We start from the raw sequence: 57,671 nt of genomic DNA on the forward strand, positions 1-57,671 counted from the left end.
ATAACAGCCCCTGCTATACAGGGGAGAGAACCTTCGTTACGTTGCACTGCACTGCGGTGGCACTGCCGCTACGTTGCCCTGCGCTTTCGTGCAGAAAATAACAGCCCCTGCTATACAGGGGAGAGAACCTTCGTTACGTTGCACTGCACTGCGGTGGCACTGCCGCTACGTTGCACTCCGCTTTCGTGCAGAAAACAGACGCTGTCGCTACGTTGCACTGCGCTATCGCGTAGAAAATAACAGCCCCTGCTTTTCAGGGGAAAGAACCTACGTTGCGTTGCACTACACTACGGTGTCACTGTCGCTTCGCTTTCGTGCAGAAAACAAAGTAACCTGAAATGCTTTTCAGGTTACTTTGTTTTTGCTATGATTAAATAGCATATTTATGTAGAAAGAATAGTCCTAAGAGGAGGATTTTTAGTATGGCATTAGTATCTATGAAAGAGATGTTAATTAAAGCAAAAGCAGAAGGTTATGCGGTTGGTCAATTCAACATTAACAACCTTGAGTGGACTCAAGCAATTTTACAAGCAGCAGAAGAAGAAAAATCTCCAGTTATTCTAGGTGTTTCTGAAGGCGCAGGTAAATATATGGGTGGATTTATCTCCGTTGTACACATGGTAAAGGGATTAATGGAATCTTACGGTACAACAGTTCCAGTAGCAATCCACCTTGATCATGGTTCAAGCTTTGAAAAGTGTAAGGAAGCTATTGATGCTGGATTCACTTCGGTTATGATTGATGCTTCACATCATCCATTTGAAGAAAATATTGAGATTACATCAAAAGTGGTTGAATATGCACATTCAAAAGGTGTTTCTGTTGAAGCTGAGCTTGGAACAGTAGGTGGTGATGAGGATGGTGTCATCGGCGGAATCATGTATGCTGATCCAGAGGAATGCCGTAAAATGGTTGAGTTAACAGATATCGATTGTCTAGCACCAGCACTTGGTTCAGTACATGGTCCTTACAAAGGTGAACCAAACTTAGGCTTCAAGGAAATGGAGGAAATCTCTAAGCTAGCTGATCTTCCATTAGTTTTACATGGTGGTACAGGTATCCCTACAAAAGATATTCAACGCTCCATTTCATTAGGTACAGCAAAAATTAACGTCAATACTGAAAATCAAATTTCTGCAACAAAAGTAATCCGCGAAATTCTTGATAACGATAAAGTTGTTTATGACCCTCGTAAATTCCTTGGGCCAGCTCGTGAAGCGATTAAAGCAACTGTTATTGGGAAAATTCGTGAATTTGGCAGTGCACAAAAAGCATAATTTTTGCATCTAATATGTTACAAAAACATAGATAAATACACATAATATAAGAGAAGTGTTGATGCAACTATCGACCTTCTCTTGTTTTTGAAATCATGGTTTTTTGGTAAAAATTCAATTATATGGCTCGCGATGACAATAGACACTATAGAAATCACTACATTTTGATGTCGAGCCTAAACAGTGATCAGGAGGAAATAATTATGAAATTTTTCATCGATACAGCAAACTTTGAAGAGATTAAAGAAGCACATGCATGGGGGATTTTATCTGGAGTTACAACAAATCCATCATTAGTGGCTAAAGAAGAGAATGTTTCTTTCCATGATCGACTTCGTGAAATTGCAGAGCTTGTAGATGGCTCGGTAAGTGGGGAGGTCATTGCGCTAGATGCAGAAGGTATGATCAAAGAAGGCTTAGAATTGGCTGCTATTGCCCCAAATATTACAGTTAAGCTTCCGATGACACCTGCTGGATTAGAAGCATGTCGCTATTTTGCTGACAAAGGTATTAAAACGAACGTAACATTAATTTTTAGTGCAAATCAAGCATTAATGGCTGCTCGCGCAGGTGCTACATATGTATCACCATTCATTGGCCGCCTTGATGATATTGGACAAAATGGTGTAGAACTAATCGAAACAATTGCTGATATTTTCACTATTCATAATATCGAAACGCAAATCATTGCTGCATCTGTTCGTCATCCTCAGCATGTCACAGCAGCAGCACTTGCAGGTGCACATATTTCCACTACTCCTTATAAAGTATTAAAGCAACTTTTTCACCATCCATTAACGGAAAAAGGAATTGAAGGATTTTTAGCGGATTGGAATAAGAGAAAAGGCGAATAATAAGATTATAGAGTGAGCCAATCGCAAAAATTACTTTCCAATCATGAGGGAGAACGCAAAATGGATGTTTATAAAATTACAGGCGAAAATCGTCTAAAGGGTACAATTAAAGTTAGTGGTGCAAAAAATAGTGCAGTCGCCTTAATTCCAGCATCAATTTTGGCGAACTCTCCAGTGACAATTGGAGGGATACCAGAAATTTCAGATGCATGGACATTGAAGGCTTTATTAGAGGAAATTGGTGGGGAAGTTACATTTGAGGATGGTAAAATGACCATTGATCCAACTGATATGATTGCCCTTCCATTACCAAATGGCAATGTAAAAAAGCTTCGTGCTTCTTATTACCTGATGGGAGCTATGCTTGGACGCTTTAAAAAAGCTGTCATTGGTTTACCTGGTGGTTGCTTCTTAGGACCACGCCCAATAGACCAACATATAAAAGGCTTTGAGGCATTAGGAGCAAGGATTACAAATGAGCATGGAGCTATCTATTTACGTGCAGATGAATTAGTTGGTGCAAAAATATATCTAGATGTTGCAAGTGTAGGTGCAACGATAAATATTATGTTGGCTGCTGTCCTTGCAAAAGGGCGTACAGTTATTGAAAATGCAGCTAAAGAACCTGAGATAATTGATGTGGCGACACTGCTAACGAATATGGGTGCCAATATTAAAGGTGCAGGTACAAGTGTTATTCGGATTGATGGTGTTGAGGAGCTTCATGGTACGGAACATACAATTATTCCAGATCGAATTGAAGCGGCTACTTTTATGATTATGGCCGCGGCTGTTGGTGAGGGCATTACTATCGACAACGTGATTCCATTGCATTTAGAGGCAATCATTGCCAAGCTACGTGAAATGGGTGTCAAGATTGACATTGGAGAGGAAAGTATCTTTGTTCCTAAAACTGACCTCAATACGTTACATGCAGTTGATGTAAAAACATTAGTGTATCCCGGATTTCCAACAGATATTCAGCAGCCACTTGCTGTTTTAATGTCTCAGACATTCGGCTCCTCAAAGGTAACAGATACAATCTATACAGCTCGATTTAAGCATATTGATGAACTTCGTCGTATGAATGCCAATGCCCGTGTAGAGGGCAATACAGCTATTATCACAGGTCCTAGTAGATTACATGGCTCAACTGTAACTGCCACAGATCTTCGTGCAGGTGCTGCGCTCGTATTAGCGGGTCTTTTAGCTGAAGGTGAAACAGAAATTCAAGAGATCTATCATATTGAACGTGGTTATAGCTCACTTATTGAAAAATTACGTGATTTAGGCGCTGATATTCGACGTGAAACAATCGTAGCACGTGTAGCAGAGGCAAAGGAATAATGAGAGCTAAAAGTTTTAAACCAAATATGTTACAATAGAGATAATTTGAATGTTTCGGCGAAAGATTTATGCCGATAACGGGAGGCAAAACAATCATGGAACGTAGTTTATCGATGGAAGTAGTGCGAGTAACAGAGGCAGCAGCAATAGCATCCGGGAAATGGATGGGTCGCGGTTTGAAAATTGAGGCAGATGATGCAGCAACGACTGCGATGCGCGCCATGTTCGATACAATTCCAATGCATGCTACAGTAGTAATAGGCGAAGGCGAAATGGACGAAGCGCCAATGCTTTATATTGGTGAGGAACTTGGCTTACGTAATGGAGGTCCTCAAGTAGATATTGCGGTTGATCCATTAGAAGGTACAAATATTGTGGCTAAAGGTACAAATGGTGCTATGACAGTACTAGCCATTGCTGATAAAGGTAATTTGTTAAATGCACCTGATATGTATATGGAGAAAATTGCCGTAGGACCAGAATCAGCTGGTAAAGTTGATATTAACGCTTCTGTTACTTATAATTTATTACAAGTAGCTAAAGCTAAAAATAAAGATATTTCAGACGTGGTTGCTACTCTTTTAGATCGACCTCGCCACCAAGCAATAGTAGACGAGATTCGAGAAGCGGGTGCACGTATTAAATTTATTCAAGATGGTGATGTAGGGGCTGCAATTAATACTGCTTTTGATGAGACAGGTATTGATATCATGTTTGGTACAGGCGGTGCCCCTGAGGGTGTTATTGCAGCTGTTGCATTAAAATGTCTAGGTGGAGACTTCCAAGCGAAGCTAGTACCAGAAGACGAAGAACAGTTAGAGCGTTGCAAACATATGGGTGTTGACGTAGATAAAGTGCTATACTTAGATGACCTAGTTAAAGGTGACGATGCTATTTTTGCGGCAACAGCAGTAACAGATTGTGAGCTGTTAAAGGGTGTTCAGTATAAAGGAGCCTATGCTTTAACGCATTCAGTTGTTATGCGAGCTAAATCAGGAACTGTGCGTTTTGTAGAAGGTCGTCACGCACTTGATAAAAAACCTAGCTATAAATAAAATTATCTTCTAAAATATACCTAGTGCATCTTTTGCGCTAGGTACCTTCTTCTAAATTTAAACCATCCCTTAGTTTCATAAGGCTATGTTATACTTCAGTGTCTTGCACTTGAAGTAATATCCGTAGTTTTGATTTTAGTAAAAGAACGCTGATAGCTATGGAAAATTTAACTTTATAACAAAGCCTTTCGTAAAAATAACTTCCATGATAACCCCATTAAAGTATTATATTTTGAAAAAGACTGGAGTTGTGCATATGTCTGCATTGACAATCGCTCAATTAGAAAACATGACGTTAAAAGAGCTTTACGCCCTTGCACGCCAATACAAAATTTCATATTATAGCAAGCTAACGAAAAAAGAATTAATATTTGCTATTTTGAAAACGCGTTCAGAGCAAGAGGGCTACTTCTTTATGGAAGGCGTACTTGAAATTGTTTCGCAAGAAGGCTTTGGCTTCCTTCGACCAATTAATTACTCTCCAAGTAAAGAGGATATTTATATTTCGGCATCACAAATTCGTCGCTTTGACCTACGTAATGGGGACAAGGTGTCGGGTAAGGTACGTCCTCCAAAAGAAAATGAACGCTATTACGGGCTATTACAAGTGGATGCGGTGAATGGTGAAGATCCTGAAGTAGCAAAAGAACGTGTGCATTTCCCTGCACTCACACCATTATATCCCGATCGACAAATTAAACTTGAGACAACACAACGTAATTTATCGACGCGTATTATGGATTTAGTGGCACCTGTAGGCTTTGGTCAGCGTGGATTAATCGTCGCACCACCAAAAGCAGGGAAAACATCATTATTAAAAGAAATAGCCAATGCCATTACAACCAATTATCCAGAAGCTGAGTTAATTGTTTTACTTATCGATGAGCGTCCTGAGGAAGTTACAGATATTGAACGTTCTGTGAATGCAGATGTCGTAAGCTCTACTTTTGATGAGGTTCCTGAAAATCATGTGAAAGTTGCTGAAATAGTATTAGAACGAGCACGTCGTTTAGTTGAACATAAGCGTGATGTTATTATTTTAATGGACTCCATTACTCGTTTAGCACGAGCTTATAACTTAGTCATTCCGCCAAGTGGTCGAACATTATCAGGGGGAATTGATCCTGCTGCCTTCCATAGACCAAAACGCTTCTTTGGTTCTGCACGTAACATTGAAGAAGGCGGTAGCTTAACAATTTTAGCAACAGCTTTAGTAGATACTGGATCTCGAATGGATGAGGTAATCTACGAGGAATTTAAAGGGACAGGTAATTTAGAGCTTCATCTAGATCGTCAATTAGCAGAGCGACGAATTTTCCCTGCGCTGGATATACGTCGTTCAGGTACTCGAAAAGAAGAGCTTCTTCTTGCGCCTGAACAGCTTGAAAAGCTATGGGCAATTCGTAAAACATTCTCAGACGCTCCTGATTTTGCAGAGCGCTTCTTAAAGAAATTACGAACAACCAAATCAAATGAAGAATTCTTTGAAAAATTAAATGAAGATATGAAAAAGGCTACTAAAGGTAAAGGGTTACTATAAAGAGAAACTGCAACCTGTTGGTCATCCTTCATAGATTGTTAGTTATACAAATCATCATTAACTAGAAATAGTTGATGGTGATTTTTTTTTTGCAAACAAATAATAAGAAATGTGTATTTTTTATATATGATATATGTATTGAAATTGATAATCGTTATCAATATAATGATAGCATATAATTCTAAATTTGAGGAGAAAGATATGAATTATGAGGCCTATATGCTTCTATGGCAAAATGCATATATCAAGCTAAAGCAAATTGATTATGTACAGAATACTTCTGTACGAACAACAAAAGTATTGAAATATAGCACATTATTAATAATTACTGAGGGTGCTGCAGAAATTTTGATTGATGATCAACCTTATTTTGTACAGAGCTTTACTATTTTTCATATAGGAAAATCCCAATCCCTACATATCACGGCAGATAAATTGAGTTATTATCTCATCTACTATAGAGGGGATATAGTTTACTCAGATACATTTATGCAGCATTTACAGATGAAATACCAACCATTCCAAACGATTCTTACCTGTGTACCAGCAAATCCTATCGCTATTCATACTGTACTGCAAGATATGTATATCAAATGGCAGTCGGGTTCTATTCAAGAGCATCTATCAGTAAAGGCTTCCTTTTATGGGCTCATTTATCGTGTTTTTCAAGAGCTTGTTGAGGGATATGGGAAGCCACACGAAATTGATAAAGCGGAAGCAGCTCGTCTATATATTGAGCAACATATTAATGAACCATTATCAATTCAAAAGCTAGCTGATTTACTTAACATTAGTACACGGCATTTATTACGAATTTTTAAGGCCCGTTTTGAAGTTGGTCCTCAAGTTTATTTACAGCAATTGAGAATAGAGCAAGCAAAAAAGTATCTTCTTACCAATCAATTTAGTATTAAAGAAATCGCTATTTCATTAGGATTTGAGGATGAATATTATTTTAGTCGAGCTTTTAAAAAGGTGACAAACATGGCTCCAAGTAATTATAGGCTGAATTATCCATCCAATATGTCCGAAATCACCATTACAATTGAGAACAGTTTTCAATACAATGAGAATCAGCTAGCGCAAGCAAATCGGTTCAAAAATGAAGTAATGATAACAAATAGAATCCAACAACTAAAGCTGCCATTTTTGCTTAAATTATTCGTTTTATTTTCGGCATGTGGTGAGAAGGATAGTATACACCAGACCAGCAGACTTTCAATAAAAAAAGCGATGACAAGAACAGTCATAGATGATAGTGGGCGTGAGGTAGTCATACCAGTGAAGGCTGAACGTATTGTTACAGACTGGTACCTTGGTCAAATTCTAGCGTTAGATGTTGTGCCAGTAGGAGCTGTAACAGCAAATTTAGATTTTGCAGCATTTTTGAAACCATATTACAAAGATGAAGATATTTTAAATATTGGAACAGATGGTAATGTTTCGATTGAAAAGATAGTTGAAATAAAGCCTGATTTAATCGTTACGTGGAATTCAGAAGATGTAGGAAAGTATGAAAAAATTGCACCAACTATAGTATTTTCTGAGACAGCCCATAAAACGGCTGCTGATGAAATTAAGGCAATGGGTGAATATTTAGGAAGACAGCAAGAAGCAGATGCCTTTATCAAAAATTTCGAGAATCGGATAACTAAGGCACAAGAAAAAATAAATGCTGTTGTATCAGAAGAATCCACGTTTACTATATTTGATTTATTCGCAAAGAAAGCCACAGTTGTGGGAAATAAAAGTGTGTCTGGCGGAAGGGCATTATATCAAATTCTTGGAGTAAAACCTCAGGAAAAGGTACAAAATCTTTTCGATACTAAAGACCCTAGTCGTGGACGTTATGAAATCTCCTATGAAGTTGTGGGAGACTATGTTGGGGATTATGTTTTTGTGATAAATTTCTTCAATAAAGAAGGAAAGTTTCCATCAACTTGGACCGATCTAGATGTTGTAAAGAATAGGCAAACAATTCAGTTAGCATCAGAATATTATTTTGCCTCTGATCCACTTTCTGGATTACATCAAGCTGAAGATATAGCTGACAAAATTATGAAGTTTACACTAGCAAAATAATTATTGGGGTTCTACTGATAGTTAGAAATTTTATATACCATTTATGCGGAATAATTTGATGACAAAAAATTAGGGAGGTGGGCTACCTGTTTTAATCAGGTAGCTTATTTACTAGATTTTATTATAAATGAAATTGATAATCATTATCGTTTGAGTTACAATTATCTTTACTTAATGATCCTTTGGTAGCTTGCGGACATTAAAAATAGGAGGATGCATCCATGTTATTACAACGTTTCTTTTCTTATTACAAACCATACAAGGGATTATTTATACTAGATTTTTCCTGCGCAATTTTGGTAGCACTCATAGAGTTAGCCTTTCCAATAGTGCTAAACAAGGTAATCGATGATATTCTTCCTGATGGAGAATTAAAGTGGATTATTATGGCAAGTTCTTTGCTGTTTGGGCTCTATATTTTAAATTCTATTCTGCATTTTATTGTTTCTTATTGGGGACATATGCTAGGCATTAATATTGAAACGGATATGCGAAGGGAAGCTTTCAGTCATGTACAGAAGCTGTCATTCCGATATTTTGATAACAATAAAACAGGGCATCTCGTTTCACGACTAACAAATGATTTAATGGATATCGGGGAGCTAGCCCATCACGGACCAGAAGATATATTCATTGCTATTATGACAATAATTGGGACGTTTGGCGTTATGTTTTATATAGATCCGACCTTTACTATTCTTATATTCTTGCTTGTGCCAATTATTTTAATCTTAACTATTGTTTTTGGAAAGCTTATGTCAAAGGCATTTCGTCAAATGTTTGGAGATATTGCTGATTTTAATGCACGTGTTGAAAATAATGTTAGTGGCATTCGTGTTGTACAAGCCTTCACAAATGAAGAGCATGAAATTAATCGCTTTAAGGTGAATAATGAAAGATTCCGTATGACGAAGTTATTTTCTTATAAAGTAATGGCCTGGAATGAAGCAATCTCAGGAATTTTAACAAAGGTTTTATCATTATTCACTTTGTTCATAGGCGCGTATTTTGTGTTAAATGGCAATTTAACAAATGGTGAATTTATAGCATTCATATTGTTATCTGGTATTCTTTTAGGCCCTATTAATAAAATTAATATGTTTATTGAAAGCTATCCTAAAGGCATGGCAGGCTTTAAGCGATATATTGATTTTCTTGAAACAGATCCGGAAATTGCTGATCGTCCACAAGCGAAGGCAATTAAGGACATTGAAGGAGAAATTACATTTAACAATGTATCTTTTGGCTATACAGAGGACAAGAGAGCTTTAAACCAAATTAATTTAAAGGTTCATCCTGGTGAAACGGTTGCACTTGTTGGTCCATCAGGCGCTGGCAAATCAACAATCTGTAGTCTGCTACCACGTTTTTACGAGGTGAGTGAAGGGTCTATTAAAGTTGATGGAACAGATATAAGAGATTTCAAGCTTCACTCACTACGCTCTCACATTGGGATTGTACAGCAGGATGTATTTTTATTTGATGGCACAATAAGCGAGAACATTGCTTATGGTGATTTAAATGCAAGTGAAGAAGACATATGGTATGCAGCACGACGAGCACAACTAGAAGATGTTATCAAAGCCTTACCAGAAGGAATGGATACATTGATAGGTGAGCGCGGTGTGAAATTATCTGGTGGACAGAAGCAAAGATTATCAATTGCCCGGATCTTCCTAAAAAATCCTAAAATATTGATTTTGGACGAGGCAACATCAGCCTTAGATACAGAAACAGAGCAAGCGATTCAACAAGCATTAAACGAGCTATCAGTTGGGCGTACAACCCTAGTGATTGCCCATCGTTTAGCAACCATTAAGGATGCCGATCGTATCGTCGTTGTGTCGAAGAAGGGCATTATTGAAGAAGGTACACACGATGAATTGATGAATAGCAAAAAAGCATACTATGGACTGTATACAGCACAATTCGGTTTACAAATATAAGATTCATATTGAAGAAATGACTTATCTATCATTTCTTCAATATTTATGTTTAATCATGAAAAAACAGTATGTTTAGAATTTAAAACCTTAAAACTTAAAGGAGAGAAATTTGATATGGCAGTCCTTGAAATAGAACACGTTGCTATTGGTTATTCTTCTACTTTAATTGTAGATGATTTAAGTGTAGAAATTCCAAAAGGGCAAATTTCAACAATTATAGGTCCAAATGGATGTGGGAAATCTACTTTATTAAAGGCTGTAGCACGTATGCTCAGAACACAAAACGGCGCAGTTTATTTGGACGGGAAGGCAATTCATCAGTTAAAAACTAAGGAAGTTGCGAAAAGGATGGCAATTTTGCCTCAAACTGCAACAGCACCAGGAGGTTTAACTGTTTTTGAATTAGTATCCTATGGTCGTTTCCCACATCAAACAGGTTTTGGCACTCTACGCAAAGAGGATTATGAATATATTCATTGGGCAATAGATGTTACTGGTTTACGTGAATTTAGTGATCGTCCAATTGAAGCCTTGTCTGGAGGACAGCGTCAACGTGTTTGGATTGCCATGGCATTGGCACAAGGGACTGATATCCTTGTATTGGATGAGCCAACTACTTATTTAGATTTAGCACATCAACTAGATATTCTGCTGCTATTACAAAAGCTGAATAGAGAAGAGGGACGTACAATTGTGATGGTATTACATGATTTAAACCATGCATCCCGTTTTTCTCATTTTATGATAGCGATGAGAAATGGACAATTAATTGTAAATGGAAGTCCTGATGAAGTCATGACTAAAGAAAATCTACAAAAAGTATTTAGTATTGATGCAGAAATGGCTACTTGTCCTTTTAGTGAAAATCCTATTTGTCTGTCTTACCAACTATATGGAAGAGATGAGTAGTATTCAGTTTTTAGAATTCCAGCAGGAAGGAATAGTAGGATTTATCTTGATTCAGCAGAATACTCCCACCTCTATAGGTGGCGAGATGAATGCGGTTTTGTTTTTTTCTATTTAGCGGGCGTACAAACCCTGCTGAATCAAGATAAAGCCCCAGGCGGATGTCAACGGATTTTGAAGAGGAGCTTTTCGAGTGAGCTCGAAAAAATCCGGACGCAATTACGCTGGGGCGTAATTGATCTTTAAGGAGGAAACACATGGCTACGTCAGCTGAAGGAGTAGAAGGACTCGAAAAATTAGAGGCGCTGCAAAAACGTTCTCATCCAATACGTGCTGTAGTGGCGCTTGTTTTAGGTCTTGTGGGACTAGTATTTGCAATAGCTTTATCAATATCTTTTGGAGCGGCAGATATTTCGCTAAGTACTGTATGGAAGGCAGTTTTTAATTTTTCATCTGATTTAACTGAACATCAAATTATTCATGAAATACGTTTGCCACGAGTATTAGGGGCTGCATTAGTAGGTGCATGTTTTGCAGTTTCTGGGGCTATTATGCAAGGAATGACACGCAATCCATTAGCAGATTCAGGCTTGTTAGGATTAAACGCTGGTGCAGCATTTATGCTTGCAGTCTGCTTTGCATTTTTTCCAGGCTTATCATATATGTATATCATTATGTGGTCATTTTTAGGTGCCGGATTAGGGGTAGCTATTGTTTATGGAGTCGGTTCCATTGCAAAAGGTGGCTTAACACCAATGAGACTAGTACTTGCAGGGGCAGCAGTAAGTGCACTCTTAGGAGCATTAGGAGAAGGAATTGCGCTTTATTTTCGTATTGGACAAGATTTAGCCTTTTGGTATGCAGGTGGTGTTTCAGGGACTAAGTGGAGTCATCTGCAAATCATGGGTCCCTGGATACTTGTAGCTATGATTGGTGCACTTATTCTGTCACGTTCAATTACGTTATTAAGTTTAGGAGAGGAAATTGCAATTGGCTTGGGACAGCGTACAGGAGTCATTAAAGTATGGGGTATGATTATCGTGCTTGTTTTAGCGGGTGCGGCTGTTTCTGTTGTCGGTGCAGTTGGCTTTGTAGGATTAATTGTTCCGCATTTAACAAGATACATAGTAGGACATGATTATCGTTGGATTATTTCCTGTTCAGTAGTATATGGTGCACTACTTGTTGTGCTGGCTGATTTTATTGCCCGTATCATCAATCCTCCATATGAGTCGCCTATTGGAGCATTAATTGCCTTTATTGGTGTACCGTTCTTCCTATACTTAGCACGTAAAGGAGGAAAAGAACTTTGAATCATAATAGTTATTTAACCGCTAGTCAACAAAAGACAAGGAAAAAAAATCTTTTCGTTTTAAGCATCTTAACTATATTAATTATTATTACTTTTATTATCAGTATGAATACAGGGGTCATTAAACTAACACCTATGGAGGTTCTACGTACTCTATTTGGTCAGGGTGATGCACAGCAGCAGCTTATTTTATTTGAATTTAGACTTCCACGTATTGTCATTGCTGTGTTAGTGGGAATGGGGTTAGCGATCTCAGGAGCTATCTTACAAGGAATTTCAAGGAATGCTTTGGCAGACCCTGGTATTCTTGGTATCAATGCTGGTGCCGGACTTGCTGTAATGTTATTTATTTCCTTCTTTCCGGCAACGGCAGCAGCCCCCGTTTTCCTGCTTCCAGTATTAGCCTTTGTTGGATCAGGTATGACGGCAATTCTTATCTATGCACTTTCTTATAAACGTCATGAAGGAATCACACCGATGCGCTTACTTCTTACAGGGATTGCTGTAGCAGCAGGTATTAGTTCAGCAATGATTGTACTGACGCTTCGCCTTTCACCTGAAAATTATCAATTTGTGGCAACTTGGCTTGCAGGTAGTATTTGGGGCTCGAATTGGAAGTTTGTTTTATCATTATTGCCTTGGCTCGTTGTATTGCTTCCTTTTGTTTATACAAAGTCACGTGTATTAAATGTCTTGAATTTAGGTGAATTAACCGCTGTTGGTTTAGGTGCTTCGATTGAAAAGGAACGTCGCTGGCTATTAGCGGCATCTGTCGGTTTAGCAGGAGCAAGTGTTTCAGTCAGCGGAGGAATTGGCTTTGTTGGGTTAATTGCGCCACATTTAGCAAGACAACTTGTAGGGGCAAAATATCAAATTTTACTTCCTGCCTCAGCATTAGTTGGCGGTTTACTTGTACTAATGGCAGATACGATTGGCCGATCCTTACTTGAACCTTCTGAAATACCAGCAGGGATAGTTGTTGCTGTTTTAGGAGCACCATACTTCTTATACTTATTAGCTCGATTAAAACAGTAAATATATAGAAGCTAGTTAACTAGATAAAAATAAGAGTAAATTGGAATGGAGGATTATAGAGAAATGAAGGAAGAACTGTATGATGTGACGATTGTTGGTGGTGGTCCGGCAGGGCTCTATACGGCTTTTTATAGTGGAATGCGGGATTTAAAGACGAAGATTATTGAATATAGCTCTCAGCTTGGGGGCCGTATGTTAATCTATCCTGAGAAAATGATATGGGATGTCGGTGGCGTACCGCCAATTTTAGGTGGCCAGCTAATTGAGCATTTAATAGAACAGGCGAAAACATTTGATCCAACCATTGTGTTCAATCAGAAAGTTGAGCATTTAGAAAGACAAAATGATGGTACATTCATTTTGACGTCATCAACAGGTGAAAAGCATTATTCGAAAACAGTTATTTTAGCAGTTGGATACGGTGTTCTTTCCATGCAAAAGCTTGAAATAGAGGGTGCTGATAAATATGAAGTAACGAATTTGCATTATACTGTGCAGGAACTAGAGATATTCCGCAATAAACATGTTTTAATTTCTGGTGGTGGTAATTCTGCCGTGGATTGGGCAAATGAGTTAGAGCCAATTGCTGCCAGTGTAACTGTTGTTCATCGACGTGATGAATTTGGTGGACACGAAAAAAGTGTCTTAAAAATGCGTGAATCCTCAGTATGTTTAAAAACACCATATGAAGTAGTTCAGCTACATGGAGATGGTGAATTAATTCAATCTGTTTCGATAGAAAATAAAGAAACTGGCGAAATTGAACGTATCGAATTAGATTCAATCATTGTGAATCATGGCTTAAAATGTGACTACGGTGCACTAGAAAAATGGGGATTAAGCATTGAGGATGGCGTTGCGATTGTCAATGAAAAACGTGAAACGAACATTGAAGGAATTTATGGAGCAGGCGATTTTGTAGATCATCCTAGTAAGGTTCGATATATAGCAGGTGCATTTACGGATGGTATATTAGCGTTAAATAGTGCAAAGCTGTATTTAGACCCAGATGCACCAAAAGTCGCGTATGTTTCATCTCACAATATTCGCTTTAAAGAACGTAATAAAAAAATAGGTTTGGTGGATAATGATTATCGTGAAGTACAAGGATAATTATATAAGATAAATTTTTTTGCTTGAAATATTTTTTAAGGATATGCTATACTTCAAAAGTATGCAACGTGTACATATTTAGCCGACATATTCGGGCTATGTAAGGTACAGTTCGATAATACTCTGTTCCAGATGGTTCAGGGCGAGAGGAGAAAACGAATATGAAACAAGGAATTCATCCAGACTACAAAGAAGCAACAGTAACTTGCTCTTGTGGGAATACTTTCAAAACTGGTTCAGTAAAAGAAAACATCGTTGTCGAGTTCTGCAACGAATGTCACCCATTCTATACTGGCCGTCAAAAATTCGCGTCTGCTGATGGTCGCGTGGATCGTTTCAACAAAAAATACGGTCTTAAAAACTAATGTTAGTTTAATACCTGCCAAGCATGTGCTTGGCAGGTATTTTTTTCAGTATATGAATGAACACGTTGATGCAAGTCTTTTCAAGAATCTGGATCGACTAGAAGAAAGGGAGAAGACAACATGGCACAGCTATATTTTAAGCATGGCGCAATGAATAGTGGAAAGTCCATCGAAATTTTGAAAGTTGCGCATAACTATGAAGAACAACAAAAACCTGTCATGATATTTACATCAGGCTTAGATACACGAGATGAAGTGGGTTTTGTTTCAAGTAGAGTAGGCTTACGTCAAGAAGCTATACCTGTTTATGATGATACAAACATATTTGAGCTCGTGGAAAAAAATGCAGTAAAACCATACTGTGTACTTGTTGATGAAGTACAATTTTTAAAAAAGGCACATGTTTTACAGTTAGCAAATATTGTGGATGAATTAGACATTCCTGTTATGGGCTTTGGTTTGAAAAATGATTTTCAAAATGAGTTATTTGAAGGCAGTCAGTACATGCTTACATATGCAGATAAAATTGAAGAAATGAAAACCATTTGCTGGTTCTGCCATAAAAAAGCAACGATGAATTTACGTGTTGATGAAAGTGGAAAGCCTGTGTATACAGGTGATCAAATTCAAATTGGTGGTAATGATTCCTACTATCCAGTTTGCCGAAAATGTCACGCGCATCCACCACTATAACACACCCAAGCTGAGAGCTAAGAAAAAGTAGCATACATGCGAAAATTTCCTTATACTAAGTAGTGGAAATCAATTGTGCCCCAGCAATTTGAGTCTGAATTTTTTGAGCGACTATCTGGGAGCTTTATTTTGATTTAGTCGAGGTTTGTACGTTCGCTGAATAGGGAAAAAATCACAGCCATTTATAGGGGCGGAAGTATTCTGTACCTGACGCTTTGCTATCGGTACAAAACATTTGCTGCTGTCGCTACGCTTTCGCACAGTATAAATTTGCTGAATCAAGATAAAGTATGTTCATTAAGCTAAAATGTATTAAGTTTCTTTTTGACAAGAGAAAAGAAGAAACTTCTAAAAAACTAAATAGAGGTGAAATCCATGTTTGATCGATTACAGGCAGTAGAGGATCGTTATGAAAGGCTAACAGAGCTTTTAAGTGATCCTGATATTGTGAATGATAATAAAAAATTACGTGAATTTTCCAAAGAGCAATCAGATATCCAGGAAACTGTAGATACTTATCGAGAATATAAAAATGTAAAAGAGCAAATAACTGATGCGCGTGAAATGCTAGATAGCGAAAAAGATCCTGATATGCATGAAATGGTGAAAGAGGAATTTAATCTATTAAAAGCACAGCAGGAAGAACTTGAAGAACGTTTACGTATCTTACTAATTCCAAAAGACCCGAACGATAATAAAAACGTTATTATGGAAATTCGTGGTGCAGCAGGTGGGGATGAGGCGAATATTTTTGCGGGAGATTTATTCCGTATGTATTCTCGCTATGCGGAGACACAAAGCTGGAAAATTGATATTATGGAGGCTACTCCAAACCCTATGGGTGGTTATAAAGAAGTGATCTTTATGATTAATGGACAAGGTGCTTATTCCAAATTCAAATTTGAAAATGGAGCCCACCGTGTACAACGTGTCCCTGCTACAGAATCACAGGGCCGTATCCATACATCAACGGCAACAGTAGCATGTTTACCTGAGGTAGAAGAAGTAGACGTTGAAATTCATGAAAAAGATATTCGCGTAGATACATTCGCATCCTCTGGTGCAGGTGGTCAATCCGTTAATACAACGATGTCTGCAGTTCGTATGACCCATTTACCAACAGGTGTTGTAGTATCGATGCAGGATGAGCGTTCTCAAATTAAAAACCGTGAAAAAGCGATGAAGATTCTCCGTGCTCGTGTTGCTGATATGTATATGCAAGAAGCACAAAAGGAAATCGATATCACACGTAAATCTGCTGTAGGTTCAGGCGATCGCTCTGAGCGTATTCGCACTTACAATTATCCACAAAACCGTGTAACAGACCACCGTATTGGATTAACAATTCAAAAGCTAGATCAAATCGTCGAAGGTAGACTTGACGAAATTATTGATGCCCTTATTTTAGAGGAGCAAGCATCCAAGTTAGAGCGTTTAAATGATGATCTATAAAAATGTGATGGAGGCCCTTGCATGGGCTTCTTCTTTTTTAGTGGATAATGGTCGAGAGGAAACGGCAGCACGTATTGTGATGCAGCATATTATAGGAACTAGTTACTCAGAAGTAATGCTGCATCTTCAGGATTTGCTAACAATAGAACAACAAGTGAAATTTAAGAAGCTTATTGAGGAGCATGCGAGTGGTCGCCCTGTGCAGTATTGTGTTGGCAGTGAAGAATTTTATGGACGCTCATTTATTGTGGATGAATCAGTGTTAATTCCTAGACCTGAAACAGAGGAGTTAGTACTTGGAACAATTAATCGCTTAGACAAACTCTTTAATCAACAAACAGTAAAGCTAGTTGATATTGGAACAGGTAGTGGAGCAATTGCTATTTCTATGAAGCTCGAATGTCCAGAGCTTTCAGTGGTAGCTACTGATTTATCTGAGAAGGCACTTATAACTGCACAAAAAAATGCTGAAAATCTAGCAGCTACTATTGATTTCAGATTGGGTGATTTAACAGCACCCCTTATAGGCGAACGATTCGATGTCGTTTTATCCAATCCTCCTTATATTGCCTTTGATGAAGCAAAGGAGATGTCGAGCATTGTGCTAGAGCATGAACCACATAGTGCCCTTTTTGCGGAGGAAGAGGGACTTATTTTATATAGAAAGCTGGCTGAACAACTACCAGCCATTATGAATAAACCTGCACTTATCGGACTAGAGATTGGTTATACACAGGGGGAGCAGGTCGCTAAGTTCTTTAAAGATAGTTTTCCACAGTCTACAATATCAATAGAAAAAGATATTAATGGTAGACCTCGAATGATTTTTTGTGAAATACATGTATAAAGTATCTCCTTCTTGCCAACAATGTTGAGCAAGGAGGGATTTTTATGTTAAATGAATACAAGATTATTAGATTACCTAAACAGAATATTTTACTAGCTTTTGCTAGACTAGTATTAATAGCTATTGTTTTACAACTATGTATTTTATATATTCCATCATTAGTAGGATTTGCTAAGGAAAATACGAATCAACAACAAGAACAAGATTTTCGTATAAGAGTAATTGCAAATAGTAATACGGCACAGGATCAGCTTGAAAAAGAGCTTCTTGTCAAAGATTTAAAACAATATTTTATGCAAGCAACTGCTGCTACAATTGTGGATAATGAGCAAATACAGTTATTAAAGAGGGAAATTGAAGCACAAATAAATAAAAATTATCCACAGCTTGATACACAAGTTCAGCTTGGGGATAATTTATTTCCACCTAAGAGACAGAATGCTGTTCTCTATCCACAAAACATGTATCATTCAATTGTTGTGAAGATTGGGAATGCACGAGGGGATAACTGGTGGTGTAGCATATTCCCATCAATTTGTGAACCAGACAAGGACGAAGAGCCAGAAGAAGAAAAGGAAGAGGTTACATTTTTTATCTGGGAATGGCTAAAAGGTTTTTTTGAATAAATTGTGCACAAATTCAGATAACTTATACACAATTTCAATAAAGTTATTAACAATATGTGGATAATTCAGTGAAAATGAATAATTGAAGGAAGGTTTTAATCATGGAAACCGTTTACAAGGTTGTGGACAGTAATGTGAATAGTCAGATAAATTATACACAGGCTGTGGATATCTTAAATGCAGGGGAGGTAGTGGCTTTTCCAACAGAAACGGTATATGGTTTGGGTGCGGTTGCAACAAATGACGAGGCAGTTAAAAAAATATTTGAAGCAAAAGGTCGCCCTTCAGATAATCCATTAATCGTCCACATCGGTACGAAAGAGGAAGTTGAGCTTTATATTGAACATATTCCAGAAGTAGCTAAAACATGTATGGAGCTATTCTGGCCTGGGCCACTGACACTTGTTATGCAAGTAAAGCCAAATATGCTGGCAAAAAGTGTGACAGCCGGGCTTGATACTGTGGGTATTCGTATGCCAGATCATCCAGTTGCGCTCTCATTACTTCAACAATTAAAAAAACCACTCGCTGCACCTAGCGCTAATCGCAGTGGAAAGCCAAGCCCTACGGAAGCAATTCATGTTCAGGATGATTTGGGTGGGTACATACCTTATATTTTAGATGGTGGTTCTACAGGAATCGGGTTAGAATCCACAGTATTGGATGTTACACATGAGCCACCAGTTATTTTACGTCCAGGTGGAATTACAAAGGAAATGCTAGAGGTTGAGATTGGTCCGGTTATTCAGCCAACCAAAAATGAGCAAAACTTAGTATCTACACCAAAAGCGCCTGGTATGAAGTATACGCACTATGCTCCGAATGCCCCTGTATTATTAATTGACTGTGATGTGGAGAAAGTGAAGAAGGCTGTACAGCAATTACAAGAACAAGGGCAAAAGGTTGCACTGCTTGCCCCTGATAACTTTAGGGGCATCAAGGCAGATTTCTATTTCTCGATCGGGGCAGCACATCGTAAAGAAGAAATGGGTGCTACATTGTACCATGCATTAAGAGCATGCGATAAAACAGCTGGTACCATTATATTAGCAACTACTACTTCATCTGAAGGGGTGGGTGCCGCAATTATGAATCGATTAGAAAAGGCTTCTGGTGGGAAATGGTACACACCTTAAAAATGAATGAATAAGTATGCTAGTTATTATTTCTGGCATGCTTATTTTTTTTGTAGATGAATAGATAGAAATGTATCTTTATACAAGGAAATATCTATTAAATAATGATGATAATACTGTATTTTCGAGCATAAAATGATAAAATATTAGTGAGAGAAGGAGTGCTTTCTTGCAGGTCATACTTGCAGGTATCTTAACGTCTATTGATGTAATTGGTCTATATGTCTTAATTCCAAATATCCGACATAAACTCTTTTTGTCAGTGTGGACGGCTGCTTTGCATATGCTATTCCCGTTATTGGGCTTTGAATTAGGGAGCTATTTAGCTAATTTCCTGTTAGAATGGGGACAATGGATTTCAAGTATTTTATTATTTGGGATTGGAATACATTTACTTCTGTTTTCACATAAGAATGAAAAAGTAACGATTTCACCGATACTTTTAGCTGTGACTGCAAGCCTAGATACCTTTTCAGTAAGTGTTTCTTTTGGTATGCTAAACTTAGAGGAAAAATTATTTATTGTTAGTGCAGGTGCAAGTGCCCTTATTTGCTCTTACGGGTCTTTAGTCATTGCTAATAAAAGTCAGGTATTTTTAGGTAGTAAGATTCAAATTATTGCAGGTATTATTTTTATCATAATGAGTATTTTAGCTATTCAACAATAGAAGAAAATAGAATGGAAGGTGATAAGTGTGAAAATACTATTTGTTTGTACCGGGAATACTTGTCGCAGTCCAATGGCAGAGGCTATTTTAAAACATCAACAGATTGCTAATGTTGAAGTTCAATCAGCAGGTATTTTTGCGATGCCTTATGCAGAAATGTCCGCACATGCGCAACAAGTATTAAATGAAGCGAATATGATACATCGACATTCAGCTACACAGCTTTCCATTACTGAAATAGAATGGGCAGATTTAATTTTAACAATGACAACAACTCATAAAGATACAATCATTACTCAATATCCAAATACAGAACACAAGGTTTTTACTTTTAAAGAATATATAATCGAAGGTAGTATGGAAAATGTTGTAGATCCTTATGGTGGAAGTAAAGAAATATATGAAGCAACATTTGTAGAATTGAAAGAATTGGTAGAACGATTAGTAAAAAAACTTGAAAAGAATTGAGGGTCGCTATGAATAAACAGTTTGGATTACGTCTTAAACTAGCACTATTTGTCGGTATTCTTGCACTAATCACCTACAGTATTAGCTTTATATTCATCGAATTTTTACAGCCTACCTTCTTTCCAGAGATTAATCGTAAACTGTTTGAAATTGTTACTTATCTACTAGGTATTGTGTGGTCAGGTATTTTGGCTTGGGTATTCTGTGGAGTCTTAATCAAACCATTACAGCAGCTAGAATTATCAGCATCACGTGTAGCAGAAGGAAAAATAGGGCAAGATGTAGAATTGCCGAAAACAAATGATGAGATTCGTTCTGTTGCAGAGGCATTCCAGCAAATGGTATTAAACTTACGACAAATGGTTGAAAGTATAGATCATAATTTCCAGCAAACAAATCAATCGATTATTCAATTATCCGATGAGGCAGCTATTGCTACGAAAAAAGCAGAAGGTATTGCCTCTACGGTAAAGCACATTTCTACAGGGGCAGAGGCCTCTGCTATAGCAGTACAGGATACAGCTGAAGCCATTGAAGATGTACGAGCGCTTGCCACAGAAGTAAATAGTAGAGCTGAAGCATCGGCAACGCAAACTAAAGAGATTTTACATAATCTTGCAAATACGACAATGGCCATTGAAACGCTAGTTAATAGTATTCAACAAATCGCTACTGGTAACAATGAAGCATTAGAGAGCATTAAAGCCTTAGAAGATAATGCTGGACAAGTGGAGCGTATCATTAGTTTAGTAGGTGATATTGCAGCACAGACAAATTTACTAGCATTAAATGCTTCTATTGAGGCAGCCCGTGCTGGTGAGCATGGTAAAGGCTTTGCTGTTGTTGCTGAAGAGGTTCGTGGTTTGGCTGATGAAAGCGCCAAAGCGGTACAAGGAATTACAAGTTTAATTCAATCCATGCAGCAAAATGTGGAGATTGTTGTTAAACAAATGAATCAACAAGTGGCTTTTGCAACGAAGGAAGCTGCCCGTGTGTCAGAAACAACAACAGCAGTAGAGGGGATGTCTTCGAGTGTGCATGGGATGGCCACAGCTATTGTAGAAATATCTTCACTAATAGAGCAGCAAATGCACAATATTGAAACAACAGCTCGTCAATCTCAAGAAGTTGCTGCTATTGCGCAAGAAACGTCAGCGGGGGCACAGGAGGTTCGCGGGGCAGCGGAAGAGCAAGCATATGCTATTGAACAGGTGGAGCAATTAGCACAGGGCTTAAAGAAGCAATCGGAAGAACTGCATAAAATGATTCAACAATTTGATAGACAAGCATAGATGAGATTTTAGACTGTAGTTCAACTCGGGTGAGTATCGAGTTTGCTACAGTTTTTTTTATTATGGCTTGAAAGTGAAGGATAGAACAGCAAAAGTAGTGGATAGAATTGTCAAAGTGATGGATAGAATGGCGAAAGTAATGGATAGATTAATATAAAGTGTCGAAGTGAACATCAAACCAAGGAGGCATTACATTATGCCGTGCTCACATTGAATACAGGACCGTTCTTTATTGTTAACTTTAGTAATACATAGGAAACATACTAATATAGTATGTCCACTGTAATTAAAAAGGTAAAAAAACTATAGAAGATAGAATATTACAACAAAGGACTGGTATCCGAATTTAGAAGAATAATATTCTAGTTTTCTTTGAAAAAATGACTTTAAAAGTGAATAATTTTAAAGTAGTTTACAATAAATGTTCGTCTTTCAAGAGAAATCAGCATAAAAATGCAAGAAAAATCATGTTATTCTTGTGATAGAAGTGGTACACTAGTGTTGACTATAAATTCGAAATGAGGGAACCCAGTGAGAATAGCAATTTCTTCTGATCACGGAGGCAATAACTTACGTCGTGAGATTATGCAGCTGTTAGATGAGCTAAATATTAGCTACGAAGATTTTGGTCCACAATCTGCGGATTCAGTAGACTATCCTGATTATGCAAAACCAGTCTCAGAAGGTGTTGCTAGCGGGGAATTTGATAAAGGTATTTTAATTTGTGGCACAGGTATTGGTATGTCCATCGCTGCAAATAAAGTGAAGGGAATTCGTTGTGCTTTAGTGCATGATGTATTTAGCGCAAAGGCAACACGTTGCCACAATGACTCAAATGTTTTGGCTATGGGAGAACGTGTGATAGGTCCTGGTCTTGCACGTGAAATTGTTCAAACATGGCTTGAAACAGAGTTTGAGGGTGGGCGCCATGCTCGCCGTATTGAAAAAATTAGTGAACTTGAACAATAATGAAAGCTAATTATTACACATGACACTTGTTTATGTGTGATTTCTAATTAGATATCTAAAGGAGCTGAGCATAGTGGTTATACAACAAGTACGGACACATTTGACTCAGTTGCTCAGTGAATTTGAAGAGCAGGTAACCTTACGACCAAATACTATTTTTGTCGTAGGCTGCTCAACATCTGAAGTGATTGGTCAGAAAATTGGCACAGCGGGTGCACTTGAAATTGCAGAGGCGATATTCGAGCCTCTTCAAGCATTTGCAAAGAAACATCAGCTGCATTTAGCATTCCAAGGCTGTGAACATATTAATCGCGCTATTACAATGGAAGCAACAATCGCAGACCGTTTAGGCTATGAACCAGTATCTGTGGTTCCCGTTCGGACAGCAGGTGGCTCAATGTCTGCTTATGCCTATACACAATTTGACAATCCAGTTGTTGTGGAAACAGTGCAGGCTAGTGCAGGAATTGATATAGGTCAAACATTAATTGGTATGCATTTAAAGGCAGTAGCTGTCCCAGTTCGTACATCGGTGCGAATGGTAGGAGAAGCGGTTGTAACAATTGCTACAACACGTCCGAAGCTAATTGGCGGAGAACGTGCGGTATATAAATAATATTACCTCTCTTTTATAGTGGTAAATATAAATAATGATCATACTAGGAGGCTTTTCAAACATGGCATTCGAAAAATTAGCAGTACAAGACAAAGCAGTTTTAGAGGGAATCCTTGCAGAAAAAAAACGTCAACAAGCAAATATTGAGTTAATCGCATCAGAGAACTTTGTTTCTGAAGCTGTAATGGAAGCACAGGGATCTGTTCTAACAAATAAATATGCTGAGGGTTATCCAGGTAAACGTTATTATGGTGGTTGTGAACATGTAGACGTGGTAGAGGATATTGCACGTGACCGTGTAAAAGAAATCTTTGGCGCAGAATATGCAAACGTGCAGCCACATTCTGGTGCACAAGCAAACATGGCAGTATACCACACAATTTTAGAGCCAGGTGACACAGTTCTAGGTATGAACCTTTCTCATGGCGGTCACTTAACACACGGATCTCCTGTAAACTTCTCAGGTATTCTATACAATTTCGTAGAATATGGTGTAACAAAAGATACTCAAGTAATTGATTATGAAGATGTACGTCAAAAAGCTTTAGAACATAAACCAAAATTAATTGTTGCAGGTGCATCAGCTTATCCGCGTGAAATTGATTTTTCAAAGTTCCGTGAAATCGCAGACGAAGTAGGAGCATACTTTATGGTTGATATGGCACATATCGCTGGTTTAGTAGCTGCTGGAGAACATCAATCACCAGTGCCATACGCTGATTTTGTGACATCGACAACACATAAAACATTACGTGGTCCACGTGGTGGTTTAATCCTTGCCTCGAAAGAATGGGAGCAAAAGCTAAACAAATCTGTATTCCCAGGCATTCAAGGCGGTCCTTTAATGCATGTTATCGCTGCAAAAGCAGTAGCATTCGGTGAAGCTTTACAGCCAGAATTTAAAGAATATGCAAAACAAATTAAAGCGAATGCCAAAGCATTAGGCGAAGTATTAGTGGCTGAAGGTGTTGAAATTGTATCTGGCGGTACAGATAACCATCTATTACTTCTTAATGTGAAATCCCTTGGCTTAACAGGTAAAGTAGCAGAGCATGCACTTGATGAAGTTGGGATTACAACAAATAAAAATACAATCCCTTACGATACAGAATCTCCATTTGTTACTTCTGGTATCCGTATTGGTACACCTGCTGTTACATCACGTGGTTTCAAAGAGGAAGACATGAAAGAAGTTGGCGCTATTATTGCAGCAGTTCTAAAAAATCCAGAGGATGAAGCTGTGAAAGCTGAAGCGAAAGCTCGTGTTAAAGCTCTAACTGACAAACATCCTTTATACGCATAATTATTAATCGGGGTTGTGTTTAAAGTGGAATAATTCACTTTAAACATAGCCCTTTCGATTTGTAAAATAAGGCTAAAACTGTAAGAAGTATCTTTTTTTCTAACATAAAAATAAAATCCTCTTATTTTTGAATTAATTTACATAAACTGATTAGAAAAAGATATAGTATAGTGGGTCGAGGACAGATACTGTCCTAATAAAGAAGAAATTTTTATAAAAGTGACAATTTATTGAATTTTTATGTACAATGTAAGAAAGAAGAAGTGATAGAGACGGGAGGGGTTGGATGGTTAATAAATTGATGGACATACAAAATGAAATGTTGTTAAGCACAATTCGTAAATTAGGTGATAATTCAAAAGAAAGCTACGTTATTTTTGATGTGAAAAATAATCATAAAATATTGGAATGTAACGATTCTTTTTGTGCGCTAACAAACACTACACATTCACAAATTGCAGATAATGATTACTTTTCATTGCTATCAAATGAGGAACAGCAAGCATCTATTGAAATGATTAAGCAGAAAATACATAGCGGGGTCATGGTACAAGCAAAATTACACCATAATTGCTTGGACAAACCTCCTTTTTGGGCTGAAATACAAGCGCTGCCATTTCAAAATAGTAAAAATGAAACATTATATGTACTATTACTTGTGAAGGACGTTACGTATTACCATACTGAAGATTTTTTAATGCGCCTTGAAAAAGCTATGTATGAAGCAATCGAAAAGGACAATCCTTTTGATAAAAAGATGAGCATTATTTGTAGCGGTTTAGATGAATTTTTTATGCCGAATATTGTAAGTATGGTGCTAGTTAAAGCAGAATCAAATCAATTACAAGTTTTTACAGGTAATAGTAAAGTAAAAGGGATGTCAGAACGCTGTGAAAGCAAAAATCTTTACGACCAAGTTATACAAGAGGGGAAATCTATTTTCGCCACAAATTTGGATGATATTGATATTCCATTAGAACATAAAAACTTTGCCAATGCCTCTAAAAAGACAGCTGGATGGTTTGTACCGATACGAAATCAACAACAGCAATCAATAGGGTTGTTTGCAATATTTTTAAAGCCTCATCCTAGTGACCAAGAGTTTTTTGAAAACATGTTTGGTAAAATTGGTTCATTGGTAGCGCTGGCGTATTCTTATGCAAAGACACAGAAAATGATATGGGATTTAGCTTATATGGATATAACTACTGGGCTACCAAATCGACACAGTTTCTTAAATAAAGTAGAGAAAGATAAAGAACGTGGTCAAAACGGTTATATTAAAATCTTAAAACCAAGTGAATTTCCTCAAATTGTTGAGCTATATGGCCGGGAAGCAGGAGATGAGCTGTTAAGACAAATTGCAAAACGTTTAAATGAAGACAAAGATGAGTATTATGAATATATTGCTAGATTCACAAGTACTAGTTTAATTCTTTCAAGTGTGACATCTCAAACTACTTTTCAAAATTATGAGAAACGTATTAAAGAAATCATTCGTCAGCCTTTTATCGTCGGTGGAAAGCAAATCTATATAACATTGAAAACAGGCATTGCTTTTTATAATGATGATATAAAAATTGCAGATGCTATTCGCTTTGCAGACAATGCACTATCCTTTGCAGCTAATAAACCAGGTACCCATATGGAAATTTTTACCCAAGAAAGAAATGATGTCCTTGAACAGCAAATGACCGTGTTAAATCATTTGGCACAAGCGTTAAAAAACAAGGAGATATCTGTAAACTTACAGCCAAAGGTTGATTTACGTACTGGAGAAATTCAAAGTATTGAAGCACTTGCTCGCTGGATTTCTCCAAAACTTGGTTTTGTGTCACCAGCAGTTTTTATTCCTGTTGCAGAAAATGCGGGAAAAGTGCGAGAAATTGATATTCAAATATTAGAGATGGTTCTTTCATGGTTAGCCGAACGTAAGAAAATGGGGAAAAATTTAGTAAGGGTAGCGGTAAATATTTCACCAGATCATTTTTATTATGCTCACTTTGTTCAAGACATTGTAAATTTAGTTCAGCAATATGATATTGATCCAAACTATATCATATTAGAGGTGACAGAAAATATTGGCTTAGTCGATTTTCAATCAGCCTTCGCCATCATCCAGGAATTGAAGAGCTATGGGTTTAAAACATCAGTAGATGATTTTGGCACAGGTTTTTCATCGCTAAGCTATTTACAAAGACTGCCGTTTACAGAATTAAAAATCGATCGAAGCTTCATCAATGCTATTAATGATGCAGCTACGCTTGCAATTGTCCGTTCTATTATACAATTGGCTTTAAATCTAGGGATGACCTCGGTGGCTGAAGGAATTGAAAACGAGGAGCAGGTTGAAATATTACGTGCACTTGGTTGCACTGTGGGACAAGGATATTTTTATTATAAACCTATGCCTATTGAGCAATTAGATAAAATACTAGATGAATAATCGCTCTTATATGTAAGTAACATTCTAGAAATGGAGTTGTCCCAAATTTATTTTTGAGACGACTCCTTTTTTCTGTTATACTAGGTGAGATAAAAATGAAATCCGAACGGTTAGGAGAGAATCCCTTTGAGCAAAGTATATGTATTTGATCATCCACTAATCCAACATAAGTTAACTTATATTCGTGATAAGAATACAGGAACAAAAGAATTTCGTGAGCTAGTTGATGAGGTAGCTACACTTATGGCATTTGAAATTACACGTGATATGCCAGTGGAAGAAATCGAAATCGAAACACCTGTCACTGTAGCAAAAACAAAAGTTCTATCTGGGAAAAAACTTGCGATTGTCCCAATTTTACGTGCAGGAATTGGGATGGTAGATGGTGTATTGAAGCTAATTCCAGCGGCAAAAGTAGGTCATATCGGTCTTTATCGTGACCCAGAAACATTAAAGCCTGTTGAATATTACGCAAAGCTTCCAGCAGATGTAGAAGAACGTGACTTCATCATTGTGGATCCAATGCTTGCAACTGGCGGTTCAGCAGTGGAGGCTATTAACTCACTGAAAAAACGTGGAGCGAAAAATATTAAATTTATGTGTTTAATCGCTGCGCCAGAGGGTGTTAAAGCAATTCAAGAAGAACATTCAGATGTGGATATTTATATTGCTGCTCTTGACGAGAAATTAAATGACCATGGCTATATTGTGCCAGGTTTAGGGGATGCAGGAGATCGATTATTCGGTACGAAATAAGGTAGATTTCACTTGTGTTTTTCACAATGGGAATGACTGCTTTTTAGGCAACTTATAAAATTTGAAAGCGTCCTTCAATAATTGAAGGACGTTTCATAGTATGTTTAGGTGATTCCCACTTGAAGTTCGGCGTTTGCGATATCAATTTCGCCTTGGCGTAATTGAGTCCGGATTTTGAATTGTGCCTGCACAATTCATTCCTTTGAAAATCCGTGACATCCGCCGGAGGCTTTGGGCCAACATGATGTTGGTCACTCAGTCGTTGCCACAGGACGTGGCGTTCTTAGACTGAGTTCCGCTATTTCAGTACGTGTTTGGATACCCACTGAAAAGGAACCATCTCTCCACCTATAGAGGTGGGAGTCTTCTACTGAATGAAGATAAACGCAATTCAATGGGGATAAACACTTTTCATATAATAAAATAAAGGACGGTGCAAATCGTTTTGACGAAAAAGTGGAAAGTAATGACGATTTTCGGTACAAGACCAGAGGCTATTAAGATGGCTCCACTTGTATTAGAATTACAAAAACATCCTGAGCAAATAGAATCGATTGTGACTGTAACAGCTCAACATCGCCAAATGCTAGATCAAGTTTTAGAAACATTTAAAATCGTACCTGATTACGATTTAAATATTATGAAGGATCGTCAAACATTAATCGACGTGACGACGAATGCATTACATGGTTTGGATCGAGTCATGAAAGAGGCTAAGCCAGATATTGTTTTAGTACATGGCGATACAACAACTACTTTTGTTGCAGGTCTAGCAGCATTCTATAACCAAATTGCAATTGGTCATGTGGAAGCTGGTCTGCGAACTTGGAATAAGTACTCACCTTATCCAGAGGAAATGAATCGCCAATTAACAGGTGTCATGGCTGATCTTCATTTTGCACCAACTGAAGTATCGAAGAAAAATCTATTAGATGAAAATAAAAAATCAGAGACTATTTTTGTAACAGGTAATACAGCAATTGATGCATTAGCTACAACTGTAAGTGAACAGTACACACACCCTGTATTGGAGAAAATCGGTAAGGATCGCATGATTTTATTAACAGCGCATCGTCGTGAAAATCTGGGTGAACCAATGCGCCATATGTTCCGTGCGATTATGAGAATTTTATCAGAGCATGAAGATGTACAAGTTGTTTATCCGATGCATATGAACCCAGCTGTACGTGAGATTGCCAATGATATTTTAGGGGATCATAAACGAGTACATTTAATTGAGCCGCTTGAAGTATTCGATTTTCATAATTTTGCGGCAAACTCATATATGATACTTACGGATTCTGGCGGTATTCAAGAAGAGGCACCTTCGTTAGGGAAGCCAGTTCTTGTGCTAAGAGATACTACAGAGCGTCCAGAAGGTATTGCGGCGGGTACTTTAAAACTAGCAGGAACAGAAGAAGAAACAATCTACTCTCTTGCAAAAGAATTATTAGAAGATACAAATGCCTATGAAACCATGGCAAAAGCATCAAATCCTTACGGTGATGGGCATGCCTCTGAGCGAATTGTAAAAGCTCTCTTGGATTTTTTGTATAAAAGCAATTAATGTACTATTTTATAATGTTAAAAATGAGTCTATTGTACCTATTGTAATGGGTGAGCTAATTTACGAGCGAAATCATGTCGTAAATTAGCTTTTTTTTGCATAATTTCGAAAATTCATTTTGAATCTATGAATTTTCATACACAAATTTGTCAACAATTTGACAAGAGTATAGTGGCTGTGAAGTTTTTCTCCTTTACTAATTGACTTCAAATATCTCCTATTGTATGCTTACAAAGGGTAAGAATGATAAGGGTTTCTATTCGCTGATAGGCGTTGAAACACTTGTTATATCAAGTTTCTACTAAATTGACAGTTCAAAATAAAAGCTGTCGATTTGCAACGTTTTGTGCGTTTCGGTTTTTTACCGAAATAAGTAAGGGGTGTAAGGCATTTTTAGGAATTTACACCTGTAATTGAAATGACTCTCCCGTTACTATTCCGCTGTGAGTAGTGTTTTTCACTGCTCTTTTCTGATTTCACATGGTGGTCAGCAAACGTTTTCATTACTCGAAAAAATGATTCAGGAGATTACAACCAATGCTAGATTTGCATCACATTTTTGCTATGCAGAAGAGAGCGTTATTTTTTTTGCTCGCACTCTGCGCACTAGGCTGGGGCTTTACGCCTTATCAAACGGTATTTGCGGGCATCGCAATCGGTGCATTCTTTGGTACGTATAATTTTTGGATATTAGTTCGTCGTATGGAGAAGTTTGACAGGTCCATTAGTGAAGGGAAGAAAATAGGCTCACTTGGTACTGCGCTTCGCTTTGCATCAGGTGTGGCGGCAGTCGCTATAGCCATCTCGTTGCCAAACTATTTTCACTTAATTAGCACGGTTATTGGGCTAATGATTCCGTACATTTTTCTCTTTGTCGAGAGAATTGTATCACATGTAAGGAACCGCTAATGTGCTTTAAATTAGAAAGAGAGGTGAAAAAATAACAATGGATCACAAAGCTCCGTTACGCACTTTAGATTTAGGATTTACATCAATAACATTTAATCTATCTACAGTGTTGATGTTACTAGTTGCCGCAGTTATTGTATTTTTAATTGCGTTTATTTCAACTAGAAGCTTAAAACTAAAACCAACTGGTATGCAAAACTTTATGGAATGGATTATGGATTTCGTAAAGAATATTATTAAAAGCAACATGGACTGGAAAACTGGTGGACGATTCCATATTTTAGGTATTACGCTTATTATGTTTATCGCAGTATCTAACTTACTAGGTCTTCCATTCTCTATCATCTATGACCACACGCTATGGTGGAAATCACCAACAGCTGACCCAACAGTTACAATGACGCTTGCAGCAATGATTTTAGTATTATCACACTACTATGGTGTTAAAATGAAGGGTACAGGTCATTATGTTGGTACATTCTTCAAGCCAATGTCATTCATGTTCCCACTAAAGATTATCGAAGAGTTTGCCAACACATTAACGTTAGGTCTTCGTCTTTATGGTAACATTTATGCAGGTGAGATATTACTTGCATTAATAGCAGGTTTAGCTACATCTGGAACAGTACTTGGTGTTGTTGGTGCAATTGTACCAATGATGGCATGGCAAGGTTTCTCTATTTTCATCGGCTTAATCCAAGCCTTTATCTTCACAATGTTAACAATGGTTTACATGGCTCATAAAGTGAGCGATGACCATTAATATAAAGCATATATTCTATGCTTAAACCACAAAAACAAACAATTCCAAGGAGGAAATTTTCAAATGACAGGTTCATTAGGTTTATTAGCAGCAGCAATCGCAATCGGTTTAGGTGCACTTGGTGCAGGTATCGGTAACGGTCTTATCGTATCAAAAACAGTAGAAGGTATCGCTCGTCAACCAGAAGCTCGTGGCGTTCTTCAAACTACAATGTTCATCGGGGTTGCATTAGTTGAAGCCCTACCGATCATCGCAGTAGTAGTAGCATTCATCGTAATGAACAAATAATTCAGTTGAACACTGAATTTTACTAGTGGCGAAGCAGGAATCTCCAGATGAAACTTCGCCCTTCATTTTGGAACAGATAAAAGCTATGTGAAAATATAGCTTTTTAAAATAGGTAGTTTTTCAAGTAATTAAATAATGTTGAAGACAAAGCTCTTGAAGGGAGTGAAACAATCGTGTTTTTAGATTATCTTGTACTAGGTGCTGCCGCTGAAGATAAATTATTCAATGGTGGTGACATTGCTGCTACATTAATTATTTTCTTAGTGTTAATGGCGTTACTTAAAAAGTTCGCTTGGGGTCCACTTATGGGCATGATGCAACAACGTGAAGAATTAGTAGCAAGTGAAATTGAAGCAGCTGAAAAAGCGCGCAAAGATTCGCACCAATATTTAGAAGAACAAAAGAGCCTTCTTAAGGAAGCTCGTACAGAAGCACAATCGATTGTTGAAGGCGCTAAGAAGCAAGGCGAACTACAAAAAGAAGAAATTCTTACTGCAGCACGCAATGAAGCTAACCGCTTAAAAGAATCGGCTTTACGTGAAATTGAGTCTGAAAAAGAAAAAGCTATTGCAGCTGTACGTGATGAAGTCGTTTCATTATCTGTACTTGCAGCATCTAAAGTCCTTAGCAAAGAGATTTCTGAGGCAGACAACCGTGCTCTTATTGAAGAGACGATTGCGAAGGCAGGGGAAGCTCAATGAGTAATTCAACTGTAGCAAAACGTTATGCTCAAGCGCTATTTGAATTAGCGCAACAAAAAAACATTCTTGCTGAAGTTGGGGCAGACTTAAACGAGCTAACTAAGGTTGTAAAAGAATCTCCAGATTTTTTAACACTTTTAAATGCTCCTAAGTTCTCTATCGAACGTAAAAAACAAATGCTAGCTGAAATCTTTGCTGGTTCAACGCCAGAAGTTTTACACACAATTCAACTACTTGTTGAGAAAAAGCGTGTAAACGAAGTTAAGCTAATTGCAAAAGAATACGCTGAGCTAGCTGCACAGGCACAAGGTACTGCAGATGCAACAGTATTCTCTACTCGTGAACTTTCGGCTGAAGAAAGCGCAAAAATTTCTACAGCATTTGCGAAACTTGTTGGTAAACAATCATTAAACATTACAAACGAAATTGATCCATCTCTTCTTGGTGGAATTCGTGTTCAAATCGGTAATCATATTTATGATAGCTCAGTAGTGAACAAACTTGAGCGCTTAAAACGTGAATTAATCGGTTAATAATTTAGAAATGTGAGAGGTGACATACATGGGCATCAAGGCTGAAGAAATCAGCAGTCTGATTAAACAACAGATTGAGAATTATGAATCTGAACTTAAAGTAAGCGAAGTTGGTACAGTTATCCGTATTGGTGACGGTATTGCTCTTGCTCATGGCCTCGACAACGCCATGGCTGGAGAGCTTTTAGAGTTCTCTAACGGTGTTATGGGTATGGCTCAAAACCTAGAAGAAGGTAACGTTGGTATCGTAATCCTAGGTCCATACACTGACATCAAAGAAGGCGATGAAGTTCGTCGTACAGGTCGTATCATGGAAGTACCAGTTGGTGAAGAACTAATTGGTCGTGTTGTAAACCCACTTGGTCAACCAGTGGATGGACAAGGTCCTATCAACACTACAAAATCTCGTCCAATCGAAAGCCCAGCTTTCGGTGTAATGGCTCGTAAATCAGTACACGAACCACTACAAACTGGTATTAAAGCGATTGACGCATTAGTACCAATCGGTCGTGGTCAACGTGAGTTAATCATCGGTGACCGTCAAACTGGTAAAACATCAGTTGCTATCGATACAATTCTTAACCAAAATGACCAAAACATGATTTGTATCTATGTAGCAATCGGTCAAAAAGAATCTACTGTACGTGGTGTAGTAGAAACGCTTCGTAAAAATGGTGCTTTAGATTATACAATCGTTGTGACAGCTTCTGCTTCTCAACCAGCTCCATTATTATTCCTAGCACCATTAGCTGGTGTATCTATGGCAGAAGAATTCATGTTACAAGGTAAGCACGTATTAATCGTGTATGATGATCTTTCTAAACAAGCATCAGCTTACCGTGAACTTTCACTTCTTCTACGTCGTCCTCCAGGTCGTGAAGCTTACCCTGGTGACGTTTTCTACTTACACAGCCGCTTACTTGAACGTGCTGCGAAGTTAAATGAAACATATCAAAATGGTTCGATTACAGCTCTTCCTTTCGTTGAGACACAAGCTGGGGATATCTCTGCATACATCCCAACGAACGTAATCTCCATCACTGATGGACAAATTTTCTTACAATCTGACTTATTCAACTCAGGTGTACGTCCAGCGATTAACGCCGGTCTTTCAGTATCACGTGTAGGTGGATCTGCTCAAATTAAAGCGATGAAAAAAGTTGCTGGTACGCTACGTCTTGACTTAGCAGCATTCCGTGAGCTTGAATCATTCGCTCAATTCGGTTCAGATTTAGATAAAATTACACTTGCTAAACTTGAGCGTGGTAAACGTACGGTTGAAGTTCTTAAACAAGACCTTAACAAACCACTAAAAGTAGAAAAACAAGTTGCTATTCTTTATGCATTAACTAAAGGTCATTTAGATGATATTCCAGTACAAGATATCGTTCGTTTTGAATCTGAATTCTTAAGCTGGTTAGATACAAACCACACAGATGTTTTAGATCATGTTCGTACTACTAAAGAGCTTGCTCCTGATGCGGATTATGAAGCAGCAATCAGTGCATTCAAAAAAACATTCGCTAAATCAGAATAAGATCGACTAGTCACTTGATTAAAAAACAGAAGGTGGTGAAATACCAGTGGTAAACTTACGCGAAATAAAAGGTCGTATTACTTCTACAAAGAGTACGAAGCAAATTACGAAAGCGATGCAGATGGTTTCTTCTTCAAAGTTACGTCGTGCAGAGCAAAACGCTAAAGCTTACGTTCCTTACATGGAAAAAATCCAGGACGTAGTTGGCGCAATAGCAGCAGGTACGAAAGACAGTGGGCATGCAATGTTAACAGCTCGTCCTGTAAAGAAGACTGCTTACTTAGTCATTGGTTCTGACCGTGGTCTTGCAGGAGCTTATAACTCAAGTATCCTTCGCCAAGTACAACGTACAATTAACGAGCGTCATAGATCAAAAGACGAATACGTGATTTTAGCAGTAGGTCGTGTTGTTCGTGATTACTTTGTAAAACGTGATCATAATGTTGTCAGCAGTGTTGTTGCTCTACCAGACCAACCTACATTCGCTGATATTAAAGAAATCGCTCGTAATGCTGTTGGTATGTTCATTGATGGTACATATGATGAGCTTTATATGTACTATAATCACTTCGTAAGTGCTATTCAAAGCGATGTGACAGAGAAAAAACTTCTTCCATTAACTGATATTGCACCCGCTAGCACAAATGCTTCTTATGAATTCGAGCCATCTGGTGAAGCAATTCTTGAAGTACTTCTTCCACAATATGCGGAAAGCTTAGTATACGGCGCAATCTTAGACGGAAAAGCAAGTGAACATGCTTCCCGTATGACGGCTATGAAAAATGCAACGGATAATGCTTCTGATCTTATTTCAGATCTTTCATTGCAATACAACCGTGCACGTCAAGCGGCTATTACACAAGAAATTACAGAAATCGTTGGTGGAGCTGCAGCCTTAGAATAGGCTAAAGCTTCCCAATGTCGTATAAGAATACGATAGGAGGGTACACAGTAATGAATAAAGGACATGTTATTCAAGTAATGGGTCCGGTTGTTGACGTAAAATTCAACAACGGCCAATTACCAGCAATCTATAACGCATTAACTGTTAAGATTGCACGTCCGAATGAAGAAGCAACAACTCTAACATTAGAAGTTGCACTTCATTTAGGTAATGATTCTGTTCGTACAATTGCAATGTCATCTACTGATGGCTTACAACGTGGAGCAGAAGTAACAGACTCAGGAAAAGCTATCTCAGTACCAGTTGGTGAAGCTACTCTAGGTCGCGTATTTAACGTACTAGGAGAAGTAATCGACTTAGGTGAAGAGATTCCTGTGGATGCTCGTCGTGATTCAATTCACCGCGAAGCTCCAACTTTCGATGAACTTTCAACTACAGTTGAAATCCTTGAAACAGGTATCAAAGTAGTAGACTTATTAGCACCATACATCAAAGGTGGTAAAATCGGTCTATTCGGTGGTGCCGGCGTAGGTAAAACAGTATTAATCCAAGAATTAATCAATAACATTGCACAAGAGCACTCAGGTATCTCTGTATTCGCTGGTGTAGGTGAGCGTACTCGTGAAGGGAACGACTTATTCTTTGAAATGAGTGATTCAGGCGTTATTAAGCAAACGGCAATGGTATTCGGTCAAATGAATGAGCCACCTGGCGCACGTATGCGTGTAGCTCTAACGGGTCTTACAATGGCGGAATACTTCCGTGATGAGCAAGGTGCAGACGTACTTTTATTTATCGACAATATCTTCCGATTCACTCAAGCAGGTTCTGAGGTTTCTGCCCTATTAGGTCGTATGCCTTCTGCGGTAGGTTACCAACCAACACTTGCTACTGAAATGGGTAAATTACAAGAGCGTATCACATCTACGAACAAAGGTTCTGTAACTTCTATTCAAGCGATTTACGTACCAGCCGATGACTATACTGACCCGGCTCCGGCTACAACTTTCGCCCACTTAGATGCAACAACTAACCTTGAGCGTAAATTATCTGAAATGGGTATCTACCCTGCGGTTGACCCACTAGCTTCGACTTCTCGTGCATTATCACCTGAAATCGTTGGTGCTGAGCATTACGCAGTAGCTACTGGAGTACAACGTACAATCCAACGTTACCGTGAATTACAAGATATCATTGCTATCTTAGGTATGGATGAATTATCTGATGAAGATAAACAAACAGTAGAACGTGCTCGTCGTATTCAATTCTTCTTATCTCAAAACTTCCACGTTGCGGAACAATTTACTGGTCAAAAAGGTTCTTATGTACCTGTTAAAGAAACTGTTCGCTCATTCAAGGAAATCCTTGATGGCAAATGGGATCACCTACCAGAGGATGCTTTCCGTTTAGTTGGTTCTATTGATGAAGTGGTTGAAAAAGCGAAAAGCATGGGCGTAGAGGTTTAATACTAGGGACGAGGAGGAAAAAATATGAAGACAGTTCAAGTCAATATTGTCACTCCCGACGGCCCAGTATACGATTCTGAAGTATCAATGGTAATCGCTAAAACAACTTCTGGAGAAATCGGTGTTCTTGCAGGCCATATTCCTATGGTTGCTCCACTTGCAATTGGTGCAGTGAAGCTTAAAAAAGAAAACGGTTCAACTGATATTGTTGCTGTAAGCGGTGGTTTCATTGAAGTTCGTCCAGAAAAGATATCAATCTTAGCTCCTTCTGCTGAAGTTGCTGAAAATATCGACGTTAAACGTGCTAAAGAAGCCATTAAACGTGCTGAAGGGCGTCTTCAAAGTAAACAAGACAACATTGATTTCAAACGTGCTGACCTAGCATTAAAACGTGCGTTGAATCGTATCAACGTTCATGAGGGTAATATCTAATTCAAATTTTAACGGGCAGATTCAACATCTGCCCGTTTTTTAACATTATTCAGTGTTTTAAAGAAAATGGGATAATGGAGCTTAATGAATACGGAGGGATTATAATGGAGTTATATGAATCGATAGGACAAGAAGCTTTGCTGGGTATTTTCTCTCATATATTTTTTATCGCTATTACTTTTTATGCGCTACAAGCTTTTATGCTTGAGAAGATCTTTAAGAAAAATAAAGTATTTCAAATTCAATTGATTTATATATTATTGAGTATTGCGATTGGATCAACTGTTTCGAATTTTTTCCTCCAGGTGTCAAGTTGGTCTGGTAAGCTTCCTTATTTGTTTTAATACATCATACAGCCCCTTAGTACTATCTTAAAATGTAGAAAATGAATATACATATTTCACAGGACTTTATAACAAAATTTATCCTACCATAAAAGGGCAGTAGTTTATCTATACCGAAAACGAAGCGACAGGTATAAGACTCCTACTTTAAGATTTAAGTAAAGCAAAAACTATAAGTAGGAAATCAATAGCTCGTGAAAGCCCGATTGAGACCAACATGATGTTCACACAAGCGTTTCCGCAGGATGAGGAGTACTTAGCGTGTGTTCCTCTACAGCAATCAGTGGGAATAAGGAAAATCCCCCACTGATTGAAGTTTCACTTTATGCGGTCCTTTGAGATATGTAAAAGTAAAATAATGGTTCATTAAATTTGATAGATTTTGTTTTTTGTTCACAAATTTTTGGGTATATATTAGAAAATAACGCTTTCGTTCCATGTTATTGGTCATTCACAAAATAATATTTCATGCGTACAATAAATAAATAGCAAAATATTAATAAATGGCTTAAAATAGTGATTTGGATGCTTGAACGAGCGTTGGAAAAGTTGTACTATAGAATTGTTTGTTTACTGATTATGACATTATACTTCTTTTTTAAATAAAATTTTTGATAGCTTAATAGATTAAATTCGGAGGGACATAGGGTGGAAAAAATAATAGTGACTGGTGGCCAAAAGCTACAAGGAAAAGTACGTGTAGAGGGCGCAAAAAATGCAGTGTTACCAATCCTAGCGGCGGCTTTACTTGCTTCTGAGGGAGAAAATGTAATTAAAGAAGTCCCTAACTTAGCAGATGTCTTTACAATAAATGAAGTACTTAAAAGTTTAAATGCAGCAGTTACATATATACCAGAAGACAATGCAGTATATATAGATGCAACAAAAGAACTTTCTAGTGAAGCTCAATTTGAATATGTAAGCAAAATGCGTGCATCCATTTTAGTAATGGGTTCATTACTTGCTCGCAATGGCTATGCTCGAGTTGCTTTACCGGGTGGTTGTGCAATTGGTTCTCGCCCAATTGAGTTGCATTTAAAGGGCTTTGAAGCAATGGGAGCAAAAATCTCATTTGGTCACGGATATGTAGAGGCAAAAGTAAATGGTCGTTTAAAAGGAGCAAATGTGTATTTGGACTTCCCTAGTGTAGGTGCAACAGAGAATATTATGACAGCTGCATCATTGGCACAGGGTACAACTGTAATTGAAAATGCAGCGAAAGAGCCTGAAATTGTAGATCTTGCAAACTTTATTAATAGTATGGGTGGTCGAGTTATTGGAGCAGGTACGAATACCATTCGTATCGAAGGTGTCGAAACATTATATGGAACAGAGCATCATATTATTCCTGATCGTATTGAAGCTGGTACATTTATGGTTGCAGCAGCCATCACTAAAGGGGATGTGACGATTGAAAACGCAGTCCCTGAGCATATGACAGCATTAATTGCTAAAATGCGTGAAATGGGTGTTGAAATCATTGAATTAGATGAAGGCATTCGTGTACGTGTTCCCGATAAATTAAAGGCTGTAGATATTAAAACAATGCCACATCCAGGATTTCCTACAGACATGCAATCACAGATGATGGCTTTAATGTTAACAGCTGAAGGTACGAGTATTATTACAGAAACAGTCTTTGAAAATCGCTTTATGCATGTTGAGGAGTTCCGTCGCATGAATGCTGGTGCTAAAATCGAAGGACGCTCTGTCTTTATAGAGGGACCTGTAAATCTTCAAGGTGCTGAGGTAATGGCGACGGATTTACGAGCTGCGGCTGCACTTATTTTAGCAGGCCTTGTCTCTGAAGGTGTGACACGTGTGACAAAACTTCATCACTTAGACCGTGGTTATGTAGAATTCCATGAAAAATTGGCAGCACTTGGCGCCAATATCGAACGCGTACCAGTTGAAAATGTTGTAATAAAAGAGAAATCTACTGTGGAATTACCAACAAACTAAATAGTTGCTTGATACCCTTTGCTTATAAGCAGAGGGTTTTTTTATCTTCATTCAGCAAATGTTTTTTGTATTGAAAGCATAGCGGCAGATACAGAGACTCCCACCTCTACAGATGGTGAGATGAATGTAGTTTTGGTTCCTTTTCAGTGGGTGTCCAAACACCTACTGAAATAGAGGAACTCAGGCTAAGAACTTCACTTCCTGTGAAAACGCCTGAGTGACCAACATCATGTTGCTGCCGCTACGTTAGCTCTACGCTTTCGCATAAAAAACATCTGTTGGCCTAAAGCTTCTGGCGGATGTCATGGATTTACAAAGGAATGAATAAAAGAATGTTAGCCTAAAACCTTCGCATTCTGCGAAAACGGCTAACTGACCTGCATCGGTAAAAACGCCACGTCCTGTGCCATTACCGAAATAATCGACATCGTGTCGACCCTCGTGCAGGCCTGGGCACAATTCAAAATCCGGACGCATTGTTTATCTGTAGCGAAAGCAAAGCGGCAGCTACAATTACGCCAAGGCGAAATTGATTGAAGCCAGCAAGAAGTGATCTTTCACATTTGGAAGATAAACTAGCTGACTTTGAACAAAAAATAATAACTTGCAATATCCTTCTTAAATAAGTTATTCGATACTAGTCGATTATATATTGTTTCGCTAAGATTCACATATTTAGCTGAGTTTTAGCATATTATTCCTTATGAAAAAATGGATAATGAGTGTAGGGATCATTTGTTTGGTAGGGACATTATATGTGCTCCCTGTTGCATTTAGTGAGAAACGTTCTATTGAGGAGTCAGTGCAAACAACAGATAATGCTTGTGAAATATTTATTGAAGTGGAGGGACAACAAGAGAAAATCCCTTTAGAAACATATGTTACGGGTGTAGTGGCTGCTGAAATGCCTGTTTCATTTAAAAAAGAGGCTTTAAAAGCACAGGCTATTGCAGCAAGAACATATGCATTGAAATCGACAAATTATGGTAGAGAAGCAATTGCTCCTACAGTTACTAGACAAGTTTTTTATAATCAAGAGCAAAGGAAAGCGAATTGGACTAGCAATTTCCCAGGAAATGAAAAGAAAATTGTCGATGCTATTAATGAAACGAAAGGACAAGTACTTTTTTACAATGATCAATTAATTACAGCTATGTTTCATTCTACCAGCAATGGTAAAACAGAAAGTGCCTATGGTTATAGTGGTAATGATCTTCCATATTTACAAAGTGTAGCAAGTATGTCTGATCAATCCTCACCAAAATTCTCTGCGGTCAAGGAATGGACATTAGCTGAGTGGAATACAATCTGGCCTGATAAATGGCAGGTAGGTGATTTCTCACGCGTCCAGTATTTTTTTAATGATACAGGACGAGTTGAACGCTTACAGCTAGGTAAAAATGTATGGTCAGGACGAGAGGTTCGAACACTTTTGCAAATACCATCTACTGATTTTAAAATTTCCTATGATACTAATACTGGAAAAATACAAGTGAGTACGAAAGGATATGGTCATGGTGTTGGAATGAGTCAGTATGGAGCTGAGGCAATGGCAAGTGAAGGAAAAACTACTGACGAAATTTTACACTATTATTATCAAGATATTGAAATAAAAAAGATAGATGCATGTTTAAAATAACTTCTAGTTGTTCACACTGCAACTAGAGGTGATGAAAATGAGAGAGGATAAAAATAGTAAAACTTCTCAAAAACAAATTGAAAAAGGTCAATTACAGAAGAAACCTTGGTTTTGGCCGGCAGTTTATGCTGGTGGTGCACTAATGCTAGCAGGTATGTTATTTGGTTACAATAGTCTCGTATCAAAAGTAGAAGAGGCTCCATTACCAGATTTAGCAGAAGTAGATCCAGGTCCTGTAGTTGAAACAAATGCTCGTGTAGAAACAATGAAGTACCCATTCAAAGAAGCAAATCTTAATAAAGTACAAGTTTTACAAGAATTTTATGAAATAGAGGCAAATGCAGAGGCACGTGAAAATGCACTAATGGTATTTAATCAAACATTTACAACGTCATCTGGTATTTCTCTTGCTATGAATGGTGAAGAATTTGAAGTGCTAGCTGCTTTAAGTGGTAAAGTACTAGAAGTAAAACTAGATGCATTTACAGGCAATAAAATTGTTATTGAGCATCCAGATGGTAAGCAAACACATTATAGCTCAGTAAAAGATATTGCTGTAAAAGAAGGCGATGAAGTAACACAAGGTCAGGCATTAGGAAAAGCAACTGACAATGAGTGGAATCAAGCAGCAGGCGTTCACTTACATTTCGAAGTACTTGAAGACGGAAAATATGTGAATCCAAAAAAATTACTAGCCTTTTAAAATAGGGAAAACCATTCGCCACAATGACAGTTAAAGATAACGATGAGATATGGAAACTTACTGTCTGTTTATGTGGAATTAATAATCAGCAATTTATCGAGAAAGAGTAAAACGTGTTCTGAATAGCTTTGTCCTTACATAAGGTGAAGAAATGCGCATACGTGCATCTGATGCCAACGCCATTTTGTGAAATTGTGTGGAAAGGACGAAGAACGTGCACGAGCACATTCGGAAGCGCTGCATACGCCTCGGTGAATTATTGATTGAGACGCGTGAGACTGTGCGTGTCCTCGCGAAAATGACAGGTTTTTCAAAAAGTACGGTGCACAAAGACTTAACAGAGCGATTGCCAACAATTCATGAAGGATTAGCAGAGCAGGTGAAGGAAATTCTCGCCTACCATAAGGCCGTACGTCATATTCGCGGAGGAGAGGCAACGAAAAACAAGTGGAAAGAAAGAGCGAGTCAAGAATGATTCGTTCTTTTTTTGTTGTTGAAAACAGGTTTAAAAGAATGAGATGGAGCAATTTAAAAGATTATTTTAAACGTATTATTGTTTTCTATGTTTGTTCATATAATTAAAAGAAAACAGCCATAATCACTAAATTTAGGTGAAATTACCAATAGTGTATGATAAAATATTCTAGATAAAGAGATAAAGTGAAGCTTTAATCAGTGTGGATTATCCTCATCCCACACTGATTATTAGTTGAACTAACCGGACTATTACGGGCAGTTGATTTCCCAATTATATTGGCTTACGTCTTAAAGTGGGAGTCTACTGTCCGTTTATGCGGGATAAAAATGAACGTTATGTAGTGGGAACTGGCGGGAAGGAGAAATTATAGAATGTTTTCGAAAGATATTGGCATTGACTTAGGAACTGCGAATGTATTAATCCACGTTAAAGGTAAAGGAATTGTCTTAAATGAACCATCTGTAGTGGCGATTGATAAAAAAACAAATAAAGTATTGGCAGTAGGAGAAGAAGCCCGCCAAATGGTAGGGCGCACGCCAGGTAATATTACTGCAATTCGACCATTACGCGATGGTGTTATTGCAGACTTTGATGTTACTGAAGCGATGCTGAGACATTTTATCAATAAATTAAACTTAAAAGGATTCTTAACTAAACCACGTATTTTAATTTGTTGTCCAACTAACATTACTAGTGTGGAACAAAAAGCTATTCGTGAAGCGGCAGAAAAATCCGGTGGCAAAAAAGTATATTTAGAGGAAGAGCCAAAAGTTGCTGCTATTGGTGCAGGTATGGATATTTTCCAACCTAGTGGCAATATGGTAGTGGACATTGGCGGTGGAACAACGGATATTGCAGTTCTTTCAATGGGAGATATCGTAACAAGTGAATCCATTAAAGTCGCAGGAGACGTTTTTGATAATGATATATTACAATATATTAAAAAAGAATATAAATTACTAATTGGGGAACGCACCGCTGAGGCAATAAAAATGACAATTGGTACAGTATTTAAGGGCGGTAGAAATGATACTATGGATATTCGTGGTCGTGACATGGTAACAGGTCTACCACGCACAATAACAATTCAATCTGAGGAAATTGAACGCGCTTTACATGAATCAGTAGCAATGATTGTCCAATCTGCAAAAAATGTTCTAGAAAAAACGCCACCAGAGCTATCAGCTGATATAATTGATCGTGGAGTGATTATTACTGGCGGTGGTGCATTACTACATGGTATGGACCAGCTATTAATTGAAGAGTTAAAGGTACCTGTGTTTATTGCAGAACGACCGATGGATTGTGTAGCAATTGGTACAGGCATTATGCTTGAAAATATTGATCGAGTGCCTGCATCCTTATAAAAATAGAATGAGGTGATTCCTTTGTTTAAAGGGTTCTATACAGTTGCAACGGGTATGATTGCACAACAAAGACGAACAGAGTTATTAACTAATAATTTATCAAATGCGAATACACCAGGATTTAAAGCAGATCAATCAACAATTCGTTCATTTCCGGACATGCTTATGTCAAGTGTCGGAAATACGAATGCAACTGCCAAGCAGCAAATGGGCTCTCAATATATGAGTCAAGTGGGAGCGCTAAATACTGGGATTTATATGCAGGAAACATTGCCAAACTACATACAGGGTCAAATCTATAATACAGATTTCTCAACAGATATGGCCTTGATTGATGGAAATTTACCACAAAATGAAGATGGCATCACTGGATCTATTTTCTTCCGTTTAGCACATCCGGATGGTGGCGAGGCATATACACGAAATGGGAATTTTACGTTAGATGGTCAAGGCAATTTAGTCAATGCACAAGGACTGTATGTTTTATCAGATACTGGTCAACGCATCCAGCTTCCAAATGATGATTTTCGTCTAGATGAGACCGGTGCGATATACGTCAATAATCAGCAAGTAGCGCGTGTTGGCGTATCATTTGCGGCTAATCCGAACATGCTACGTAAGCAAGATAATGGTTTAATTCGAACAGAGAATGGTGAGAACTTACCAACTGCTTATGGTGCTAATGGTGTTGCATTTACAATGCGTCAAAATTATCTTGAGCGCTCAAACGTAGATTCTGGTCGCACGATGACAGATTTAATGACAGCTTATCGCGCATTTGAAGCCAATCAAAAGGTGCTACAGGCTTATGATCGAAGCATGGAAAAGGCTGTCAATGAAATCGGAAAAGTATAATATGCGAACTGGAGGCGTTAGATAATGCTACGTACAATGATTACTGCAACAAATACAATGGGACAATTACAAAACAAATTAGATACCATTAGTAATAACATTGCTAATAGCAATACACATGGCTATAAGACAAAAGAGGCTTCTTTCAATGAACTTCTTTATCAGCAATTTAATAATGACAAGCAAGATCGAGCAGAGCGTCTATCTCCAGTAGGTATTCGATACGGTTCAGGCGCAATGCTTGGACAAATTCAATCAAATGAAAAGCAAGGCTCACTACAAACAACTAATCGCGATTTAGATTTAGCCTTCAATAAAGCAAAACAATATTTCAATATTTTAATGCCAGATGGTGAAAATGGCACAAAAACAGTGTATACTCGTCAAGGTGACTTTTATTTATCACCATTAAATAATGGAACAGTAATGGTTGTGAATGCAGATGGATATCCATTAGCTGATGCAACAGGACAGGCTATTACATTACCAGATAATGTGAAAAATTTTGCTGTACGTAATGGAGGCGTATTAGAGGCTTCCTATCCAAATGGAGATATTATTCGTACAGATTTAGCCGTGACAGAATTTCAAAAGCCACAGCTGATGGAGCACATTTCTGGTCAATATGTTGGATTACCTGATAATCTAGCTCAGCTCGGATATACACAAGCTGAGGTTGTTACTGAATTACAAGGTGCAAATCGTCAGCAGATTGGCATGCAAAGTGGCACGTTAGAAATGTCGAATGTAAATCTTTCAAAGGAAATGACAGATTTAATTCAAACACAGCGCTCTTATCAATTCAATGCACGAGCGGTTACTTTAGCAGACCAAATGCTCGGGCTTATTAATGGAATTCGCTAGATCCATGATTACTGTTTAGTAAGGAATGAAGAGGAGTACAATCTATGACAAACGATTCACGTCGACGTTCTGTGCCGACACAAGAAACCGATACGCCACCAGAAGAGAAGGGACGCCGCTCAAATGGAGAGCAACGAGAGGTTCGATGGGTGCAAATACGGCTGATTCCGATTTGGCTACGCGTTGTACTTGTTCTCGTATTAGTCGTTGTTGCCGCAGTTTTAGGTGCAATTTTTGGCTACAGTGTTATTGGACAAGGGCAAGCTATTGATATATTTAAAACAGAAACATGGCAGCATATATTTGATATTATGAATGGTAAAGAATAATTTTATTCTTTACCATCCTTTATGTTTACATAATTTATCTTCATTCAGCAGAAGACTCTCACCTCTACAGGTGGTGAGATGAATGCGGGTTTGGATCCTTTTCAGTGGGTGTCCAAACACCTACTGAATGAAGATAAAGCCTCCGGCGGATGTCACGGATTTTCAAAGGAATGAATTGTGCGGGCACAATTCAAAATCCAGACGCAATTACGCCAAGGCGAAATTGATTTAAAATTGAGGGGGAATATAAATGTTATCTGCAGAGCAAATTCAAGCAATCTTACCACATCGTTATCCTTTTTTATTCGTTGATCGTATCGTTGAATTAGATGAGGGAAAACGTGCCGTAGGTTTAAAAAATGTATCCATCAATGAGGATTTTTTCAATGGACACTTCCCAGGCTATCCCGTAATGCCTGGTGTTTTAATTGTTGAGGCACTAGCACAGGTTGGTGGTGTTGCGTTATTAAATGCGGATGAATTCAAAGGTCGCTTAGCCTTCTTAACAGGTGTTGATAATTGCCGTTTCAAACGTCAGGTGGTACCAGGGGATCAGCTTCGGCTGGAAGTAGAGTTTGTTAAACTAAGAGGTGCAATGGGCAAAGGTCACGGTGTAGCAACAGTTGATGGAGAACTGGTTTGTGAAGCAGATATTCTATTTGCTATAGGACCTGAACAGCCAAAACAGGCTTAATTTGCATTTATAGGCTAAAAGTTATAAAATAATTATATCGAATTATGTCCTTGCTGTTAATTTTTTAACAGTTTATTTATATTCTAAAATGCGATGGCGTATAGCGATTGTAAATTGAAATACATGTAATTTTAGGTTTTTTTAAAACGTAGGAGGATTATATAGATGTATAAGGAACTGTCTTCAGGTGTTAAAATTAGCATTACACGTTCGATTTCAACATCTTTTGAATCATACTTAGCAAGTATTGGTTGGGATGAAAAGCGTTTCTCTATGGAAGACTTCATTGCTAGCTGGAAGACTTATTTTCAAGACAATGCCGCATGGATTGAAAAAATTCCAGCAAATGTTTTACTGAGCACTGAATTTCATGAAGAGATGGCACAAAAAATCGATGAAGTAATTGCGAAAATTTTAAATGAAGAGCCAACTGCTAAGCAAATCGAAACAATCGAGACATTGCAAAAAGAGCTAGGTACAAAATATACGTATGACTGTAAAGCAGAAGCAGCTTACATTGAACAATTGTTAAAAGAAAAACAAAAATAGTTTGTACAAAAATCGGATAGTTCCCTCCTTTCCCGGGCACTCTATGTAGGATCACAAATGCACCCGTTGTATTTGCTGACATAGCACCCAAGAAAGGAGGTTTTTAATATGTGGAAAATGTCATTTTTGACTATTCTTTTTGCTACGCTATTCCTTGGAGGATGTAACTGGGGGAACAGAGCGGTCGAAGAAAGACCTGTGGAGAACGTTAAAAACGATGTTCGCCGAGGTGTTGACAAAGTAGAAGACGTGGTAGAGCCCGCTCGAAGACACGATGTTTACGATCGTAATGTGAATGGTGTTGAGCGTGGTACAGTTAACGAATCTACTGTAATACCTGAAGCTACGGCACCAGGAACAAACGCTGATTTGAACGGTACAAATGGCTATAATAACGTACCAAATGCAAATGGCGTTGAACGAAATGACAATGTTATTAAAGAAAATGTTGTGGAAGAAAAAGTAGACGTTCGTGAACGTAACAACATGAATACGCGATAATAATAAAAAGAGTGTCTCCAGAAATGGAACACTCTTTTTTTACTGCAAAAAATAACTCGAAAAAATAACGATGCAAAAGACAGCAGTGTTAAATTTAATCATTTTTAAGTTTTGGACGTTTCTTCATATCATGGGAGAAGCGACCCAGTAAATTATCTAAAGAAACGCCTTCCGCTAGAAGCTCTGCAAGTAATTGCTCTGCATATTTTGAACGTTTTGTTTTAAGTGTACCTTTTAAGAGCACAGAAATATGATCTCCGATTTCTTGAACAGTATGTACGGCAACCTGGAAAGGGGCAGGTTCATTATCTGGAAATGAAATAACGGCACGCACATTAAAGACAGCGGCTTTTTCTAATAAATGTTCAAAGGTTGAACGATATTGTCCGTCCATAAAAAGTTCAAGAATCCATGATTGATGGCTGTTTTCCTGATTGATAATAATGCCATCGACTAAAGGAAATGATTGTATGCCATCTTTTGTGATAAGGTCAAAGGAAAGCATTTTAAACGTTTTCATTATGTATTATCCTCCTAAGTCGGTCATCTTTATTAGTATAACACATTCGATTGGACCATGTGATGAAGTGACCTTTGCTTTGTTCCTAGCCAATTTTGAAAAAGAAAAAACTGTGAATTTTCATATTTCATGAAATAGCATTAGCAATTACAGCCAAAAGCATTCAGCCTATGAATTGATTTAATTTTTGCTTGGTAAAAATGCTAATATAACCAATTTATGATTAAAAATGAAGGGAAATGATAAAAATCGACTTTTGCCATTTCAGTATATGCTCTTGTAAGATGAGAGCATCAAAAGCAAAGGAGGTGAATTGATGAATCAAGTCGGACTGGTTGGAAGATTAACAAAAGATCCTGTGTTACGACACTTATCTGAGAATCGCGTGCAAACTCATTTTTCTTTAGCCATTAATCGCAATTACAAAAATAATCGTGGGGAAGTGGATGCTGACTTTATTCTTTGTACAGTATGGGGAAAACTTGCAGAGCATATCGTCAAATATTGCGGGAAAGGCTCATTAATCGGAGCAAATGGTCGTATCCAATCAAGGTCATTTGTAAATGAACAAAGTACGAAGATTTTTATTACAGAGGTAGTCGTTGAAGAGGTCCGATTTTATCAGCTTAAGCCAAGAGATAGTGGCGAGGCTATTGTGCCTACAAATCTGTCCGATGAGCAGGAAGGCTTGAAGGATTTTGTGTTACCAGAGGCAGAGGTAGTATTACCAGTAGTATAGCAGCAGCCATGTGTTACATACGGAGCAAGTGACAAAGTTGTCTGATCCGCCATTCTCCTATATTTACTTGCACCGTAATGCATGAAGAAAGGAATGATGTATACCCTATTATTGTAGTTCATTGCTGAAGACCGCACAGCAATGACGATTTTCAACACAACTTAATAAGAGTATGAAGTAAGCAGGAAAAGAAGTAAATAAAATTGTCCACTGATATTCTCAAAACTAAAGAGCGCCAAGAACATTTTTGCTCTTGGCGCATTCAAATAATTAAAAATCAAGTGTCATTAATGCTCGAAGCTCATCATCTTCAAGCTCAGTTAACCACTGACTTGATTGAATTAATTCTTCTGATAATGCAGATTTCTGCGCCAGCATTTTATCAATTTTTTCTTCAATTGTTCCGATTGTTACAAATTTATGCACCTGCACAAATTGTGTTTGCCCAATTCGATATGCACGATCTGTTGCTTGATTTTCCACAGCTGGGTTCCACCAGCGATCTGCATGTAAAACATGATTTGCAGCAGTTAAATTCAGCCCTGTTCCACCTGCTTTTAAGGAGAGGATAAATATAGGGAAATCTCCTGCCTGAAAAGCCTCTACTAAGCGATCTCTTTGTTGCTTAGGCATTGCACCAGTTAAAAACGGTGCGTCAACGTTATAAAGCTCACTAAAGCAATGCTGGAGTAATTGACCCATGCCGATATATTGTGTAAAAATGAGGCATTGCTCCCCATTGTCCACGATTTCTGCTGCCATTTGTACAATACGTTCTAATTTAGTCGATCGTGTTAGCATTGTTTCAGCATCCTCGAAAGGCTCTTTTAAATATAAGGCAGGATGATTACATAATTGCTTTAATTTACTGAGCATCTTTAAAACGCGCCCTTTTTTCTGAAAGCCTGTTAATTGCTCAAGCTGATCGAGCGTCTCTAAAATATATCCTTCATATAGAGATGCTTGCTCAGTTGTTAATGGGCAATATGCATGGGATTCTTGTTTATCTGGTAAGTTAAGCTGTAAATTCGGATCTCGTTTTGTACGACGCAATAAGAAAGGCTGTATTTTTGCACGTAGCTTTTGTTTATGAGACTCTGATTCATCTCTTTCTATTGGTAATATAAATTCTTCATTAAACCGACCAAAGCTACCTAGGTATCCCTTATGAATAAAGTCAAATATTGCCCAAAGCTCTGATAAACGGTTTTCAACTGGTGTTCCTGTTAGTGCAATATGATGAGTACCATGTAATTTACGAATCGACTTTGACTGTAATGTCTGCATATTTTTTATATTTTGCGCCTCATCAAGTACAACTGTTGCCCAATCCATCTCTTGTAAAAAACCAGCATCCTGTGAAACTGTACCATAAGTTGATAAAATCACATGTGGTTTATTTCTTTCCACTAGCTGTTTAAATACATCCTCCTTCGCTCGATTGGCCTGATAATGTGTATGCACAATTAACGAAGGCGCGAAGCGGGCAATCTCCTTTTGCCAGTTACCAAGTACTGACGTAGGGCAAATGATAATGGAGGGCTTTGTAAAATCTGCTGTTTCATAAAGATGAAGCAAATAAGAAATAAGCTGAACCGTTTTACCAAGGCCCATATCATCAGCTAAGCATGCACCAAAACCCTGCTCCCGCATAAAGACAAGCCATTCAAAGCCCTCTTGTTGATAGGGACGTAATTCAGTCTGTAATGTTAAAGGAGCTGGTACTGTTGGAAGACCTTTTTTCTCCAGAAGCTGCTCCATAAAGGACTTAAGGGATTGCTGTAATTCGAATGCAAAAATTGGATCATCTCGCATTTCATCATCAGCTTCCTCTTCTTCAAGGGAGGAAGAAAAGTTTTCTGGTAGCTCACGGAATAGTAACTCACGAACTGTCCAGCTTTCATCCTCTGCTTGCTGCATCAAAGCCCTCATTTCTTGCATCCAGTTTGCATCCACTCGGAACCATTCGGTACCAATGCGGATAAATTCACGTTTTTCATCTACAAGCTTTTTAAACTGTTCGGGTGAAATGGACTGTCCATTCATAGAAAATTGCCATTTAAATGTTAATATATCATCCAGTCCAGCTACCTTTTTTGCCGCTACATTACCAGTGCTTACACGAACACGCATTTTGGATTGCTTTAAATCCTTAAGCCAAGCTGGAAGTACTACCTCAAAGCCCAGTGCCTGCAATCTGGCAAGATCCTCACGTAAGAAAGTTCGAACTTGTAAATCTTCTAACATCACACGGAAAAAAATTTCACTACTTAATTCTTCCAATGAAAGAAGATCAGCAATTTGGGCTTGCTGTTGTTCGATGTCATTAGCGAACATCTGCCATTTTACAGGTAGGGCTTCAACTATTGGCTGCGACTGCTTACGAATTGCGGGAGTCCAATAGTTTTTTGTTGTAGCTGTACTAAGGACTGTTTCTAAAAGCCAAACATCTGAATCCTCCTCAGGTTCACTTAAGCGTAAGGAGACCGTAACTGCACCAGCCTGACGATTCTGTTCTAATGGCCAGCCACCACGTAGAAAAAAGGGCATTAGCTTTGGTAAATCGTTTAATACAAGACCAGTTTGTTGTAGCTTTTGCTGAACAGCTATTTCTAATAATGCTGTATCTGTTCCATCAATAGGGAATGTCAGTGAGGAAAAGTCATCAGCTATATCGGCATATGTCCAAAGTTTTGGTTCTTGCCAATATGCTTGTAAAGTCGACATTTTTTCTAGCCAGATTTTACTTTCAATATTTTTTCCATGCCACTCTATAAATGGATGCTGATAGCGTGGTGAAACAAGATCAAGAAGCTCTGATGTGGAAACTTCAACGGTAAAATCTGTCCGATTACTTAACAGCCCATAGATATTTTCTTCATAGTTAAAGAATAATGAAGAAATAAATGCATCAGCTTCAAGCGCTACGCCATCCGCTGTAAAGACTTGTAATGTAAAATATCCTTCCTGAGTGCCTTCAATTTGAAGTAGTAATTTTTTTGAAAATGGGGAAGGAGCATTGATAGTCATCATCCTAAGTTTCCTTTCTCAATTTCTTCCTGTAATGCACGAAGACGTTTAAATTCACTTCTAATGGTTTGCATATAGGTTTCAAAATAAGCCACTTTGCCAGCTCGTTTTGCAGCACTGCGCATACTTTTCCAAATTCGAACTGCCTGCTTATAGTTCATGCGTGATTTTTGTGTAATTTCACCCATAGCATATAAATGGTATAGGGGCATTACTGTCGCCGGAGCCACTTGTAGGACGTCCTTTAATCCACACATTTCTAAATACGAAAGTGATGAAGGATTCAATTGGTGAAGGGCTGCCCAATCCTGATAACGTCCTTTTTTAATCAGAAAAAATGAAAATGGCTGAAGCCCATAAACACCAAAGGCACTATACAGGAGGGCTTCCTCTTCTTCTGTGAGCTGTACATCTTCAAATAAAAGTTGGAATTGCCGGACATATTGCGCTCGCTGAACAACTGGCACAATTTGCTGTAGAAACACCTCAGTAAATGGTAGCATTGCACGCAAAATAATCGTTAGTGCAGGTAATTCACCAGCTCGTTTTGCAAACGTAGCAAGCTCAACTAAATCTGCCATTTGTTGCAACTGAATATGAGAAATTCTTTCTTGCAATAAATCTTCTTTTTGTAGCAGAACATAAAATAGCATTTTTAATGATTGTAAAGAGACCTCTGAGGAAGGCTCATCAAGTTTGTTTAAGAGTGCTAATTCCTGTTCACGTCTTGGCTTCTCATAAAATAATACTGCCCAAAGAAGCATATATATTTGTAATCGATTAGCAAATAATCCTTGACGTTCCAATAAAATCTCTCTCACTAAATCCTGTAGTGCATCATAAAATGGATCAGTGGCAAAAAGTCGTGATCGTCCAGTTAGCTCTGTCAGTATACTTTCCAATGATTGAACACTTTGATCAATAAAGTATTTCATATATGGAGAATCGATTGAATGTCCTGGTGTTTCATTGACATGACGCCAAATTGTATTAAAGATAGAAAGTTCCATAAAAAGCTTATAAAGCGGCTGCCATTCTCGTTCGAAGGGCATATGTCGTTGAAGTCGCTCTAATACATCTGTTCGTATAGCAGAGATACCATAGCCCTCTAAAATACGACCTGGCGGTAATAGGCGACGCATCACCTCATGGACCATTCGATGCCAGCTTTCTGGACTGCGTTCATCTGCTAAAGTTTTGAGCTGAACTGTTTTTTGTGAGCGCCAAGCACCTGACCAATTTTGCACAGAGTCAAAGTATTGATAAAGTGCCAGTAATGCGCCTACCTGATGGCGACACCATTTTAACTGAGGACAATTACAGCTTAAATGCTCATTAGCAAAATCAATTTCTACTGAGGCAGGTCTGACATCCTGTACACTTGCATATAATAAAGAACTCGCTCCATTAAATCGTTCAAATAACACTGATTTATTCCGTACTGAGAAAACAGCACGACGCACTAGCTCTTCGTCTTCGGTAGAGGAAGGGTGTAACGCCTGTTCAGCTTCCTTCAATTTGGTAAGGACAAATTCTTGATGCTCCTTAGCTATTTGGGAAATAGACAATGCCATAACCTCACTCCTTTCAAATATATAGCTAGTGGTTTATGCATTTTTTAGCATCTGGGTATTAAAGAAAAAAGACTGTCCTTCCATTATACGATTAAAATCCATACATGATAAGCTGAATGATTAGAAAGAAAAAAATCATGGTCTAGATAGTTAACAAGCTAATTGATTTATGTTAAAATCTGAATAATCAGATAAATAGGGAGGGATGAAGGATGATGCAAGTTCAATATATGAAGCCATTTTATACAAAAATCACGGGAGATAAATTACGTCTCGTATTTGCTTATCAATATTTCTCTATTTTAAAAGAGAATGAGATTTTCCATTTCATTCCCATAGAAGGTAAAGAGATGATTATCAACTTGAATACGCAGCAAATTGAAAATTTATCTGAGGTCTTTGTTTTCCAAAAGGGGAATCGCTTTATTCGATTACCATTATATCAATTATTACTAATCACAAATGTTCATGAGCATTTGGCACCAATTCTTGAAAGCGCTACACCAAAGCCACAGTTACCACTTGTTTCCTCTGTAACTGTTGGTGAAATAGATCAGCTTATTTCAGAGTTGGAGCAAAAAAACCTAGATTATTTAATTGATCAGGCATTACTAGATTACAATAAAACACTCTTTTTTGAACTTCTACACCAAAAGAGCAATCAACCTGGGGGTTTCGAAAATTGAATACACAGTATTTCAACTAAGCACCTACTTTTCGTATACGAGAAGCGGGTGCTTTTATAAATTGTTTATCTTAATTCATCGGGCATACAAACGCTTGTTGAATCAAGATAAAGTACTGACGGATGTCAAATTTTGAAGTGGAGCTTTTCAAGGGAACTCAAAAAAATCCAGACTCAATTACGCTGAGGCATAATTGATTACAATTAGGTCTAAAGTAAAGACGTAAAGTATGATTTAGAAATTTTTACTATATAAAACCTATTAAATTAGAATACATTACCAAAAAGACTTAAAAGAATTTTAGGTATTCCGATATAAAGAACAATAAAGGTGGTGAAATTATGCTTGGAAAGTGGTCAGCAACAGGTATGTCAATTTTGAATAACATGAATAGACATTACGATACAATGAGTAGGGCCATGTTGCGAATTTCTTCAGGTTACCGAATCAATAGTGCAGCTGATGATCCAGCAGGACTTGCTATTTCTGAAAAAATGCGATCCCAAATTCGCGGACTGAATATGGCTGCAAAGAATATTCAGGACGGAATTTCACTTGTGCAAACAGCTGAAGGAGCACTGAATGAGACACATGATATGATTCAACGCATGCGTGAATTGGCAATTGAGGCAGCCAATGATACATTGACAGATGATGACAGGCAAAAGCTTGAGCTAGAGTTCAAAGAGTTAAAAAAGGAAATTCAACGCATCTCAACTGATACGGAATTTAATACAAAGACATTACTAAATGGGGATCATGCTACGAAGGGTATTAAAATTCAGGCAGGGGCAAATTCAGGTCAAAACATAGAGCTATTCATTAATGGTATGGGCTCAGAGGCACTAGGCTTGAAGGATGCTTCTATAGCAACCCGAGAAGATGCTGATAAAGCCATTTCTACAATGGATGAGGCTTTAAAACGAGTGTCAAACGAGCGATCTCAACTAGGTGCCTATCAAAACCGTCTAGAGCATGCCTATAATGCGAATGTGAACACTGCAGAAAATTTACAAGCAGCAGAATCTCGTATTCGTGATGCAGATATCGCAAAAGAAATGATGAACATGGTCAAAGCACAAATCTTAATGCAGGCAAGTCAATATGTACTGGCAATGCATATGCAGCAGGCCCAGTCCATTTTAAAATTGTTAGAAAGTGGAACAATGAGGAATCCCCGATAATAATGGTGATTCCTTTTTATTTAGGTTAAATAGAAAAGGAGAGAATTGATTGATTATAAAACCCTTCGAACCATCCCCGTTTACAAAAGGACTTCAAGCACTTGTGACGCGTTTACACCCCACTCATCCACAATATCAAAAACTTCAGCAGGAACTTAAAAATAAAGAAGCGGGTGATTTTGGTGAGCAATATGTAGTGAAAGAGCTACTGCAAATGGTCTTAATGAAAGTTACATTTTCCACAATGTTATGCTTCCCTCTGTTTTTCCCATGCAAATTGATATTTTAATCATCGTCCCCAACGCTATCATAATACTAGAAATCAAAAACATTCGAGGAACAGTCCATTTTAAAAATAATCCTCGTCAGCTCATTCGTACTTCTGAAATAGGAGAAGTGCAAGTCTTTACACATCCTGAAATACAGCTTGAACAATATATCCAAGGATTGAAGCATTTTTTAGGAAAGCATCATATTACGATACCTGTATATGGGGCTGTTGTCTTCCCATTTAATAATGTAAATATTCTTAGAGCGTATGAGGGGCTGCCTATAATAATGGCAAAAGAGCTGCCGTTATTTCTGCATCAACATATTGGGAAAAGCAAAGAGACAATAATGACAGAAATCAAACATATTATTTTGTCACAATTACAGCATAGAACGCCGTTTCCGCTTTGCCGTTATTATCAGATTGACATTGCGGCATTGCAGCGTGGCGTTTATTGTGAAAGCTGTGGTCAGTTTGGTATGTTGAAGTTACGCATGGCTTGGTATTGTCAGCATTGCCAATATAAATGTACAAACGCATATATACAGGCACTACTAGATTATTACATGCTTATCGGAGAAACGATTATGAACAGGGAATGTCGAGAATTCTTAAAAATTGAAAGTCAGTATGTAGCAAAACGCCTTTTACAAAAATTGTGTTTACCTAGTACTGGATCAGATTGATATAGGCAGTACCATTTATCCAGTTTATATTTGAATCGCCGCTAATAGCTTGAGTTACGCCGCTTACTTTGTGTGAAACGTCACTAAAACCTTGCTTGCGCCACTTAACTTGTGACAATCGCCACTAAAACCCAAAATTCCGCCACTAGCTACAAAACTTTTACTAATCGGACACAGATAGCATCTTCAATATAACAAATTAATTCACACATTCCTTAGAAAGATGTATACTATAATGCAGAACAAAAATGCTTTTATGCATTTACAGAACATATATAACTACTCGTTTTTGATAACGGAAGGAAGAATAGAGAATGACGAAATCAATTTGTGTCGTTGGACTTGGCTATATCGGTTTACCAACGGCTGTAATGTTTGCCAACCACGGCATAAAAGTACATGGGGTGGACGTAAACCCAGCAGCAGTAAAAAGTATTCAAGAGAAAAAACTTCATATAGAAGAAAACGGCTTACAGGAGCGTTTGAACAAAGCAGTCGATGAAGGTTTCCTTACAGCATCAACGACACCTCAGGAAGCAGATGTGTTTATCGTTGCGGTTCCATCGCCAATCAATCCTGATAATACAGCTAATTTAGAATATGTACGTCAAGCTACAGCTTCAATTGTGCCATATTTGAACAAAGGCAATCTAGTAATACTTGAATCAACAGTGCCACCGAAAACCGTAGAACATGTGATGCTGCCTGAGCTAATCAAGGCAAATCTTGAATTCGGTGTGGATTTATTTGTAGCGCACTCTCCAGAACGTGTAATCCCAGGTCGTATTTTTGAGGAATTAGTGAACAACGACCGTATCGTTGGGGGTATTGATGAACAATCTGCACTAATGACAAAAGAGCTTTATCAAACATTTGTTAATGGAACAATCCACCTGACAGATGCAACAACAGCTGAGCTTGTGAAAGTAATGGAAAACACATATCGTGATGTTAATATTGCATTTGCTAATGAGCTAGCAAAATTAGCAGAAAAACTGGACGTTAACATTTGGGAGGCGATTAAATTCGCGAACTACCATCCACGTGTGAGTGTTCATTTCCCAGGACCAGGTGTTGGTGGTCACTGTATCGCTGTTGACCCATGGTTTTTAGTAGAGCTAGGTGGCGAGCAGGCACAAATTATTCATCTATCACGTAATACAAATGATAGTATGCCAAGCTTCACAGCACAAAAAACACAGGCCATCTTAAATCAAAACAAAATTGCTGGTGGCAAAGTGGCAGTACTTGGACTAGCCTTCAAAGGAAATGTCGATGATATGCGCGAAAGCCCATCAACAATTGTTATTGAAGAATTACAAAACCTTGGATTAGAGGTAATTTCATACGATCCACATATTAAAGAGAACAAACATGCTACACAAACACAAAGCTTAGAAGAAGCAACTAAAGATGCAGATATTATTGTGGTTCTAACAGATCATAATGAATTCAAGGCATTAAATGCTACGGAAATCACAGCGCAATCGAAA

The 57,671-nt window shown here is 37.9% G+C and carries 56 protein-coding genes (1 of these 56 only partly in view); 53 read left to right on the forward strand and 3 right to left on the reverse strand.

Going from position 1 to position 57,671, the window contains the following annotated elements; genetic code table 11:
* Positions 1-422 precede the first annotated feature (422 nt).
* From AC3WOM_RS07885 to AC3WOM_RS08115, 47 genes are all read left to right on the forward strand, one after another.
* Entirely contained in the window at positions 423-1,277 is an 855-nt protein-coding gene (locus AC3WOM_RS07885) for a class II fructose-bisphosphate aldolase (protein ID WP_427539859.1), read from the forward strand.
* Between the two features lie 203 nt (positions 1,278-1,480).
* Positions 1,481-2,131, forward strand: coding sequence for a fructose-6-phosphate aldolase (gene fsa / locus AC3WOM_RS07890; RefSeq protein WP_427539862.1), 651 nt, complete (start codon positions 1,481-1,483; stop codon positions 2,129-2,131).
* 60 nt (positions 2,132-2,191) lie between these two features.
* Complete coding sequence (gene murA, locus AC3WOM_RS07895; protein ID WP_427539865.1) at positions 2,192-3,478, forward strand: UDP-N-acetylglucosamine 1-carboxyvinyltransferase; 1,287 nt, start codon at positions 2,192-2,194, stop codon at positions 3,476-3,478.
* Positions 3,479-3,573: 95 nt separating this feature from the next.
* A complete protein-coding gene (glpX, locus tag AC3WOM_RS07900; protein WP_427539868.1) occupies positions 3,574-4,533 on the forward strand; it encodes a class II fructose-bisphosphatase in 960 nt (319 codons plus the stop codon).
* A gap of 256 nt (positions 4,534-4,789) precedes the next feature.
* Positions 4,790-6,073 carry a transcription termination factor Rho gene (gene rho, locus AC3WOM_RS07905; protein WP_492446033.1) on the forward strand — a complete coding sequence of 428 codons (1,284 nt, stop codon included), beginning with the start codon at positions 4,790-4,792 and terminating at the stop codon, positions 6,071-6,073.
* Between the two features lie 201 nt (positions 6,074-6,274).
* Positions 6,275-8,155, forward strand: a complete 1,881-nt coding sequence (locus AC3WOM_RS07910; protein ID WP_427539873.1) for an AraC family transcriptional regulator — start codon at positions 6,275-6,277, stop codon at positions 8,153-8,155.
* A 221-nt stretch (positions 8,156-8,376) separates the two neighbouring features.
* On the forward strand, positions 8,377-10,101 hold the full coding sequence (locus AC3WOM_RS07915; RefSeq protein WP_427539876.1) for an ABC transporter ATP-binding protein: 1,725 nt from the start codon (positions 8,377-8,379) through the stop codon (positions 10,099-10,101).
* Positions 10,102-10,215: 114 nt separating this feature from the next.
* Positions 10,216-11,010, forward strand: a complete 795-nt coding sequence (locus AC3WOM_RS07920; protein WP_427539879.1) for an ABC transporter ATP-binding protein — start codon at positions 10,216-10,218, stop codon at positions 11,008-11,010.
* Positions 11,011-11,264: 254 nt separating this feature from the next.
* A complete protein-coding gene (locus AC3WOM_RS07925; RefSeq protein WP_492446036.1) occupies positions 11,265-12,320 on the forward strand; it encodes a FecCD family ABC transporter permease in 1,056 nt (351 codons plus the stop codon).
* A complete protein-coding gene (locus tag AC3WOM_RS07930; protein ID WP_427539885.1) occupies positions 12,317-13,354 on the forward strand; it encodes a FecCD family ABC transporter permease in 1,038 nt (345 codons plus the stop codon). Before AC3WOM_RS07925 ends, AC3WOM_RS07930 begins: the two co-directional genes overlap by 4 nt.
* A 63-nt stretch (positions 13,355-13,417) precedes the next feature.
* Positions 13,418-14,467 (forward strand): NAD(P)/FAD-dependent oxidoreductase, encoded by a 1,050-nt coding sequence (locus tag AC3WOM_RS07935; RefSeq protein ID WP_492446126.1) that lies wholly within the window; start codon positions 13,418-13,420, stop codon positions 14,465-14,467.
* A 161-nt stretch (positions 14,468-14,628) separates the two neighbouring features.
* On the forward strand, positions 14,629-14,832 hold the full coding sequence (gene rpmE / locus AC3WOM_RS07940) for a 50S ribosomal protein L31 (protein ID WP_004269457.1): 204 nt from the start codon (positions 14,629-14,631) through the stop codon (positions 14,830-14,832).
* Between the two features lie 120 nt (positions 14,833-14,952).
* Positions 14,953-15,525 carry a thymidine kinase gene (locus tag AC3WOM_RS07945; RefSeq protein ID WP_427539888.1) on the forward strand — a complete coding sequence of 191 codons (573 nt, stop codon included), beginning with the start codon at positions 14,953-14,955 and terminating at the stop codon, positions 15,523-15,525.
* Positions 15,526-15,900: 375 nt separating this feature from the next.
* The gene (prfA, locus tag AC3WOM_RS07950) at positions 15,901-16,977 is read left to right on the forward strand and encodes a peptide chain release factor 1 (protein ID WP_427539891.1); all 1,077 of its coding nucleotides are present in this window, start codon (positions 15,901-15,903) and stop codon (positions 16,975-16,977) included.
* Positions 16,964-17,824 carry a peptide chain release factor N(5)-glutamine methyltransferase gene (prmC, locus tag AC3WOM_RS07955; RefSeq protein ID WP_492446039.1) on the forward strand — a complete coding sequence of 287 codons (861 nt, stop codon included), beginning with the start codon at positions 16,964-16,966 and terminating at the stop codon, positions 17,822-17,824. The genes prfA and prmC overlap by 14 nt, the downstream gene beginning before the upstream one ends.
* Positions 17,825-17,868: 44 nt before the next feature.
* Entirely contained in the window at positions 17,869-18,450 is a 582-nt protein-coding gene (locus AC3WOM_RS07960; RefSeq protein WP_427539897.1) for a stage II sporulation protein R, read from the forward strand.
* Positions 18,451-18,551: 101 nt separating this feature from the next.
* Complete coding sequence (locus AC3WOM_RS07965) at positions 18,552-19,586, forward strand: L-threonylcarbamoyladenylate synthase (protein WP_492446041.1); 1,035 nt, start codon at positions 18,552-18,554, stop codon at positions 19,584-19,586.
* Between the two features lie 169 nt (positions 19,587-19,755).
* Entirely contained in the window at positions 19,756-20,253 is a 498-nt protein-coding gene (locus tag AC3WOM_RS07970; RefSeq protein WP_492446043.1) for a manganese efflux pump MntP, read from the forward strand.
* A gap of 27 nt (positions 20,254-20,280) precedes the next feature.
* Entirely contained in the window at positions 20,281-20,721 is a 441-nt protein-coding gene (locus AC3WOM_RS07975) for a low molecular weight protein arginine phosphatase (protein ID WP_427539906.1), read from the forward strand.
* Between the two features lie 8 nt (positions 20,722-20,729).
* Positions 20,730-22,013, forward strand: a complete 1,284-nt coding sequence (locus AC3WOM_RS07980) for a methyl-accepting chemotaxis protein (protein ID WP_427539909.1) — start codon at positions 20,730-20,732, stop codon at positions 22,011-22,013.
* Between the two features lie 531 nt (positions 22,014-22,544).
* Positions 22,545-22,982 (forward strand): ribose 5-phosphate isomerase B, encoded by a 438-nt coding sequence (gene rpiB / locus AC3WOM_RS07985; RefSeq protein ID WP_492446045.1) that lies wholly within the window; start codon positions 22,545-22,547, stop codon positions 22,980-22,982.
* 73 nt (positions 22,983-23,055) lie between these two features.
* Positions 23,056-23,598, forward strand: a complete 543-nt coding sequence (locus AC3WOM_RS07990; protein ID WP_492446046.1) for a TIGR01440 family protein — start codon at positions 23,056-23,058, stop codon at positions 23,596-23,598.
* A gap of 61 nt (positions 23,599-23,659) precedes the next feature.
* Positions 23,660-24,901, forward strand: a complete 1,242-nt coding sequence (glyA, locus tag AC3WOM_RS07995; protein WP_492446048.1) for a serine hydroxymethyltransferase — start codon at positions 23,660-23,662, stop codon at positions 24,899-24,901.
* Positions 24,902-25,187: 286 nt separating this feature from the next.
* The gene (locus AC3WOM_RS08000; RefSeq protein WP_492446050.1) at positions 25,188-27,347 is read left to right on the forward strand and encodes an EAL domain-containing protein; all 2,160 of its coding nucleotides are present in this window, start codon (positions 25,188-25,190) and stop codon (positions 27,345-27,347) included.
* A gap of 126 nt (positions 27,348-27,473) precedes the next feature.
* Entirely contained in the window at positions 27,474-28,103 is a 630-nt protein-coding gene (gene upp, locus AC3WOM_RS08005) for a uracil phosphoribosyltransferase (protein ID WP_427539924.1), read from the forward strand.
* Between the two features lie 445 nt (positions 28,104-28,548).
* Complete coding sequence (wecB, locus tag AC3WOM_RS08010; protein ID WP_492446051.1) at positions 28,549-29,670, forward strand: non-hydrolyzing UDP-N-acetylglucosamine 2-epimerase; 1,122 nt, start codon at positions 28,549-28,551, stop codon at positions 29,668-29,670.
* Positions 29,671-30,207: 537 nt separating this feature from the next.
* A complete protein-coding gene (locus tag AC3WOM_RS08015) occupies positions 30,208-30,579 on the forward strand; it encodes an ATP synthase subunit I (RefSeq protein WP_427539929.1) in 372 nt (123 codons plus the stop codon).
* A gap of 37 nt (positions 30,580-30,616) precedes the next feature.
* The gene (atpB, locus tag AC3WOM_RS08020; protein WP_427539932.1) at positions 30,617-31,342 is read left to right on the forward strand and encodes a F0F1 ATP synthase subunit A; all 726 of its coding nucleotides are present in this window, start codon (positions 30,617-30,619) and stop codon (positions 31,340-31,342) included.
* A gap of 63 nt (positions 31,343-31,405) precedes the next feature.
* The gene (gene atpE / locus AC3WOM_RS08025) at positions 31,406-31,630 is read left to right on the forward strand and encodes a F0F1 ATP synthase subunit C (protein WP_004269474.1); all 225 of its coding nucleotides are present in this window, start codon (positions 31,406-31,408) and stop codon (positions 31,628-31,630) included.
* 173 nt (positions 31,631-31,803) lie between these two features.
* Positions 31,804-32,331: a F0F1 ATP synthase subunit B gene (gene atpF, locus AC3WOM_RS08030; RefSeq protein ID WP_492446054.1), complete on the forward strand. Its 528-nt coding sequence runs from the start codon at positions 31,804-31,806 to the stop codon at positions 32,329-32,331.
* Complete coding sequence (locus AC3WOM_RS08035; RefSeq protein ID WP_427539937.1) at positions 32,328-32,864, forward strand: F0F1 ATP synthase subunit delta; 537 nt, start codon at positions 32,328-32,330, stop codon at positions 32,862-32,864. Before atpF ends, AC3WOM_RS08035 begins: the two co-directional genes overlap by 4 nt.
* Positions 32,865-32,892: 28 nt before the next feature.
* On the forward strand, positions 32,893-34,401 hold the full coding sequence (atpA, locus tag AC3WOM_RS08040) for a F0F1 ATP synthase subunit alpha (protein WP_427539940.1): 1,509 nt from the start codon (positions 32,893-32,895) through the stop codon (positions 34,399-34,401).
* A 46-nt stretch (positions 34,402-34,447) separates the two neighbouring features.
* On the forward strand, positions 34,448-35,305 hold the full coding sequence (atpG, locus tag AC3WOM_RS08045) for an ATP synthase F1 subunit gamma (RefSeq protein WP_427539943.1): 858 nt from the start codon (positions 34,448-34,450) through the stop codon (positions 35,303-35,305).
* Between the two features lie 50 nt (positions 35,306-35,355).
* Positions 35,356-36,771 (forward strand): F0F1 ATP synthase subunit beta, encoded by a 1,416-nt coding sequence (atpD, locus tag AC3WOM_RS08050; protein ID WP_427539946.1) that lies wholly within the window; start codon positions 35,356-35,358, stop codon positions 36,769-36,771.
* A 24-nt stretch (positions 36,772-36,795) separates the two neighbouring features.
* Positions 36,796-37,203, forward strand: a complete 408-nt coding sequence (locus AC3WOM_RS08055; protein WP_427539949.1) for a F0F1 ATP synthase subunit epsilon — start codon at positions 36,796-36,798, stop codon at positions 37,201-37,203.
* Positions 37,204-37,307: 104 nt separating this feature from the next.
* On the forward strand, positions 37,308-37,547 hold the full coding sequence (locus AC3WOM_RS08060) for a DUF1146 family protein (RefSeq protein ID WP_427539952.1): 240 nt from the start codon (positions 37,308-37,310) through the stop codon (positions 37,545-37,547).
* 648 nt (positions 37,548-38,195) lie between these two features.
* Positions 38,196-39,509 carry a UDP-N-acetylglucosamine 1-carboxyvinyltransferase gene (gene murA / locus AC3WOM_RS08065; RefSeq protein ID WP_427539955.1) on the forward strand — a complete coding sequence of 438 codons (1,314 nt, stop codon included), beginning with the start codon at positions 38,196-38,198 and terminating at the stop codon, positions 39,507-39,509.
* A 739-nt stretch (positions 39,510-40,248) separates the two neighbouring features.
* Entirely contained in the window at positions 40,249-41,148 is a 900-nt protein-coding gene (spoIID, locus tag AC3WOM_RS08070) for a stage II sporulation protein D (protein ID WP_492446059.1), read from the forward strand.
* 37 nt (positions 41,149-41,185) lie between these two features.
* Positions 41,186-41,851, forward strand: a complete 666-nt coding sequence (locus AC3WOM_RS08075; RefSeq protein WP_492446060.1) for a peptidoglycan DD-metalloendopeptidase family protein — start codon at positions 41,186-41,188, stop codon at positions 41,849-41,851.
* A 214-nt stretch (positions 41,852-42,065) separates the two neighbouring features.
* Positions 42,066-42,326, forward strand: a complete 261-nt coding sequence (locus AC3WOM_RS08080) for a sporulation transcriptional regulator SpoIIID (RefSeq protein ID WP_427539964.1) — start codon at positions 42,066-42,068, stop codon at positions 42,324-42,326.
* A 374-nt stretch (positions 42,327-42,700) separates the two neighbouring features.
* Positions 42,701-43,696, forward strand: a complete 996-nt coding sequence (locus tag AC3WOM_RS08085) for a rod shape-determining protein (RefSeq protein ID WP_427539967.1) — start codon at positions 42,701-42,703, stop codon at positions 43,694-43,696.
* Between the two features lie 21 nt (positions 43,697-43,717).
* Entirely contained in the window at positions 43,718-44,551 is an 834-nt protein-coding gene (locus AC3WOM_RS08090) for a flagellar hook-basal body protein (protein WP_492446063.1), read from the forward strand.
* A 24-nt stretch (positions 44,552-44,575) separates the two neighbouring features.
* Entirely contained in the window at positions 44,576-45,415 is an 840-nt protein-coding gene (locus AC3WOM_RS08095) for a flagellar hook-basal body protein (RefSeq protein WP_427539973.1), read from the forward strand.
* A gap of 44 nt (positions 45,416-45,459) precedes the next feature.
* The gene (locus AC3WOM_RS08100) at positions 45,460-45,744 is read left to right on the forward strand and encodes a DNA-directed RNA polymerase subunit beta (RefSeq protein WP_492446065.1); all 285 of its coding nucleotides are present in this window, start codon (positions 45,460-45,462) and stop codon (positions 45,742-45,744) included.
* Between the two features lie 250 nt (positions 45,745-45,994).
* Entirely contained in the window at positions 45,995-46,438 is a 444-nt protein-coding gene (gene fabZ / locus AC3WOM_RS08105) for a 3-hydroxyacyl-ACP dehydratase FabZ (protein WP_427539979.1), read from the forward strand.
* Between the two features lie 165 nt (positions 46,439-46,603).
* Entirely contained in the window at positions 46,604-46,987 is a 384-nt protein-coding gene (locus AC3WOM_RS08110) for a hypothetical protein (protein ID WP_427539982.1), read from the forward strand.
* Positions 46,988-47,095: 108 nt separating this feature from the next.
* Positions 47,096-47,488 (forward strand): hypothetical protein, encoded by a 393-nt coding sequence (locus tag AC3WOM_RS08115; protein ID WP_492446068.1) that lies wholly within the window; start codon positions 47,096-47,098, stop codon positions 47,486-47,488.
* 94 nt (positions 47,489-47,582) lie between these two features.
* Here the strand turns inward: AC3WOM_RS08115 and AC3WOM_RS08120 are convergent, their stop codons facing one another.
* Positions 47,583-48,008 carry a YwpF family protein gene (locus tag AC3WOM_RS08120; protein ID WP_492446070.1) on the reverse strand — a complete coding sequence of 142 codons (426 nt, stop codon included), beginning with the start codon at positions 48,006-48,008 and terminating at the stop codon, positions 47,583-47,585.
* 316 nt (positions 48,009-48,324) lie between these two features.
* On the opposite strand from AC3WOM_RS08120, the gene AC3WOM_RS08125 reads away from it, so the two are divergent.
* Complete coding sequence (locus AC3WOM_RS08125; protein ID WP_492446072.1) at positions 48,325-48,747, forward strand: single-stranded DNA-binding protein; 423 nt, start codon at positions 48,325-48,327, stop codon at positions 48,745-48,747.
* Positions 48,748-49,017: 270 nt separating this feature from the next.
* Here the strand turns inward: AC3WOM_RS08125 and AC3WOM_RS08130 are convergent, their stop codons facing one another.
* Together AC3WOM_RS08130 and AC3WOM_RS08135 are read right to left on the reverse strand one after the other, a co-directional pair.
* Positions 49,018-51,780, reverse strand: coding sequence for a DEAD/DEAH box helicase (locus tag AC3WOM_RS08130; protein WP_492446074.1), 2,763 nt, complete (start codon positions 51,778-51,780; stop codon positions 49,018-49,020).
* Entirely contained in the window at positions 51,777-53,351 is a 1,575-nt protein-coding gene (locus AC3WOM_RS08135) for a hypothetical protein (RefSeq protein WP_492446075.1), read from the reverse strand. The genes AC3WOM_RS08130 and AC3WOM_RS08135 overlap by 4 nt, the downstream gene beginning before the upstream one ends.
* Before the next feature lie 212 nt (positions 53,352-53,563).
* On the opposite strand from AC3WOM_RS08135, the gene AC3WOM_RS08140 reads away from it, so the two are divergent.
* From AC3WOM_RS08140 to AC3WOM_RS08160, 5 genes are all read left to right on the forward strand, one after another.
* Entirely contained in the window at positions 53,564-54,037 is a 474-nt protein-coding gene (locus AC3WOM_RS08140; RefSeq protein ID WP_492446077.1) for a transcriptional regulator, read from the forward strand.
* A 341-nt stretch (positions 54,038-54,378) separates the two neighbouring features.
* On the forward strand, positions 54,379-55,221 hold the full coding sequence (locus AC3WOM_RS08145) for a flagellin N-terminal helical domain-containing protein (protein ID WP_492446079.1): 843 nt from the start codon (positions 54,379-54,381) through the stop codon (positions 55,219-55,221).
* Positions 55,222-55,270: 49 nt separating this feature from the next.
* Positions 55,271-55,510, forward strand: coding sequence for a hypothetical protein (locus AC3WOM_RS08150; protein ID WP_492446081.1), 240 nt, complete (start codon positions 55,271-55,273; stop codon positions 55,508-55,510).
* Positions 55,471-56,178 carry a nuclease-related domain-containing protein gene (locus tag AC3WOM_RS08155; protein ID WP_492446083.1) on the forward strand — a complete coding sequence of 236 codons (708 nt, stop codon included), beginning with the start codon at positions 55,471-55,473 and terminating at the stop codon, positions 56,176-56,178. The genes AC3WOM_RS08150 and AC3WOM_RS08155 overlap by 40 nt, the downstream gene beginning before the upstream one ends.
* Positions 56,179-56,492: 314 nt before the next feature.
* Positions 56,493-57,671, forward strand: partial view of a nucleotide sugar dehydrogenase gene (locus tag AC3WOM_RS08160; protein WP_492446085.1) — the 5' portion only. 93 nt of this gene lie beyond the right edge of the window; 1,179 of the gene's 1,272 nt are visible here — the first part of the coding sequence; it begins with the start codon at positions 56,493-56,495; its stop codon lies beyond the right edge, outside the window.

This window comes from Lysinibacillus sp. FW301-JW8, assembly GCF_058788755.1.

Bases quoted from the DNA above. Each gene is read 5' to 3' on its own strand.
- glyA (WP_492446048.1), top strand. From the start codon at position 23,660: ATGGCATTCGAAAAATTAGCAGTACAAGACAAAGCAGTTTTAGAGGGA.
- murA (WP_427539865.1), top strand. From the start codon at position 2,192: ATGGATGTTTATAAAATTACAGGCGAAAATCGTCTAAAGGGTACAATT.
- AC3WOM_RS07920 (WP_427539879.1), top strand. From the start codon at position 10,216: ATGGCAGTCCTTGAAATAGAACACGTTGCTATTGGTTATTCTTCTACT.
- AC3WOM_RS08095 (WP_427539973.1), top strand. From the start codon at position 44,576: ATGCTACGTACAATGATTACTGCAACAAATACAATGGGACAATTACAA.
- AC3WOM_RS08000 (WP_492446050.1), top strand. From the start codon at position 25,188: ATGGTTAATAAATTGATGGACATACAAAATGAAATGTTGTTAAGCACA.
- atpE (WP_004269474.1), top strand. From the start codon at position 31,406: ATGACAGGTTCATTAGGTTTATTAGCAGCAGCAATCGCAATCGGTTTA.
- AC3WOM_RS08100 (WP_492446065.1), top strand. From the start codon at position 45,460: ATGACAAACGATTCACGTCGACGTTCTGTGCCGACACAAGAAACCGAT.
- AC3WOM_RS08130 (WP_492446074.1), bottom strand. From the start codon at position 51,780: ATGATGACTATCAATGCTCCTTCCCCATTTTCAAAAAAATTACTACTT.
- AC3WOM_RS08110 (WP_427539982.1), top strand. From the start codon at position 46,604: ATGTATAAGGAACTGTCTTCAGGTGTTAAAATTAGCATTACACGTTCG.
- atpA (WP_427539940.1), top strand. From the start codon at position 32,893: ATGGGCATCAAGGCTGAAGAAATCAGCAGTCTGATTAAACAACAGATT.
- rho (WP_492446033.1), top strand. From the start codon at position 4,790: ATGTCTGCATTGACAATCGCTCAATTAGAAAACATGACGTTAAAAGAG.
- atpD (WP_427539946.1), top strand. From the start codon at position 35,356: ATGAATAAAGGACATGTTATTCAAGTAATGGGTCCGGTTGTTGACGTA.
- AC3WOM_RS08125 (WP_492446072.1), top strand. From the start codon at position 48,325: ATGAATCAAGTCGGACTGGTTGGAAGATTAACAAAAGATCCTGTGTTA.
- atpB (WP_427539932.1), top strand. From the start codon at position 30,617: ATGGATCACAAAGCTCCGTTACGCACTTTAGATTTAGGATTTACATCA.
- AC3WOM_RS08140 (WP_492446077.1), top strand. From the start codon at position 53,564: ATGATGCAAGTTCAATATATGAAGCCATTTTATACAAAAATCACGGGA.
- AC3WOM_RS07960 (WP_427539897.1), top strand. From the start codon at position 17,869: ATGTTAAATGAATACAAGATTATTAGATTACCTAAACAGAATATTTTA.
- AC3WOM_RS08120 (WP_492446070.1), bottom strand. From the start codon at position 48,008: ATGAAAACGTTTAAAATGCTTTCCTTTGACCTTATCACAAAAGATGGC.
- fabZ (WP_427539979.1), top strand. From the start codon at position 45,995: ATGTTATCTGCAGAGCAAATTCAAGCAATCTTACCACATCGTTATCCT.
- AC3WOM_RS07915 (WP_427539876.1), top strand. From the start codon at position 8,377: ATGTTATTACAACGTTTCTTTTCTTATTACAAACCATACAAGGGATTA.
- rpmE (WP_004269457.1), top strand. From the start codon at position 14,629: ATGAAACAAGGAATTCATCCAGACTACAAAGAAGCAACAGTAACTTGC.
- AC3WOM_RS08060 (WP_427539952.1), top strand. From the start codon at position 37,308: ATGGAGTTATATGAATCGATAGGACAAGAAGCTTTGCTGGGTATTTTC.
- AC3WOM_RS08155 (WP_492446083.1), top strand. From the start codon at position 55,471: ATGCTTCCCTCTGTTTTTCCCATGCAAATTGATATTTTAATCATCGTC.
- AC3WOM_RS08085 (WP_427539967.1), top strand. From the start codon at position 42,701: ATGTTTTCGAAAGATATTGGCATTGACTTAGGAACTGCGAATGTATTA.
- AC3WOM_RS07965 (WP_492446041.1), top strand. From the start codon at position 18,552: ATGGAAACCGTTTACAAGGTTGTGGACAGTAATGTGAATAGTCAGATA.
- AC3WOM_RS07925 (WP_492446036.1), top strand. From the start codon at position 11,265: ATGGCTACGTCAGCTGAAGGAGTAGAAGGACTCGAAAAATTAGAGGCG.
- AC3WOM_RS07885 (WP_427539859.1), top strand. From the start codon at position 423: ATGGCATTAGTATCTATGAAAGAGATGTTAATTAAAGCAAAAGCAGAA.
- glpX (WP_427539868.1), top strand. From the start codon at position 3,574: ATGGAACGTAGTTTATCGATGGAAGTAGTGCGAGTAACAGAGGCAGCA.
- AC3WOM_RS07945 (WP_427539888.1), top strand. From the start codon at position 14,953: ATGGCACAGCTATATTTTAAGCATGGCGCAATGAATAGTGGAAAGTCC.
- AC3WOM_RS07935 (WP_492446126.1), top strand. From the start codon at position 13,418: ATGAAGGAAGAACTGTATGATGTGACGATTGTTGGTGGTGGTCCGGCA.
- AC3WOM_RS07910 (WP_427539873.1), top strand. From the start codon at position 6,275: ATGAATTATGAGGCCTATATGCTTCTATGGCAAAATGCATATATCAAG.
- AC3WOM_RS07980 (WP_427539909.1), top strand. From the start codon at position 20,730: ATGAATAAACAGTTTGGATTACGTCTTAAACTAGCACTATTTGTCGGT.
- fsa (WP_427539862.1), top strand. From the start codon at position 1,481: ATGAAATTTTTCATCGATACAGCAAACTTTGAAGAGATTAAAGAAGCA.
- AC3WOM_RS08075 (WP_492446060.1), top strand. From the start codon at position 41,186: ATGAGAGAGGATAAAAATAGTAAAACTTCTCAAAAACAAATTGAAAAA.
- AC3WOM_RS08035 (WP_427539937.1), top strand. From the start codon at position 32,328: ATGAGTAATTCAACTGTAGCAAAACGTTATGCTCAAGCGCTATTTGAA.
- prfA (WP_427539891.1), top strand. From the start codon at position 15,901: ATGTTTGATCGATTACAGGCAGTAGAGGATCGTTATGAAAGGCTAACA.
- AC3WOM_RS08145 (WP_492446079.1), top strand. From the start codon at position 54,379: ATGCTTGGAAAGTGGTCAGCAACAGGTATGTCAATTTTGAATAACATG.
- prmC (WP_492446039.1), top strand. From the start codon at position 16,964: ATGATGATCTATAAAAATGTGATGGAGGCCCTTGCATGGGCTTCTTCT.
- AC3WOM_RS08115 (WP_492446068.1), top strand. From the start codon at position 47,096: ATGTGGAAAATGTCATTTTTGACTATTCTTTTTGCTACGCTATTCCTT.
- AC3WOM_RS08135 (WP_492446075.1), bottom strand. From the start codon at position 53,351: ATGGCATTGTCTATTTCCCAAATAGCTAAGGAGCATCAAGAATTTGTC.
- AC3WOM_RS08015 (WP_427539929.1), top strand. From the start codon at position 30,208: ATGCTAGATTTGCATCACATTTTTGCTATGCAGAAGAGAGCGTTATTT.
- AC3WOM_RS08055 (WP_427539949.1), top strand. From the start codon at position 36,796: ATGAAGACAGTTCAAGTCAATATTGTCACTCCCGACGGCCCAGTATAC.